At 40.7% G+C, this 57,671-nt stretch carries 50 protein-coding genes and 1 riboswitch (2 of these 51 cut by a window edge); of the genes, 30 read left to right on the forward strand and 20 right to left on the reverse strand.

What is annotated here, in order from left to right; all coding sequences use genetic code 11:
- Nucleotides 1–339 carry the 5' portion of a pantetheine-phosphate adenylyltransferase gene (gene coaD, locus CWC04_RS01050; RefSeq protein WP_054983183.1) on the reverse strand. It extends 153 nt beyond the left edge of the window, so 339 of the gene's 492 nt are visible here — the first part of the coding sequence; it begins with the start codon at nt 337–339; its stop codon lies beyond the left edge, outside the window.
- A gap of 327 nt (nt 340–666) precedes the next feature.
- Here coaD and CWC04_RS01055 point away from each other — a divergent pair, with 327 nt between their 5' ends.
- Entirely contained in the window at nt 667–1,320 is a 654-nt protein-coding gene (locus CWC04_RS01055) for a TetR/AcrR family transcriptional regulator (RefSeq protein WP_004588522.1), read from the forward strand.
- A 97-nt stretch (nt 1,321–1,417) separates the two neighbouring features.
- A complete protein-coding gene (gene thiI, locus CWC04_RS01060; RefSeq protein WP_004588521.1) occupies nt 1,418–2,875 on the forward strand; it encodes a tRNA uracil 4-sulfurtransferase ThiI in 1,458 nt (485 codons plus the stop codon).
- Between the two features lie 26 nt (nt 2,876–2,901).
- Here the strand turns inward: thiI and CWC04_RS01065 are convergent, their stop codons facing one another.
- Both CWC04_RS01065 and CWC04_RS01070 read right to left on the reverse strand, forming a co-directional pair.
- The gene (locus tag CWC04_RS01065) at nt 2,902–3,804 is read right to left on the reverse strand and encodes a ketopantoate reductase family protein (protein ID WP_138684402.1); all 903 of its coding nucleotides are present in this window, start codon (nt 3,802–3,804) and stop codon (nt 2,902–2,904) included.
- Nucleotides 3,797–4,150 (reverse strand): VanZ family protein, encoded by a 354-nt coding sequence (locus CWC04_RS01070; protein ID WP_064386896.1) that lies wholly within the window; start codon nt 4,148–4,150, stop codon nt 3,797–3,799. The genes CWC04_RS01065 and CWC04_RS01070 overlap by 8 nt, the downstream gene beginning before the upstream one ends.
- Nucleotides 4,151–4,300: 150 nt before the next feature.
- On the opposite strand from CWC04_RS01070, the gene CWC04_RS01075 reads away from it, so the two are divergent.
- The 3 genes from CWC04_RS01075 to CWC04_RS01090 all read left to right on the forward strand — a co-directional run bounded on the left by CWC04_RS01075 (nt 4,301) and on the right by CWC04_RS01090 (nt 7,960).
- Complete coding sequence (locus CWC04_RS01075; protein ID WP_004588518.1) at nt 4,301–4,783, forward strand: YajQ family cyclic di-GMP-binding protein; 483 nt, start codon at nt 4,301–4,303, stop codon at nt 4,781–4,783.
- Between the two features lie 278 nt (nt 4,784–5,061).
- Complete coding sequence (locus CWC04_RS01080; RefSeq protein ID WP_138684403.1) at nt 5,062–5,844, forward strand: transporter substrate-binding domain-containing protein; 783 nt, start codon at nt 5,062–5,064, stop codon at nt 5,842–5,844.
- Nucleotides 5,845–5,911: 67 nt separating this feature from the next.
- Nucleotides 5,912–6,081, forward strand: a riboswitch (cobalamin riboswitch).
- Between the two features lie 49 nt (nt 6,082–6,130).
- On the forward strand, nt 6,131–7,960 hold the full coding sequence (locus CWC04_RS01090) for a TonB-dependent receptor domain-containing protein (RefSeq protein ID WP_138684404.1): 1,830 nt from the start codon (nt 6,131–6,133) through the stop codon (nt 7,958–7,960).
- 245 nt (nt 7,961–8,205) lie between these two features.
- Here CWC04_RS01090 and msrA read toward each other — a convergent pair whose 3' ends face one another.
- From msrA to CWC04_RS01110, 3 genes are all read right to left on the reverse strand, one after another.
- A complete protein-coding gene (gene msrA, locus CWC04_RS01100) occupies nt 8,206–8,742 on the reverse strand; it encodes a peptide-methionine (S)-S-oxide reductase MsrA (RefSeq protein ID WP_064386893.1) in 537 nt (178 codons plus the stop codon).
- An 89-nt stretch (nt 8,743–8,831) separates the two neighbouring features.
- Nucleotides 8,832–11,939 (reverse strand): efflux RND transporter permease subunit, encoded by a 3,108-nt coding sequence (locus CWC04_RS01105; RefSeq protein WP_004587179.1) that lies wholly within the window; start codon nt 11,937–11,939, stop codon nt 8,832–8,834.
- A 3-nt stretch (nt 11,940–11,942) separates the two neighbouring features.
- Nucleotides 11,943–12,995, reverse strand: a complete 1,053-nt coding sequence (locus CWC04_RS01110; RefSeq protein ID WP_054983189.1) for an efflux RND transporter periplasmic adaptor subunit — start codon at nt 12,993–12,995, stop codon at nt 11,943–11,945.
- A gap of 246 nt (nt 12,996–13,241) precedes the next feature.
- Here CWC04_RS01110 and CWC04_RS01115 point away from each other — a divergent pair, with 246 nt between their 5' ends.
- From CWC04_RS01115 to CWC04_RS01140, 6 genes are all read left to right on the forward strand, one after another.
- Nucleotides 13,242–13,946 (forward strand): DUF2982 domain-containing protein, encoded by a 705-nt coding sequence (locus tag CWC04_RS01115; RefSeq protein ID WP_138684405.1) that lies wholly within the window; start codon nt 13,242–13,244, stop codon nt 13,944–13,946.
- Between the two features lie 20 nt (nt 13,947–13,966).
- Nucleotides 13,967–14,299 carry a hypothetical protein gene (locus CWC04_RS01120; RefSeq protein ID WP_024034321.1) on the forward strand — a complete coding sequence of 111 codons (333 nt, stop codon included), beginning with the start codon at nt 13,967–13,969 and terminating at the stop codon, nt 14,297–14,299.
- Between the two features lie 151 nt (nt 14,300–14,450).
- On the forward strand, nt 14,451–16,106 hold the full coding sequence (locus tag CWC04_RS01125) for an Lcl C-terminal domain-containing protein (protein ID WP_126006203.1): 1,656 nt from the start codon (nt 14,451–14,453) through the stop codon (nt 16,104–16,106).
- Nucleotides 16,107–16,115: 9 nt separating this feature from the next.
- Nucleotides 16,116–16,634, forward strand: a complete 519-nt coding sequence (locus CWC04_RS01130) for an Lcl C-terminal domain-containing protein (protein WP_054983192.1) — start codon at nt 16,116–16,118, stop codon at nt 16,632–16,634.
- 175 nt (nt 16,635–16,809) lie between these two features.
- Nucleotides 16,810–17,727: an ExeA family protein gene (locus CWC04_RS01135; protein ID WP_138684406.1), complete on the forward strand. Its 918-nt coding sequence runs from the start codon at nt 16,810–16,812 to the stop codon at nt 17,725–17,727.
- 11 nt (nt 17,728–17,738) lie between these two features.
- Entirely contained in the window at nt 17,739–18,827 is a 1,089-nt protein-coding gene (locus tag CWC04_RS01140) for a general secretion pathway protein GspB (RefSeq protein ID WP_138684407.1), read from the forward strand.
- A 49-nt stretch (nt 18,828–18,876) separates the two neighbouring features.
- On the opposite strand, the gene CWC04_RS01145 is transcribed toward CWC04_RS01140, so the two are convergent.
- Both CWC04_RS01145 and putA read right to left on the reverse strand, forming a co-directional pair.
- Nucleotides 18,877–20,070 carry a cyclic di-GMP phosphodiesterase gene (locus tag CWC04_RS01145; RefSeq protein WP_138684408.1) on the reverse strand — a complete coding sequence of 398 codons (1,194 nt, stop codon included), beginning with the start codon at nt 20,068–20,070 and terminating at the stop codon, nt 18,877–18,879.
- A gap of 121 nt (nt 20,071–20,191) precedes the next feature.
- The gene (gene putA, locus CWC04_RS01150) at nt 20,192–23,995 is read right to left on the reverse strand and encodes a bifunctional proline dehydrogenase/L-glutamate gamma-semialdehyde dehydrogenase PutA (protein WP_138684409.1); all 3,804 of its coding nucleotides are present in this window, start codon (nt 23,993–23,995) and stop codon (nt 20,192–20,194) included.
- A gap of 207 nt (nt 23,996–24,202) precedes the next feature.
- Between putA and CWC04_RS01155 the strand changes: the two genes are divergently transcribed.
- On the forward strand, nt 24,203–24,685 hold the full coding sequence (locus CWC04_RS01155; protein WP_055252943.1) for a winged helix-turn-helix transcriptional regulator: 483 nt from the start codon (nt 24,203–24,205) through the stop codon (nt 24,683–24,685).
- Nucleotides 24,686–24,797: 112 nt separating this feature from the next.
- Here CWC04_RS01155 and CWC04_RS01160 read toward each other — a convergent pair whose 3' ends face one another.
- Nucleotides 24,798–25,403 carry a TIGR04211 family SH3 domain-containing protein gene (locus CWC04_RS01160; protein ID WP_054983196.1) on the reverse strand — a complete coding sequence of 202 codons (606 nt, stop codon included), beginning with the start codon at nt 25,401–25,403 and terminating at the stop codon, nt 24,798–24,800.
- Nucleotides 25,404–25,618: 215 nt separating this feature from the next.
- On the opposite strand from CWC04_RS01160, the gene CWC04_RS01165 reads away from it, so the two are divergent.
- The 3 genes from CWC04_RS01165 (at nt 25,619) to CWC04_RS01175 (ending at nt 30,345) form a co-directional block, all read left to right on the forward strand.
- The gene (locus CWC04_RS01165; RefSeq protein WP_138684410.1) at nt 25,619–27,139 is read left to right on the forward strand and encodes a CYTH and CHAD domain-containing protein; all 1,521 of its coding nucleotides are present in this window, start codon (nt 25,619–25,621) and stop codon (nt 27,137–27,139) included.
- 202 nt (nt 27,140–27,341) lie between these two features.
- Nucleotides 27,342–28,112, forward strand: a complete 771-nt coding sequence (locus CWC04_RS01170) for a phosphate/phosphite/phosphonate ABC transporter substrate-binding protein (protein WP_249326011.1) — start codon at nt 27,342–27,344, stop codon at nt 28,110–28,112.
- Nucleotides 28,099–30,345: an ATP-binding protein gene (locus CWC04_RS01175; protein WP_138684412.1), complete on the forward strand. Its 2,247-nt coding sequence runs from the start codon at nt 28,099–28,101 to the stop codon at nt 30,343–30,345. The genes CWC04_RS01170 and CWC04_RS01175 overlap by 14 nt, the downstream gene beginning before the upstream one ends.
- A 24-nt stretch (nt 30,346–30,369) precedes the next feature.
- On the opposite strand, the gene CWC04_RS01180 is transcribed toward CWC04_RS01175, so the two are convergent.
- A complete protein-coding gene (locus CWC04_RS01180; RefSeq protein ID WP_138684413.1) occupies nt 30,370–31,887 on the reverse strand; it encodes a S10 family peptidase in 1,518 nt (505 codons plus the stop codon).
- A gap of 337 nt (nt 31,888–32,224) precedes the next feature.
- Between CWC04_RS01180 and CWC04_RS01185 the strand changes: the two genes are divergently transcribed.
- From CWC04_RS01185 to mrcB, 4 genes are all read left to right on the forward strand, one after another.
- The gene (locus CWC04_RS01185; protein ID WP_138684414.1) at nt 32,225–33,445 is read left to right on the forward strand and encodes a GGDEF domain-containing response regulator; all 1,221 of its coding nucleotides are present in this window, start codon (nt 32,225–32,227) and stop codon (nt 33,443–33,445) included.
- A 221-nt stretch (nt 33,446–33,666) separates the two neighbouring features.
- Complete coding sequence (locus CWC04_RS01190; RefSeq protein WP_004587162.1) at nt 33,667–34,005, forward strand: P-II family nitrogen regulator; 339 nt, start codon at nt 33,667–33,669, stop codon at nt 34,003–34,005.
- Between the two features lie 12 nt (nt 34,006–34,017).
- Entirely contained in the window at nt 34,018–35,247 is a 1,230-nt protein-coding gene (locus CWC04_RS01195) for an ammonium transporter AmtB (protein ID WP_004587161.1), read from the forward strand.
- A gap of 148 nt (nt 35,248–35,395) precedes the next feature.
- Nucleotides 35,396–37,738: a penicillin-binding protein 1B gene (gene mrcB / locus CWC04_RS01200; protein WP_004587160.1), complete on the forward strand. Its 2,343-nt coding sequence runs from the start codon at nt 35,396–35,398 to the stop codon at nt 37,736–37,738.
- A 62-nt stretch (nt 37,739–37,800) separates the two neighbouring features.
- Here the strand turns inward: mrcB and CWC04_RS01205 are convergent, their stop codons facing one another.
- From CWC04_RS01205 to CWC04_RS01225, 5 genes are all read right to left on the reverse strand, one after another.
- On the reverse strand, nt 37,801–39,642 hold the full coding sequence (locus tag CWC04_RS01205) for a methyl-accepting chemotaxis protein (RefSeq protein ID WP_138684415.1): 1,842 nt from the start codon (nt 39,640–39,642) through the stop codon (nt 37,801–37,803).
- Nucleotides 39,643–39,799: 157 nt separating this feature from the next.
- A complete protein-coding gene (gene hemL, locus CWC04_RS01210; RefSeq protein ID WP_138684416.1) occupies nt 39,800–41,080 on the reverse strand; it encodes a glutamate-1-semialdehyde 2,1-aminomutase in 1,281 nt (426 codons plus the stop codon).
- A gap of 35 nt (nt 41,081–41,115) precedes the next feature.
- Entirely contained in the window at nt 41,116–42,132 is a 1,017-nt protein-coding gene (locus CWC04_RS01215; RefSeq protein WP_138684417.1) for an aspartate carbamoyltransferase, read from the reverse strand.
- Nucleotides 42,133–42,248: 116 nt separating this feature from the next.
- A complete protein-coding gene (locus CWC04_RS01220; protein ID WP_024034304.1) occupies nt 42,249–42,683 on the reverse strand; it encodes a CopD family protein in 435 nt (144 codons plus the stop codon).
- A gap of 7 nt (nt 42,684–42,690) precedes the next feature.
- Nucleotides 42,691–44,373 carry a chloride channel protein gene (locus CWC04_RS01225; RefSeq protein ID WP_055252948.1) on the reverse strand — a complete coding sequence of 561 codons (1,683 nt, stop codon included), beginning with the start codon at nt 44,371–44,373 and terminating at the stop codon, nt 42,691–42,693.
- Nucleotides 44,374–44,621: 248 nt separating this feature from the next.
- Between CWC04_RS01225 and erpA the strand changes: the two genes are divergently transcribed.
- Nucleotides 44,622–44,960 (forward strand): iron-sulfur cluster insertion protein ErpA, encoded by a 339-nt coding sequence (gene erpA, locus CWC04_RS01230; protein ID WP_002958911.1) that lies wholly within the window; start codon nt 44,622–44,624, stop codon nt 44,958–44,960.
- A gap of 48 nt (nt 44,961–45,008) precedes the next feature.
- Here erpA and CWC04_RS01235 read toward each other — a convergent pair whose 3' ends face one another.
- Complete coding sequence (locus tag CWC04_RS01235) at nt 45,009–45,197, reverse strand: hypothetical protein (RefSeq protein ID WP_004587152.1); 189 nt, start codon at nt 45,195–45,197, stop codon at nt 45,009–45,011.
- 499 nt (nt 45,198–45,696) lie between these two features.
- On the opposite strand from CWC04_RS01235, the gene CWC04_RS01240 reads away from it, so the two are divergent.
- A complete protein-coding gene (locus CWC04_RS01240; RefSeq protein WP_004587151.1) occupies nt 45,697–45,936 on the forward strand; it encodes a helix-turn-helix domain-containing protein in 240 nt (79 codons plus the stop codon).
- 71 nt (nt 45,937–46,007) lie between these two features.
- On the opposite strand, the gene CWC04_RS01245 is transcribed toward CWC04_RS01240, so the two are convergent.
- From CWC04_RS01245 to CWC04_RS01260, 4 genes are read right to left on the reverse strand one after another with little or no spacing between them, the layout of a single operon-like run.
- On the reverse strand, nt 46,008–47,387 hold the full coding sequence (locus CWC04_RS01245) for an AmpG family muropeptide MFS transporter (protein ID WP_138684418.1): 1,380 nt from the start codon (nt 47,385–47,387) through the stop codon (nt 46,008–46,010).
- Nucleotides 47,388–47,433: 46 nt separating this feature from the next.
- A complete protein-coding gene (locus CWC04_RS01250) occupies nt 47,434–48,051 on the reverse strand; it encodes a peptidylprolyl isomerase (RefSeq protein ID WP_138684419.1) in 618 nt (205 codons plus the stop codon).
- Between the two features lie 2 nt (nt 48,052–48,053).
- Nucleotides 48,054–48,614, reverse strand: coding sequence for a YajG family lipoprotein (locus CWC04_RS01255; RefSeq protein ID WP_004587148.1), 561 nt, complete (start codon nt 48,612–48,614; stop codon nt 48,054–48,056).
- Nucleotide 48,615: 1 nt separating this feature from the next.
- Nucleotides 48,616–49,758: a methyltransferase gene (locus CWC04_RS01260; protein WP_024034301.1), complete on the reverse strand. Its 1,143-nt coding sequence runs from the start codon at nt 49,756–49,758 to the stop codon at nt 48,616–48,618.
- Between the two features lie 42 nt (nt 49,759–49,800).
- Between CWC04_RS01260 and CWC04_RS01265 the strand changes: the two genes are divergently transcribed.
- From CWC04_RS01265 to nqrF, 9 genes are all read left to right on the forward strand, one after another.
- On the forward strand, nt 49,801–50,412 hold the full coding sequence (locus tag CWC04_RS01265; RefSeq protein WP_004587146.1) for an alpha-ketoglutarate-dependent dioxygenase AlkB family protein: 612 nt from the start codon (nt 49,801–49,803) through the stop codon (nt 50,410–50,412).
- A 55-nt stretch (nt 50,413–50,467) separates the two neighbouring features.
- A complete protein-coding gene (locus CWC04_RS01270; protein WP_004587145.1) occupies nt 50,468–50,779 on the forward strand; it encodes a BolA family protein in 312 nt (103 codons plus the stop codon).
- Nucleotides 50,780–50,903: 124 nt separating this feature from the next.
- Nucleotides 50,904–52,097, forward strand: coding sequence for an enoyl-ACP reductase FabV (fabV, locus tag CWC04_RS01275; protein WP_024034299.1), 1,194 nt, complete (start codon nt 50,904–50,906; stop codon nt 52,095–52,097).
- A 354-nt stretch (nt 52,098–52,451) separates the two neighbouring features.
- Nucleotides 52,452–53,795 (forward strand): Na(+)-translocating NADH-quinone reductase subunit A, encoded by a 1,344-nt coding sequence (locus CWC04_RS01280; protein ID WP_004587143.1) that lies wholly within the window; start codon nt 52,452–52,454, stop codon nt 53,793–53,795.
- Nucleotides 53,796–53,798: 3 nt separating this feature from the next.
- The gene (locus CWC04_RS01285) at nt 53,799–55,001 is read left to right on the forward strand and encodes an NADH:ubiquinone reductase (Na(+)-transporting) subunit B (protein WP_004587142.1); all 1,203 of its coding nucleotides are present in this window, start codon (nt 53,799–53,801) and stop codon (nt 54,999–55,001) included.
- The gene (locus tag CWC04_RS01290) at nt 54,994–55,746 is read left to right on the forward strand and encodes a Na(+)-translocating NADH-quinone reductase subunit C (RefSeq protein WP_004587141.1); all 753 of its coding nucleotides are present in this window, start codon (nt 54,994–54,996) and stop codon (nt 55,744–55,746) included. The genes CWC04_RS01285 and CWC04_RS01290 overlap by 8 nt, the downstream gene beginning before the upstream one ends.
- Nucleotides 55,746–56,378 carry an NADH:ubiquinone reductase (Na(+)-transporting) subunit D gene (locus CWC04_RS01295; RefSeq protein ID WP_004587140.1) on the forward strand — a complete coding sequence of 211 codons (633 nt, stop codon included), beginning with the start codon at nt 55,746–55,748 and terminating at the stop codon, nt 56,376–56,378. The genes CWC04_RS01290 and CWC04_RS01295 overlap by 1 nt, the downstream gene beginning before the upstream one ends.
- 10 nt (nt 56,379–56,388) lie before the next feature.
- Nucleotides 56,389–56,997: an NADH:ubiquinone reductase (Na(+)-transporting) subunit E gene (gene nqrE / locus CWC04_RS01300; RefSeq protein WP_004587139.1), complete on the forward strand. Its 609-nt coding sequence runs from the start codon at nt 56,389–56,391 to the stop codon at nt 56,995–56,997.
- Nucleotides 56,998–57,015: 18 nt separating this feature from the next.
- Nucleotides 57,016–57,671: the 5' portion of an NADH:ubiquinone reductase (Na(+)-transporting) subunit F gene (gene nqrF / locus CWC04_RS01305; RefSeq protein WP_004587138.1), read on the forward strand. The gene runs 574 nt beyond the window's last position; the window shows 656 of its 1,230 coding nt (coding positions 1–656); its start codon is at nt 57,016–57,018; the stop codon falls past the right edge of the window.

The raw sequence follows: 57,671 nt of genomic DNA on the forward strand, positions 1-57,671 counted from the left end.
TAAATCTGGATTTAGGCGGCGGTTCATATTTGCGAGCTGAAATTCGTAATCAAAATCAGATACCGCTCTAATACCGCGAATAAGCACATCAGCTTTATGATCAAAAGCTAAATCGGCTAGTAAGCCTGAAAAGCCAATCACTTTTACATTACTTAAATGCCCTAAAATAGTGTTGGCTAAATCAACTCGCTCATCAAGACTAAAGCACGGCTTTTTAGAAGGGTTATGAGCAATAGCAACAATAACCGTGCTAAACATTTTAGCTGCGCGCTGAATTAGGTCGGTGTGGCCGTTGGTTAACGGGTCGAATGTACCAGGATAGATTGCCGTAACGTTCATAGATTTCACTAACTATTATTTTTTAAGTAGTCTATCAGTGTTTGTTCTACAAATCAGCCTAGGAGATCAGGTTGAGCTTTTATGTTTGATATTTAATCAGTAAAAGTGCTTTAAATGCGTTACCATTTTTTTAGAGTGTAATTACGCTGCTTAGACTTTACTTTAGTTAACAGCACCGCATTTATGCAAATGCCCGTGTGCAGTATAATCTGACCCTCGTTTTTAAAATAGTAAATTATGATGGTATTTAAACCAGCCTGATTTGTTTATACTGCAAGGCTGATATTTAGTGTAATGTAGTTTATAAGTTAATTTGAGTCGTCGCATATGAATACTAAGGATAAAATAATACACACCAGTATTTCGTTATTTAATGAACATGGTGAGCGTGCAATATCAACCAATCATATTGCATCACATTTAGGGATGAGCCCGGGTAATCTTTACTATCATTTTAAAAATAAAGAAGACATTATCCGACATATTTTTGCGCTTTACAGCGAGCATTTACATACTCATTTTAAACCTATTGAAGCAAACGATGATGCGTTTGATCATTTAACTGCTTATTTAGATTCATTATTTGAGCTAATGTGGCGCTATCATTTTTTTTACGACAACTTAGGCGACATCCTCTCCAGAGATGAAAGCTTAAAACAAGCCTACATTGGTTTTCAGTCAACTTTATTAGAGCAGGTTCGCCAAGTTATTTTAGGCCTTCGCGATAACGAAATGATTGCCATAGAAGAGCAAGATGCGCTTGAACTTGCCCATACTCTTAAGCTAACCGTTAGCTTTTGGACTCCGTATATTAAAGCGCGTAGGCTCAGTGGTAATTTAGCTGAGCAAGATATTTATCATGGCATTTTAAAAGTATTAGCATTATTTAGGGCTTACAGCACCGAAAAAAGCATACTTAAAATGAATCAGTTACGTGAAAAATACACCCAACTTGCAGAGCAAGCGCCAGCGCTTGCCTAACTGCTGTTAGTTGGTTAGTTCCTAGACGCAAAAATTTTTGCTATAATCGCGCGCCCAATGCCTGGGAGCGCGAATTCCCGCAGTCTAAGAGTGAACTATGCTTAAATTTATCGTCAAACTACATCCTGAAATTGCCATTAAAAGCCGTTCGGTACGTAAACGCTTTACTAAAGTGTTAGAAAATAACATTAAAATTGTATTGCGCCGTGTTGACGAAAAAGTACAAGTAAGAAACAACTGGGATAATATTTCTGTTGTAACTAAGCTTGATGATGCACAAACACGCCTAGACTTTATCGATAGCTTGCAGCGCATTCCTGGTATTGTGCAATTTATTGAAGTGACCGAAACTGACTTCACAACGCTTGACGATATCTATAAAAAAACCATAGACCTAGTAGGGCATACCATCGTTGGTAAAACGTTTTGTGTACGCGCAAAGCGTATTGGTCAACACGACTTTACTTCTACGGATTTAGAGCGTTACGTGGGTGGTGGTTTAAACCAGCACGTTGAAGGCGCTCGCGTTAAGTTAAGCCGCCCAGAAGTAACTATTCGCTTAGAAGTAAAAGACGATAAAGCCTACATAGTTACGCAAACTCACCTAGGTATGGCAGGCTTTCCACTGCCAACACAAGAAGACGTGCTTTCATTAATGTCAGGCGGCTTTGACTCTGGTGTAGCAAGTTATCAGATGATCCGTAAGGGCGCTCGCACGCACTTTTTATTCTTTAATTTAGGTGGCGCAGCACACGAAATTGGTGTTAAACAAGCCAGCTACTACTTATGGAAAAAATTTAGCTCTACTCATAAAGTTAAATTTATCACTGTTGATTTTGAACCGGTTGTTGCCGAAATTTTAGAGAACGTTGAAAACAGCCAAATGGGTGTTGTGCTAAAACGCATGATGATGCGTGCTGGCAGCCAAGTAGCCGAAAAATTAAATATTCAAGCCTTGGTAACTGGTGAGAGTATAGGTCAGGTTTCTAGCCAAACCTTAGCTAATTTAAGTGTGATTGACCGCGTAACAGAAACCCTGATTTTGCGCCCACTTATTCAGCACGACAAACAAGAAATTATTAATATTGCACGTAAAATTGGCACCGCAGAAATGGCCGAAACCATGCCTGAGTATTGCGGCGTAATATCTAAAAAGCCAACAGTTAAAGCTAAACTTGACGTTATTAAAGCCGAAGAAGAAAAGTTCGACTTTGATGTGCTTAATACAGTTGTTGAAAACGCTCGCATTATGGATGTGCGTGATATAGACGTAGAAGCTAAGCAAGAACTTAAAGAAGCTGAGTCGGTAGTTGATTTACCAGCGGGTGCAGTGGTTGTTGATATTCGCTCACCAGAGGAAGAGGATGCAGCGCCGCTTGAGATTGACGGTATAGATGTAGTGCATTTACCGTTTTTCCGCTTAGCGACTAAATTTGGTGATCTGCCAAAAGATAAGGATTACTACCTGTATTGTGAAAGAGGGGTTATGAGCCAGTTACAGGCACTTATTCTTCATGAAGCAGGCTTTACGGGTGTAAAAGTTTACCGCCCGTAAAGGCTAACCGTAATTTAGAGCGTGGTTTATACCACGCTTTTTTTTGCCTTAATTTTAGCAAGTAGAGCATCGTTTAGCGGGGTGCTGATATTTAATCGCTTACCTTGTTGGCTAATATAGCCACAAATGGCGTCTATCTCGGTTTGTCGGTTATGCGCTACGTCTTGATGCATTGAAGAGTAGTTTTCAGCGGTTAGCATCATAACGTTGTAAGCGTTGTTAAGTGCATCAGCAAGTTTAATGTCAAGCTTTAAAGCCTGGGCTATTTGGCATGCCTCAGTTAATAAATTAAAGATAATGCTATTAAAATAAGGGGCACGTAACTGACCATTTTTAATATCATACAATGCGCTTAATGGGTTAATGGCAATATTTACTAATAGCTTTTCAAAACGTAGCTGCTCAATATTAGTACAGTAGCTGAGCTGCGGCACGTTTTGTAATTGCTCGCACATTGCTTGGCGATAACTGTGCGCGCAAGGGTTACAGGCACCTAATATGCTTTTACCTTCACCGGTGTGCTGTACTATAAAGTCGTTTGTTTTAAAGCCAGCCATGCTGGTGGTTAAAAAGTACAACGCTTGTTGCTTATCGAGTTGCTCATTGAGTGTTTCAACATTACCCATACCGTTGTGCGATACAATTAGTACACTACTTGGCGATAAAAAGGGTTTAATTTGCGTAAAGGCCGATTGCACCTGAAAAGCCTTTACAGCAAAAATAACAATATCAAACGCGGGCTGTTCATTAATTTGCTTAAGCGTAATAAACCGCGCATTAATTTTTTGCGAAGGCTGTTTTGCTTTGCAATAAAAGCGTGTATTTGCAGTGGCTTTGCGTGTTAACACATGCACAGTGTGAGCTTTAGATAAAAAATGGCTTAGCAATAAACCAATAGCGCCGTCGCCAATAATAAGAATATTAGCCATAAGGGTTCTTTTTTCGAGGAGTAAAAATGGTTCTTAGTAAAAAGTACGTGGCCGCACCGGCAAAATCAGCAATAAAATCACCTAACGAGGCCTGCCTGTAGGGAAGCGCATCTTGCATTATTTCTATTGCTGCACCGTAGCCCGCAAGCAAAAGTACTTGCGTGTACAGCGGTAACTTAAAGGCTTTATCCATAATGATGGCGAGTATAAAAAATATCCCAAAGTGGGCAACTTTATCAACATGTGGAAATAAGTTCGTAACGCCGCCTTTTATTTCTTTGGCAAATAAGAGGGTAAACACCACAATACTAATCAAAAAAACTGCTTGGTAAACACGCCTTGTCACGATAAATCCTAAAACCGCTTAAAAAAGAGGCTGCAGTATATCAAACTAAATTAGTATCGCACCTGAACAACTGGCAGAAAAATGTAAAGATTTATAATTTTAGCGTTATAATCGGCGCATAAATTTAGATTTAATAGTTAGGAGAACCCAATGCCTTCATTTGATATCGTATCAGAAGTAGAAATGAACGAAGCTAAAAATGCAGTAGATAACGCCAACCGTGAGCTAGAAACGCGCTTTGACTTTAGAGGTGTTGACGCATCAATTGAGCTAAACGACAAAACAATTAAACTAAAAGCAGAAGCTGATTCACAAGTTATGCAGTTGTTTGATATTTTAGCAGGTAAAATTTCTAAGCGTGGTATGGACGTAGCAAGCTTGGAGCTGCAAGACATCACTCGTGCTGGTAAAAATGTGTTTCGTAATGTTGCACTTAAGCAAGGCATTGAGAAAGACATGGCTAAAAAAGTAGTTAAAGCCATTAAAGACTCAAAAGTAAAAGTACAAGCTGCTATTCAAGGTGAAGAAGTACGTGTAACGGGTAAAAAGCGTGACGATTTACAAGCCGCTATGCAAGTCGTTCGCACTGCAGATTTAGGTCAGCCTTTCCAGTTTAAAAACTTTCGCGATTAATTAGCTAAGTGCCTTTAGTATTTTAAAGTGAAAATTTAAATGTGTGGTTAATAAATATATTAGCCACACATTTTACCCCGCCCTAATTATAGCCTTTACTTACTCGCAAGCCTAAACCCCTTTTACCTGCGTAAAATTACTCTACTGTTATTCCATATTCTTTTAACGTTCTTTTAACGTTATTTAAATGCATTATTAAATCTGCTTATCACGCAGTTGCGTATATTAGGCTATTCTTAATATCAATATTACTTAATAGCGACTGTTAAAGGTTTTGAATGCTTAAGTTTTTTGTTTTTATAATTATTATTGCGTGCAGTAAGTTTAGTTTTGCCAAGCCAATAAATGTAGATGTGTTGGTAGAGGACGGTTACTTTCCAATTATTATTAATGCCGAAAAAGAGCAAGGGTTAGCGCCTGAGTTTGTAAAAATACTCAATGACTCTCAAAGCGAATATAAATTTACTCTTAACTCTTTGCCTGTAAAAAGGCTCAAAAAGTGGGTCGAATGGGGAGAATTCGACATGTTGTTTTTAATGGCTATGCAATGGGTGCCTGAGGTAGCAAGAAGTGCCTTACAGGAAACGAGCTTTTATGTTATTGCTAAAAATGAGTTGTATACGCTGGCACAAAACGCCCAAAAGCAAAGCTATTTCGATGACTTACATGCTTTAACAAAAGCGGGGGTATTGGGGTATTCCTATCGTTTTGCTGATTTTAAAACCGATGCACAATATTTAAGTGATGAACACCAAGTTAGTTTAACAATCGATGAGTTTAACGTTGTTAAAATGCTGCTATTAAAGCGTGCCGATGTAGGGGTGTTAAATAACATAGCTTATCAATACTTTAAAAAGAACAACATTTTTAATATGAACCTGCTTTATAAGAGTAATACCCCAGATGCTATATACGATACTCATTTTTTAGTTAATCCTGTGCGCAGTAAAATTACGGTAAAACAAATGGATAAGCTTTTAAATTCGCCTGAAATAAAACCTAAAATCACAGCGCTTTTAAGTTCATACGGCGTAACATCCAGCTTTACTGAAAATAAATAATTTAACCTTTAGCTATATAGACGTCCGTTGACATTTGTAAACAAACTGCTCACAATAACCGCCTATTTTCAAGGTGCTTGCTGGTTGCTAAATACAGGGTTTAAAGTATTAAAACTAACAGCGAGATAATCGGGAAGTTGGTGCGCCTTTATGATAAAAGCAATCCCAACACTGCCCCCGCAACGGTAAAGTATTAACGCATCTATGTGTTTACTGAGTCCGGAGACCGGCCTTGAAGTAATCTTACTTACTTAAATCTTTGCGGTGGGCAAAGATAGGGAACATCATGCTAAATAAAACAACTCTTGGCGTTGCTATCTCGGCTGCGCTGTCTTTTTCTGTATCTGCTGCACAAAGCCCAATTGAAAAAATCACTGTTACCGCTAATAAATTTGAACAATCAATAAGTAATGTTTTAGCGAGCGTTAATGTAATTGATCGCGCCGAAATAGATGCAAGCAATGTACGCGATTTACCAACCTTACTAAGCACACAAGTGGGTTTTCAAATTAACCCTAATGGTGGCTTTGGCCAAACGTCGGGCGTATCTTTACGTGGTACAGGTTCTGGCGATACGCTAATTTTAATTGATGGTGTACGCACGGGCTCAGCCACGCTAGGGCAAAAAGCATTAAGTAACGTGCCGCTAAATAGTATTGAGCGAATCGAGATCATAAAAGGCTCGCGTGCAGCTGTGTATGGCTCAGATGCATTAGCTGGGGTTATTAATATAATAACGCGTGAAGCGAGCAATGTATCTCTTGATGCCACATTTGGCTCTAACGCTTATCAAAACTATCAGCTTGCAGGTTCAGTAAAAACAGATGAAGTGGTTAGCGCATTTAATGCAGGCTTTGAAAAAACCGATGGTTTTGATGCGCTGCAAGGTATAGCGCCCGATGACGACAGCTATGAAAATAAAAACGTAGGCTTTAAAGTAAACTATGCAGATGCACATTACGGTAACTTTAAGCTACTAGGCCAGTACAGCGAAGGTTACGCGGATTACGATAGCAGCTTTAGCCCGGCAACGAGCACAGTTGAAAGAGGGGATTTTAAAAACTATCAACTGTCGGCGAAGTGGAGCAAAAACTCCACTAACCAATCTCATGCTATAGATGTTGCTTTTGCAACCGATGATTCTGACAGCACATATGTGGACTTTTATACCGGCGGGCCAATAACCAATACATTTATTACTAAACGCTCGCAAGTAGATTACAGCGGCCAATACCGCTTAACAAATGCGCTTAATATTAGCGGCGGCGTTAATTGGTATAACGATGATGTATCGCACAGCTCGCAAGCATTTGATGAGGATAGCCGCGATGTATTGGCAGTGTTTGTTGGGGCTTATTACGACACCGACACTGTGCTTGCCAATTTAACTCTTCGTCAAGACGACGATGAACAGTTTGGTGATGAAACAACCTATACTGCGGCGGCTGGTTATCATTTATCTGAAAATTCAACATTTAGAATTAGTCAAAGCACAGGTTTTAAAGCGCCAACATTTAACGATTTATACTACCCAAATTTTGGTAATCCAGATCTCCAACCTGAAAAATCAATAAACCGCGAGCTTGGTGTAAATGTTAATTTTGACAGTGCACAAGTCGATTTTGCAATTTTTAGAAACGACATCGAAGATAAAATTGATTACGATGAAAACTTTGCGTTAGCTAATATAAACGAAGCTCGCTATGAAGGGGTTGAGTTTAGCCTTACACAACAAATTTTAGGGTTTGATAGCCACTTTAATTTTGCATACTTAAGTGCCGAAAACAAAGAAACCGGCGATGAGCTACGCAATGTTGCCAAGCGCACTGTTAATTGGGAGCTCGCAAAGCAATTTGGTGATTTTGATGCTCGCATTGATATGCAATACCGCAGTGATCGCGAGGGAGCTGTAACGCGCCTAGGTTCGTATACACTTTGGAACCTAGCGGGTAACTATCGTGTAAACGATAATATTGAGCTGTCGCTGCGTGTAGAGAACCTATTTGACAGAGATTACAATGTGGTTGACTCAAGAGCTGACTTTACAAGCGGTGACGTATATTACTACAACACCCCAGAGCGCCGCTTTTTTGCAGGTGCAAGCTATCAGTTTTAATAGCGTTTTTTAATATACAAAAGCCCGATTTATATCGGGCTTTTTAATGTGTATTTATACCAATTCGCATTAATTCTTAATCATTTTCAGGGGCTAAATGTGTCGCTATCTGCGTTAAAAAATTCTCATTTAGAACAACTAAATAGCGAATTTTTTGCCTTGCTATCAACACGTTTATCCATCCTCAAAATAGATCACTTAATTATGCGGATTGGTATTAGAATTATTTTAACAACGCAAATTAGCTAGTCAGTTAAAAACTCTTTAAATACAGTTTCAAACTTGTGTAATTTAGGCGCAATTAAAATACTACAGTAACCCTGCTGTGGGTTTTCGTTGTAGTAATCTTGATGATAATGCTCCGCTGGGTAATATGTGGTAGCAGGGCTAACCTCTGTCACTATTGGCTCGCTAATATGGTTTTGTAGCTGGGCTATCATCTCATTGGTTTGATTTAATTGCGCATCGTTGTGGTAATAAACAACACTTCTATACTGTGTGCCAATATCGTTACCTTGGCGATTTAATTGCGTGGCATCGTGTAACGTAAAAAACATGCTAAGCAGTGTTTCAAAACTCACTACAGCGCTGTCAAATTCCAGTTGCACAACCTCAGCATGGCCTGTTGTACCAGAGCAGACTGATTTATACGTGGGGTTGTCGGTATTACCGCCGGTGTAACCTGAGCTTACGTTTAGTACACCTTTTACTCGTCTGAATGCAGCGTCTATACACCAAAAACAGCCTCCACCAAATGTTGCTAGTTGTGTTGATGTGCTCATAAGTTGTCCTAATTATGTATGTTACAGTATTAAGGCGAGCATAAATTGAATACGCCGTAACAGCAAGTTACGGCGCAGTGTAAGCTCAGTTAAATTTCTTCGCTGTCTTTTAGTGGGTGAGAGTCGGCTTGTTTATTTAATTTTTGCTGTAAAAACTCTGGCGACTGTGTGTTGCGGGCTAGGGCATAATACGCCGCAGGCACAACATAAAGTGTTAGCAATGTTGATACAATAACCCCTGTAAATACCACCACACCAATTACCATGCGGCTCTCTGCGCCTGGGCCTGATGCCAATACTAAAGGCACTGCGCTCATTACCGTAGTCAGAGAAGTCATTATTATTGGGCGCAGGCGCTGAGTGGCCGCTTGCAAAATAGCCTCGCTAAATTCTACGCCTTTATCACGCAGTTGGTTGGTAAATTCGACTATTAGAATACCATTTTTAGCGCTTAAACCTATCAGCATTACAATACCAATTTGGCTATAAATATTAAGCGTTAAGCCGGTTGCCCATAGGCCAAACATGGCGCCCATTAGGCCAAGTGGTACTGTTAGCATAATGACAAACGGGTGCATAAAGCTTTCAAATTGTGCAGCTAAAACTAAAAAGGTCACAGTAAGGGCAAGCACAAATACATAGGTCATGGCCGATGCGCCTTCGTAATATAATTGTGATTCACCTTTATAATCTACAGCGCCGTCAATGTCGTTTTCCTCAGCGGCTACTTTGTTTAAAAAGTTAAGTGCTTGTTCAAGTGTATAACCATCCGCTAGATTAGCGCTTAGTGTGATGGCGCGCATTCGGTTATAACGGTTTAAGCGCGATGCTGTGGCCTCTTCTTTTAAGCTTATAAGGCTATCTAGCGGGACCAGCTCACCACTGCGTGATTTAAGGTAAATATTTGAAATGTCAGTAGGGTTTGTAAAGTCTTGTTTAGTGCCTTTTAAAATTACATCGTATTCTTCACCACGGTCAATAAAGGTGGTAACACGGCGCTGTCCTAGCATGGTTTCAAGCGTGGTGCCTACATCTGATACCGACACACCTAAATCAGCGGCTTTGTTTTTATCTATGCTGACTAAAAATTGTGGAAAGGTTTCTTTATAGTCGTGATCGATTCTTACCAAGCCTGGATTTTTTTCTGCGCGCTCTATAATGCGGTCGCGCCAATCAGCAAGTTGCTCGTAATCGTTACCTTGTAGTACAAACTCAATCGGGCGAGAAGAGCCACCACCGCCAATACCACGGCGCATAATAGCAAAGGCACGTACATCTGTTACTTCGGTCATTTTTGCGCTTATTTCGTCCATGACTTCCCAGGTAGAGCGCTTGCGCTTATCCCAATCGGCCATACCAACGATAGCAACACCGCCACTGCCGCCCCAGCCCGGTACGCGCACTAAAACACGGCTTAATTCGCCAGCTTCTGAGTAAGGAAGCAGGCGCTCTTCTATTTTGGCCATGTTGGCAGCGTTATTTTCATAACTTGCGCCTTCAGGGCCGCTCATCATAATAAAAAAGGTACCGCGGTCTTCTTTTGGCGTAAGCTCAGAGGGCACTTGTAAAAACAACGAGTAGCTAACAAAACCAGCAAGTACTAGGCTTATCATTAAGCCCCATTTTTTGGTCATATTTGAGGTAAGCGATTGGCGGTAACTGTTTTCAACTTTGCTAAAAACACGGTCCATCCATTGGCTAAATTTACTTTCTTTTTCTGACGCTTTTAAAACTTTAGAGCACAGCGCAGGCGATAGGGTAAGGGCAGTAATACTAGAGAAAAACACCGCGGCACTTACAGCCATTGCAAACTCTGTAAACAAGGCGCCAATTCGCCCATCCATAAATACTAAAGGTACAAACACCGAAATAAGCACAAGCGTTGTCGCAATAATTGCAAAGCCTACTTCGCGGGCACCTCTAAAAGCCGCTAATAAAGGTGGTTCGCCAAGCTCAATACGACGGTGAATATTTTCAAGCATTACAATGGCGTCATCTACGACCAGGCCAATTGCTAATACCAGCGCAAGTAAGGTTAATAAGTTGATTGAATAACCCATGGCAAGTAAAAACATAAAGCTGCCAACAAGTGCTACAGGCACAGTAACAGCAGGGATAAGCGTAGCGCGAATATTACCTAAAAAGATAAATATTATTAACACTACTAATCCCATAGAAATGGCAAGGGTGCTATATACTTCGTTGATTGACTCTTTAATAAAAATAGACGAATCGTAGCTGTCTTGAATAGTGGTGCCCTCTGGCAAATTACGTTTTATTTTTTCAAGTTCACTGCGGGCGTTGTCTACTACTGTTAAGGTGTTTGCTTTTGCTTGCTTTACTATGCCAAGGCCAATCATGTTACGGCCGTTACCACGGAACAGGCTTTCATCGTCGGCGGCTTCTAAATGTACATCGGCAACTTCACCTAAACGTACAAGGTAGCCGTCTTCACCGCGTTTAATAACTAAGTTTTGAAAATCACGTTGGTCTTTATAGCTACGCGCTGTTCGTACGGTAAAGTCGCGGTCGATAGATTCAATTTCACCTGCTGGTAGCTCTACGTTTTCGCTGCGTAGAGTGTTTTCGATATCACTTGAAGTGATCCCACGAGCAGCCATGGCTTGGCGGTTTAGCCAAATTTTCATGGCGTATTGACGCTCACCACCAATACGTACATTTGAAACGCCATCTACAACGGCTAATCGGTCGACAATAAAGCGCTGTGCATAATCGCTCAATTGCAGCGAGTTCATGGTTTCACTGTTAAGTACAAACCAAGCAATAGGGCTCTCGTCGCTGTTTGACTTAGACACCTCTGGTGGGCGCACTTGCTCTGGTAGGTTGTCTAGTGCGCGAGCAACTCGCTCTCGTACATCGTTTGAGGCTGCGTCAATATCACGGCTTATATCAAACTCAATAACGATATTAGAGCGCCCATTTCTGCTTGAAGAATTAATACTTTTAATGCCTTCAATACCCGATATCCGGTTTTCTAATATTTGCGTTATTTTTGTCTCGACTATTTCTGCCGAAGCACCAGTGTAGTCAGTACTAATACTGACAATAGGGGTTTCAATATCAGGATATTCTCTAAGTGGTAGCATCGAAAAAGCCACCAAGCCAAATGTTAGCAGTAGTAAGTTAATTACTATGGCAAAAACAGGGCGTTTAACACTCGTATCTGTAATTTTCACCGATTAACCCTCAACACTTACTTTGCTACCAGGGCGAATTTTAATAATGCCTTCGGTAATCACTTGCTCGCCATCGCTAAGGCCTTCATCAATCGCTACCCAGCCGTTATTTCTGCCAGCAACATGTACTTCTACCTTATTGGCAATACCCTCTTTTACTTGGTATACAAAATGTTTATCTTGCAGTGGGATCACGGCTTTTTCTGGCACCATAAGCGCCTGATTACTACTAAGCTCCAGAGCGGTGTTTAAAAGCATACCAGGGCGTAATAACCCGGATTTATTAGCAAAGCTTGCGGTTACTTCTACACTGCGAGTAATCGAGTCGATACGAGAACTAATATGGGTCACTTTGCCGGTAAAAGTGCGCCCTGGGTAGGCATCGTTTTGAGTATGTACTTTCATGCCAAGGTTAAGTTGAGATAAATATTTTTCAGGGACTTTAAAGTCAACTTTTATAATACTAATATCATCAAGCGTTGTAATAATTGTATCACTACTTACATAAGCACCAACCGACACTTCTCGTTTGCCTAATAAGCCAGAAAACGGCGCGGTAATTAGCATTTCATCAAGTTTGGTTTTAGCGCTTTCTAGTTGGGCTTGCGTGGCATCTACGCGAGAAAGCTGCTCTTCTAATAATGATTTAGCGGTAGATTGCGTACGAGAAAGCTCAGTAAGGCGGCTTAACTGACGTTTTTCTTCTTTTAAATTAATGCCTAGCTCTTTTACAGCGTATTGTTCTTGCTGATTTTGCAGCTGCACAAGGCGTTGGCCTTTACTTACTAAGTCGCCATCTTCAAAATATATGTGTGTAACATAATCGCTTTGTGCGCTTTTTATATAAATTGCTTGGTTTGCGCGTGCACTGCCTATGGCTTCAATCATAACGGTGTTTTCTTGAGACGATACCGTATGGGCCATTACCTGTGTGGGTGTATCACTTGAATTAGATTGTTCACCATGGCTAGATGGCAAATATAAGTACACACTTAAAATAACAAGAAGCGTAATTAAAAATGGAAAAAGAGCTTTACCTGACTGTTTTGAATACATCGTTTTCATACCTGAAAATAAATTGTAAGTATTGTACGAAATAAGACCGTGAAAAGGCGGTTATGTGTCTCATAAATTTGTGCGTTAGGCGTAAAAATTTATGAGACTAATTACTTGTTCCCATTTAACACTAAAATTATGATAAAACGATGAAGCAACCACCGCAGTGTAAAACCTGTTTAACAATGAGAAAAATAATACTTTGGGGTATTGTTATGTTTTTATTTTATATGGCTTTTTACCAATATGGGTAAGCCAAGTTCAATAATAAAATACAGGGCGCAAGGGGCGCGCAATGGCATTGAAGTACTTACTGTAGGCAGCGTAGGTTTGGTATTTATTATGCTGTTTAATTTACTGCGCCCGGGTGAAATTAGCTTAATAGAAATTTTTTTAGTAAGCATGTGCATAGCTGCTATTTTTATTGGTTTTTTAAAAACACAGGAACCTTATTACAGTTTAGTGCTTAGTGATTCCTTACTTGTGTATCAGCATAAGTATGGCCAGTGGCAGTTACATGTTAGTAACTTACACCACAGCGGTATTCCGAAGGTGGCTGACGGCCTTGAACACCTTGAATTAAACGCAGTAGGTTTAAAACTCAATGATATGGACGAATTTTTAAGCGCTATACACCCACGCATTGCCGGAAAACTACTGATAGAGCAGCGTAATTTATTTATGCAAGCTGTTCAAAAACATTGCAAAAATGGCAATTGCCCATCAGAATGGTTAATAGAAGAGACACAATACACCTCACCTAAAGGATTTAGCTATACTGGACTTATAGCTATGTTTGCTAACAGAGCCAAGCACCTTGAGTTGTTAACGGGATATAATTTACTGTTACCCGCAAGTGTATTAGAGACAGACATTTGGTCGTTCAGTGCCGATTTAAATAAATGGAAACGCGCACCTGAACGGTTTATAGCATCGCAAGTTGGACACTAAATGCGATAGTAGGAAAAATAATGAGCCAAGAAAGATCTTTTATAAAGAGTGGTCGCAATACCATCATCCATAAAGATAAAAAGCTTGATCTAGTCATTGTAAATGCAGAGCAGCACCCACGTATAAAGGTAACTCAAAATGGTTTGGAGCCATTTAAAGAGGACCTACCTAAAAACCGGCGTGATGCCAAAGAGCGTTACCTTGAAATTGTTAATGTAAGTAGCGCTGATATTTTTGGCGAAGAAAAACAGCTGTTGTTTATTCAGGCGCTTGATGGGCGTGAATACAAAGTAGATTACTCAAAAATAGGCACTAAGCTGTTTGTGCGTATTCATCAAGATACGTACATGTAATACCAATCCACAATAATGCTTAATCATTTTGCGACACGTTTTCCAGCCTCAAAATGGTTCACTTAATTAAGCGAATTGGTATAACTCTAAATGGCACCTTTATTGCTAGTGATTACACTATAGTAATTATTTGACATTATAGGTGCGTTTTATGAAAGCGTTTGCTTTTACTCCCCTTATATCTTGTTTTTTATTGGCTGCCTGTGGCGGTGGAGGCAGCGGTAGTGATGACTCTGCTGTTGAAACCTCGGTTAATGCCGGAACCGATCTTCAGGTTGTAGAAAAAACAGAGTTTACAATCACCGCACAAGGCTCACCAGCCGACGGTACCTTTACTTGGCAGCGCGTTAGCGGGCCATCTGTGGACGGCTTCCCGCTTGAAGGTGCAGAGCAAACAATTACTGCGCCCGATGTTAAAGCCGATAGTGAACTTGTACTATCTGTAAGCTATCAAACAGATAATGGCAGCTTAGTTAGTGACAACGTGAGCATATTTATTACCTCAAGTAATCAATTACCGCTTGCTGTTGTTAGTCAAACAGCCCCAGAAACACTACCTTCAACCTATAACGACACCGTAACGTTAAGTGCTGAAGAGTCGAGCGACCCTGATGAAAATGGCCAAATTAATAGCTATCAGTGGCAATTAATTTCAGGCCCTGATTTAGATGTAACCGACTTTGACAACTCTACGGTAAGTTTTAGCCACCCGCTGCTTGAATCAAATACTAATTTAATATGGCAATTAAGCGTTACCGACGACGAGGGCGGCGAGGCAAGTACTGAATACAGTATGACATTAAATAAAACAGACGAGCTGGTTGTGGCCAATGCCGGAGATGACCAAAACGTTGAAGAATTTGAGGAAGTGACCTTAGATGCAAGTGAAAGTGACACCCTAACAGATACGTTTTCATGTAGCTGGCAACAATTAACGGGCAATGCCGAAACGCTGGCAAATACTAGCCAATGTACCACGACATTTTTTGCCTCCGACGTTGATTTAGATACCACATTGAGCTTTGAAGTCACTGTTACTGATTCTAAAGGGCGCACTGACACCGATACCGTATTTATTGACGTATCACCAAAAGCATTAGGGTTAATTAACGACAGTGGCCTAGGCGAGTGTTATAACAATACGCAGCGTATCAATTGCCAAAGTAGTGACTTTCCGGGTCAAGATGCAGAGCTTGGTCGAGACAGCTTTGCCAACCAACTCGATAAAGCAGGCCAAGGTAACCTTGCGTTTGACTACACTAAGCTAAATCAGTTTGCTGATGAAGTAGCTGATGATAGTGACGACTTTACTTGTATACGCGACAACGTAACGGGGCTTGTATGGGAAGTGAAAAGTGTAGAATCAGGTACATTACCTAATACCACCTTACGCGATGGCCAAAATCATTACTTTTGGGATTTAGGCACGACAACCTTTACCGATACCAGTACCGCTAATACCACCTGCCCAGATGATACAAGCTGTGGTGTGCAAACCTATATAAATGAAGTGAACGACTTAGATTTTTGCGGCGGTACCAATTGGCGCTTACCAACTTACACTGAGCTGTTGAGCTTAATAGATTATGGCAAGCAGGGCGAAAACGTATTAATTGATGAAGCGTTTTTTCCAAATATGCCAGAAGCAGGCGCTATAGATGATGTGAATTTACCGTACTGGACATCGCAAACTGCAGCCGATGGTACCAGCTTATCGCAAGCGTACATTATTGATATGAGCAACGGGAATGACTTAGCCTACCCGAAAGAAAAGTACGCGTATGTACGTTTAGTCAGAAGCCGATAGGAGAAAATCATGAAAACATGCTTACTATTTTCAATGGCTGTATTTAGCGCAAGCTTTCAACTAGCCGCAGCGCAAACGTGTTACGACGGGGCGGATACAACAACACCAACCACACGCTTCACCCTTAATGACGATGGCACAGTGTTAGATACAGAGACAGGCCTAATGTGGCAACGTTGTAGCTACGGACAAGTTTACGATAGCGACACTGAAACATGTACAGGCTCTTCTCCGTCACTTAATTGGCAAGAAGCACTTAGAGGCGCAGAAAACGACACCACTGCCGATTACGACGATTGGCAGGTGCCTAATATTAAAGAGCTTGCCAGTATTTTAGAGCACAGCTGCACCGAGCCAAGTATTAACGAAGAGGTGTTTTTAGGCACTAAATTGCAAAACTACTGGAGTAATACCTCAGGGGTAAGCACGATGAGCTCAGCATGGGTTTACCAGTTTGATAGCGGGCTTAATAGCTTACATGCTAAAACCAGTGACGTGTATTTACGTTTAGTGCGTTACGAAAACTAAGTAAAATAAAATAGCCAAGCACTTAGCTTTAATACAAAAGCGCCGCTAAATTTAGCGGCGCTTTTTTGTTTTACATAAATTTACGTTATTTCAATAATAAAGCGCATACAACGTTGTTACTTTGTCGTTTTTTTTGCCATTATAGGCCGAGTTTTAATGACGAAGGAACATTGCGGTGTATTTAAGCTACTTTGGCTTGAGCGAAAAGCCATTTTCGATCTCGCCCAACCCCCATTATTTATTTTTAAGCGAACGCCACAAAGAGGCACTTGCCCACTTAACCTATGGATTAGGCGAAGATGGCGGGTTTGTATTGCTAACCGGCGAAGTGGGAACAGGCAAAACCACCATTACCCGCAGTATGTTAGAGCAACTGCCAGAGAACACTCAAGTTGCAATGATCCATAATCCGGCGCTGTCGGAGCTTGAGCTTTTGGCCAGTATTTGTGATGAGCTAAACATTACTTACGATGCCCAAAATGCCACCCTTAAAAGTTTAACCGACTTTATTAAGCAGCACTTAGAGGCTAATAACAAAGCGGGCGGGCACACAATTTTAATTATTGATGAAGCGCAGCTCCTTGCCCCCGATGTGCTTGAGCAATTACGACTATTAACTAACATAGAAACTGATCATAAAAAACTGTTACAAATAGTCTTAGTGGGCCAACCAGAGCTTCAGGCATTATTAAAACGTACTGAGCTTAGGCAGTTAGCTCAGCGAATTACAGCACGGTATCATTTATTACCGCTCACCCAAGGGCAAACAGTTGCGTATATAAAGCATCGTTTACATATTGCCGGGTGTGATAAAGGCGTGTTTTCGCTCGATGCGATGCAAGCTGTACATCAGTTAACTGGCGGCATTCCACGCTTAATGAATTTAGTCTGTGAGCGCGCGTTAGTCGGGGCTTTTTCTAAGCAGCAGCTTATTGTTGATAGTGATATTATAAAACAATCAGCCCAAGAATCACTGCCTATGGACTTTGTGGCTGCGCAGAATAATGCACCTAAATCCACTGGCCGTGTTTATTATTACTTAGCATTTGCTGCTTTGTTTGCAGTAGGTGTTGGCATGTCGTTTATTATATAGTTAGGTAATTTATGTCTTATTTATTAGATGCATTAAAGCAATCTCAACAAGCAGATATGAGCGCCGAGCAATATGATTTGCAGTCAGCGCAGTTAAAACAGCAGCAAGCACTTACGCGCTATAAAAAAATGGTGTGGCTACTTGGCGGCGCAATTGCAGCATTTATTGCTATAGCGGGTGGCTTTACAGCAGGTAAGTGGTTTCAAAGCAGCGCACTATTAAACGCAACCCAGACGGTTGATGTTGTTAGCACTGATAGCAAAAAACAAAAACAAGCTGTAACAGATGAGCCAACAACAGCGCAAAATAAAGCCGCAAAGCCTGTAACATCACCGTCTTCAGAGGCTGAAAAAAATAGTAATAAAGCAACGATTGAAGGGCAGTTGGTGTATGTACAAACACCTACTGGGGTACAAAAAATGTTGCTTACCCCACAAGGGCAGTATATCCCTATTAATGATAATCTGGCGCAGCAGCAACCAGGTTACAATGTGCAACCCCCTATAAATGCTAACGGGTATAATCAAAATGCGTTTAATCAGGCGACTTACAATGCACAGCTACCTAATACGCAAAGCTATAATCCACTTGCTTATAATGCACACGGCCAAAACACGCAATTTATGCAGCCACAAACACAAACACAAAATACAAGCTCAGCAGGTTTAGATATGAGCAAGTATAAAGTGCTTGGAAAACCACTGAATGGTGAAAATACCCCAAGCACGCAAGCGCCGCAAAGTAGTCCGGAGCTTGATGCTGTACCGAGTAAATTAAAAGATGCCTTTGCGCAAGCGATAAAAGACTCGGAGCAAGAACAAGATTACGAAGTAACCCAGGCCTCACGCAGTTCATCTCGAGTTAAACCGGTTGAGCTATTACCAGATGGCTTACAAGCCATGCTGCCAAGCATTAAATACCAAGCACATATATACTCTTCAAGTGCAGATAAACGCTGGATAAAGCTTAATGGGAGAGAGCTACACGAAGGGGAGAGCATAGGGGCACTAACAGTGCGCGAAATTACCCCAGAGCAAAGTGTACTTGATTTTGATGGTTATGAATTCAGTATTAAAGCTTTGCAGGATTGGCCGCAATAAAGCGCAGCTAATAAAGTAAAGCCGCAAAACTGCGGCTTTACTTTTTAACTCAAGGTAAAATAGCGTTTTTGTAAAAGCGCTCTAAGTCAATGTTGTAGTCGGTCGGCTTAACGGTTGATTCGAGCTTGTCAGCTGTTTTTTTATTTGCCAAGTTTATATCTTGCATTTCCGTGTAGCGACCGTGTTTAGCACTATAAAATGTTTTAACCACCGGCTTTAAAGGCGTTTCAGGGTTACTCTGTGTAACTAAGCCTACTTTTTGGCTAGATAAGCGCACTAAGGTGCCTACTGGGTGAATGCCAATACATTGGATAAACTTAGTAAGTAGCTCACCATCAAAGCTATCAGGGCAACCATCTTTTAAAATTTTAAACGCTTTTATAGGCTCCATACCGGCTTTATATACCCGCTCTGCCGTAAGTGCATCATATACATCTACAATTGACGCCATACGTACGTATTGGCTTATCTCATCACCTTTTTTGGCAAACGGGTAGCCTTTTCCGTCTAAGCGCTCATGGTGTAGGCCGGCAATATCTACAGCAATTCCCGTTAACCCTGCTTCTTCCAAAATTTGCTTAGAATACAGAGCATGGTTTTGCATAATTTTAAATTCGTCATCACTAAAGCGGCCCGGTTTATTGAGCACTTCGTCAGGAATTTTAATTTTTCCTATGTCATGTAACAAAGCACCTGTAGTGAGCTCTACAATAATGTCGCGCTCTATGCCTAAGTGCTTTGCAAAAATACCCATTAAAATAGAAACGTTGATAGAGTGCTCTAATAAGTAAGCATCTTTTTGGCGCATTTGCGTTAAGCAGGCTAGGGCATCTTGGTTTCTAAAAATAGAGTCCATAAAGCCACTGGCAAGCTCTTTAAAAGGCGCTATGTCTATATCTCTACCCGCTTTAATATCGCCAAAGGCCTTTTGTTGAAGTGTTTTAGCTTCGTCGTAGAGCTTTTTAGCTTTGCCCATTTCTTGTTCGCTACTGTGAACTTTAAGCCAAGGGTCGCGTTTTTTAATCTCTGCCTTAGGCACTGGGGCTTGGGTGTCGGGCTCGGGTGTAGTTAATGTTTTATCTGGATCTATCTCTATTTCTAAAATGCCCGCTTTTTTGAGCTTATCGATACTCGCCTGAGTCTTAACCCAGCCTTGGTTTTTAATTTTAATGCGCCCAGTTTGTTTTGTAACACTTTGAACAAACATGCCAGGCTGTAATTGCGAAATAGAGATAACTTTCAATTTTTTTTACTTCTGTAATGGGTCTTTGTTTAAATTAGCATCATTATACGTTGCAGGGTAAAAAAAAAGGCACTTTTTAAGTGCCTTTTTTTACATTTTTAGTTAATTAGTATTGGATGGGCTATTCGTCATCTTCTACTAGGGTCATCAGTGAAGTATTACCACCAGATGCGGTAGTATCTATACTGATCGTTTTTTCAGTAATTAAGCGCTTAATTAACGTATCGTAATACTCTGAAGTAATTACTGGCAAAATAGCGCCTTTACGCTGTGCAAGTTGTTGGCTGAAGTAACCTAAACGAGATGAACGTGCAGCAACCACCGCACCCGCCAAGTGAGGGTGAGCCAAAATAGCTTGTAGTTGATTAGGTTTTGCAACCTGGAACACGCCCTCAGCAACGCCTGTGGCAATAAACTTATCTTTAAAGGCTACCGCTTCATCGTAAAATAGCTCTGATGCTACGGTAATTACTGTATTACCTGCAGCAAGTGCTGTGATGATTGAAAGCGCCCAAAAGTTAAATGACGTGCTTTTATCTGCATAACATACTACACAACCACGTGCTTCAAGGTGCAAGGTGTTTGATTCACCAGTAGGCCCAGGCAAAGTAGTAAACTTACGCATGTGTTTTTCTAAACGGTTAAGTTGTGCACGCGCTTCTGAAAGCGTTAATGCCAAATCATCCGCTAGGTCATCAATAATTTCGACCGTTGCTACTTTAGCAAGCAGCTGACGAACAGCCGATACACGGTCATTTAGCGGTGTTGCACGCCAAATTTTCTCATCGCGCATTGAGTTAGCCATTAACTTTTCAACTTGCTCGTTTGCACCGCTGTAATGGTGTAAATCAAGCTCATCTGGCGTTAGGTTAGTCATTTGCACGTTATCAGGTGATGCTTTCTCTTTTACTAAACGCTGCAGGTAGTTAGGGCCACCGGCTTTAGGGCCTGTACCAGATAAACCACGGCCACCAAATGGTTGCACACCTACAATGGCACCAATCATGTTGCGGTTTACATATACGTTACCCGCACGCGACATTTTAGCTAGGTACTCACAACGCTCTTCAATACGTGAATGAACACCCATTGTTAAGCCGTAACCTGTGTTGTTAATTTGGTCAATCACGTTGTTGATATCATTCGCTTTAAAGCGAACAATGTGCACACATGGACCAAATACTTCACGTTTAAGTACTGATAAATCTTCGATTTCGTATAAACGAGGGGCAAAAAAGTAGGCGCCATTTTCGGTGTTATCAGGGATCTTACATTCGTAATGAAGTGTTGCATTACCTTTTAAGTATTCAACATGATCATTTAGCGTTTTAAGGGCTTTTTCATCAATTACTGGGCCTACATCGGTAGAAAGTAATGACGGGTCGCCAATATGCAGCTCGGCGAGTGCGCCTTTAAGCATTTCTATAATGCCATCGGCTACATCTTCTTGTATAAATAATACACGCAGTGCTGAACAACGCTGACCTGCACTTTGGAAACCTGAGCTTATTACATCATCAACAACTTGCTCTGGCAGCGCTGTTGAATCGACAATCATACAGTTTTGGCCACCGGTTTCTGCAATTAGCGGTACTTGAATATCGTTACGCGCAGCCAGTGTTTGTGAAATCAGTGTGCCTGTTTCTGTAGAACCGGTAAACATAACAGCCTGAATACGCTCATCAGGTACAATTGTTTTACCTACCTCAGAACCACGGGCAATCACCGGCTGTACTACATGCTCTGGTAAGCCAACCGAAAGCATTAACTCAATAGCGCGAAGTGCAATTAAGCTTGTTTGCTCTGCAGGTTTTGCAATAACAGTATTACCAGTCACAATGGCAGCGGCCACCTGACCTAAGAAAATAGCAAGCGGGAAGTTCCACGGGCTAATACATAAAATTACACCGCGTGCTTCAAAGCGCTCATCGCTTGCAAGTTCTTCTGCACGTGCCGCGTAGTAACGACAAAAATCAACGGCTTCACGTACTTCGTCAATACCATCTTGCGCAATTTTACCGGCTTCTTTAATACAAATAGCGACGAGCTCGTCGTGGTGACGCTCTAGAATATCTGCCACGCGGCGTAATAAATTAGCACGCTCTTTTACAGATGTTTGTGACCATGACTCAAACGCCGCTTCTGCATTGGCCAAAATGTCTTTCATCTCATCGCCAGATTGGAGTTTAACGTGGCCAATGATTTCGTTGTGATTAGCTGGGTTTTTAACCGCTAATGCGCCTTCAGGTACTTGGCTTTGATCAATTAAATGCTCGTTAAACCAGCTTTCAAGGTTTTCTTTGAATGGCGTAATTACATTAATATCGGTTAAGTCCATGCCTTTAGAGTTAGCACGTTCGTCGCCGTATAAGTCGATTGGCATTTTAATTTGCGTATTGTACTTATTACGTAAACCTTGCAGTGTTTCTACTGGATCAGGTAATAGCGACTCAACTGGTTTAGTGGTATCAACAATGGCGTTTACAAACGATGAGTTAGCGCCATTTTCTAGTAAACGACGTACTAAGTAGGCAAGTAGGTCTTCGTGCTGGCCAACGGGTGCATAAACACGGCATTGAATTTTTTCTTCATTTACGATTTGGTCAAATAAAGATTCGCCCATACCGTGTAAACGCTGGAATTCAAATCCGGTGTTATCGCCTTTAGCAACTTCTAAAATAGTGGCTGCAGTGTAAGCGTTGTGTGTTGCAAATTGCGGGTACAGTACATCGCGTGCTTCTAGCATTCTAATAGCACAAGCTTTGTAAGATACATCGGTAGTTGCTTTACGCGTAAATACTGGGTAGTGCTCTAAACCATCTTGTTGCGTGGTTTTAATTTCTGTATCCCAGTAGGCACCTTTTACAAGGCGAACCATCATTTTACGGCCTACACGAGTAGCAAGTTCAGTTACCCATTCAATAACAAAAATAGCGCGCTTTTGGTATGCTTGTACGGCTAAACCAAAACCTTGCCAGTTACCTAAATCTTCATCGCTAAATACCGCTTCTATAACATCTAGAGAAATATCTAAACGGTCAGCTTCTTCTGCATCAACTGTAAAGCCAATGTCGTATTTTTTAGCAGCAAGCGCGAGCTCTTTCAGTTTAGGTACAATTTCGGCCATTACGCGGTCTTTATGCGTGAATTCATAACGTGGATGAATAGCAGAAAGTTTAACTGAAATACCAGGGCTTTTAACTGGGCCACGGCCATTTGCCGCTTTACCAATTGCATGGATTGCGTTCATGTAGCTGTCGAAGTAACGCTTGGCATCTTTCATTGTGCGCGCGCCTTCGCCTAGCATGTCGTATGAGTAAACGTAGCCTTTTTGCTCTTTTTCAGCAGCGCGTTCAATGGCTTCGTCAATGGTGCGACCCATAACGAACTGCTTACCCATAATTTTCATGGCAAAGTTTACAGACTTGCGAATCACAGGCTCGCCTAAACGACCTATGGTCTTTTTAAGCATGCCAAATTGCTGTTCTTTGGTTTTATCTGTGTAGTTAACCATTTTACCGGTTACTAATAATCCCCACGAAGAAGCATTAACGAATAAAGAATCGCTGCTTCCTAAATGAGAACTCCAATCACCTTTAGCAAGCTTGTCACGAATTAACGTATCTTGCGTGGCTTTGTCTGGTACGCGAAGTAGGGCTTCGGCCAAACACATTAACACTACACCTTCCTCACTAGAGAGTGAGAATTCATTTAAAAGTGCGTCTACACCGCTTTGACCGTCTTGATCTTTTCGAATGTTTAAAACAATCTGGCGAGCTCTTTCCCATGCACGGCTTCGTGCTTTAACACCCACTTCTGCAAGTGGTAAAATATGATCAATAACAGCATTTTCATCAATGCGGTAAAAATCACGAATTTTCTGTCTTGTAGGACAGGTTGTTGTCAAATCGCCATTGAATAACATAAGCAACCCTTAGGAATGTTAATATGTAAATAGTAGAACAAAACTTATGTGCTTGGGCTGTTGAGCTAAAGCAACTTTGCTACCAATAAATTACCAGTGATGTAATGCGTGCATTCTAATTAAATTTCAGCAGAATATGCTGGTTAAATTTCACGATTTACGATAATTTACAGGGCATATTTTTAACTTATCCGTATAAAATTCTGTATGACAAGTCCAAATAGATTACGCCTGCTTGATCGTATCGATTTAGCAATATTAGACGTTCTTCAAAAGAACGGCAGAATTTCTAATGTTAACCTAGCAAAACAGGTTAATTTAAGTCCTAGTCCATGCCTTGACCGTGTAAAACGTTTAGAGCAAGAAGGCTATATAGAAGGGTACTTTGCAAAGCTTAGCGAACAAAAGCTGAATCAGAGCTTAGTAGCGCATGTGCAAGTATCGCTGGTGACATCTAACACGGCTGTTTTTAAAGTATTTAAAGAGCATATACTTAAAATTGAGCAAGTTGTAGAGTGCGATATGGTAGCGGGAGGGTACGACTACCTGCTAAAAATTAGGGTCTCGGATATGGATGAGTATCGACAGGTGCTAGGAGACTTAGTCGATATTCCGGGAGTAGGTACTCACCATACTTACATGGTAATAGAAAAAATTAAGCAGGATCCTGGTTTACGTTTGGATATTTAAAAACCAAATGCTTATTGCAATACATTACACACACATTAAAAAAGCACCTAAGGGTGCTTTTTTAATGATTAGCCAGCGGCTATTAAACTTAGTTAACCAAGGTTTAGGTTAATTAAGCCCACCCTTCGTAACGCTTACGGCGCGAAAGTACAACGGTAAGTATAATACCTAAAAACAAACCTATAAAAGCAATAGCGCCACCATAAGTAAGTAGTTGGCGTTTTTCTTTTGCAGTGGCTGCTTGTTTTTGAGCACGCTCTTGCTCAAGCGTTGTTTGCAGCTCAGTAATTTGTTGATTAAGCAGTTTGTTTTGATTAGTTAAGCTTTGATTATGTTCTTGTAACTGAGGTAGCTCAATTTGTGCTTGGCGTAGTTTGTTTTGCACTGTGCTCATTTCGCTACTGAGTGTTTGATACTGCTGATGAAGCCCTGGCGTTTGCGATATAAATTTAGACTCAACCCAACCTTCACGGTCTTTATCATCTTTTATTTTTATAAAGCCGTTTTCTTCTTTTGATAGCACGGTTAATTTAGTACCCGCATCTACAGAGCCAAGTAAGCGGTAGTTTTTACCTGCGCCAGAGCGCATAAAGGTATATAGATTATCGATTATATAAGCTGAATTTGCATCTGATGAATTGGCTGTTTGAGCTTCTTGTGCTTGGCTTATAAACGAGGTGGCTGTTAAAAGTAGCCCTAGTAAACAGTGTTTTAGCATTTATCTACCTTGTTAGTCTATCCGTGTCCGTTGTGGTTGTGATTGAGATTTTCACATAAGTAGTGAGATAGTATGGATTAAACGCGTTAATAGCAAGGTTGATATTGTAACCCAGTGCGGGCGTTGCTCAGCCAAAAAGGTTAAAAAATTTGCAAAATGAGGTGGCTTTGTTTATTTTGAGCACTTATTTATTTTAAAGGTAATCCTCAACCCTAATGGATACTGAGATAGAACTGAAGTTTTTGGTATCAGATGCCGTTGTTCCACTGATCCCCTCGCTAATCACACAATTTGCTAAAACGGTTATTAATAAACCTTCACGTAGTTTGCAAAATGCCTATTACGATACCCCAAGTAGAGAGCTAAGAGCCCTTGATATAGGTTTTAGAACCCGCTGTGCCGACAGTAAATGCGAACAAACAATAAAGCTTGCTGGCGAAGTTGTGGGTGGGCTACACCAACGTCCTGAATACAACTTACCCATTGAATCAAGCCGTCCTGATTTATTAGCATTTAATAATGCTATTTGGCCTCATGGTATGCAAGTAAATGCTATTAGCGATAATTTATATCCTATTTTTAGCACTAACTTTATTCGTCGTACTTGGTTAATAGAAACCCCAAATGGCGCAAAAATTGAAGTCGTGCTAGATAAAGGCGAAATAGCTGCATCAGGTAAGGTTGATATTATTAGCGAGCTAGAAATAGAGCTTGTTGAGGGCAACAGAGACGAGCTATTTGCTTTGGCAGATAAACTTGTTAGCCAAAACTGTATTCGTTTAGGGCTTTATTCAAAAGCAGCTAGAGGCTACCGACTAGCCGATGAAACACCGCTTAAACCAAGTAAGTCTATTGGGTTTGTAAAATTAAAAAAACAAGCAACTCAAGAGCAAGCACTAATAGAGGCCATGAACTTTGGTATTCGTTTTGTGCAAAAGCATGAGCAGTGTTACTTTGACAAACCAAGTTTAAAAACGCTCAAACGTGTGACTGATGGCATTAGCTTAATTAGGCATAATTTTTGGTTGTTTGACGATATTGTAAGTAAAGAGAGTACTGAGCAATTAAGAACAGAGTTAAAGTGGCTGTTAAGTGAATTAGCCTGGGTTGAAAATGCAATTCAGCTAAAAACTTATACATCTAAACGCCATGCATTTTATAAAAAAATAAATGCAGCGCCTGCATTAGCGCAAGTTATTAACGATTTAAAAGAGCTACAGCCAAGCATTGATGATATTAATGCTTTGTTTCAAAGCGCGCGATACAACCGTTTATTGCTGTCGTTAACTACCTGGTTGGTAGATAAACAATGGCGTAAGTTTTGGGGGCAAACTCAGCTACAAGCGGCAGAGCAGCCAGTAGCTAAAATTGCTAAACGTTTATTTAATAAAGATTGGCAAAATTTAGATAAGCTACTTCCTAAAGAGCAAACGCTTACAGCACAAGATTATTTAAGCTTACGCACCCAATTAGAAAACAGCTTATTAAGCGGTAATTGCTTAGGGTCATTGTTTGACAAAGAAGAGCGCTTAGAATTTAGACTGCCGTGGCTGGATATTTCTCATGGTATGTACGAGCTCAGCACGCTGGAATATTTAAAGCAGCTTTGTGGCGGGCAAGAAGACGAGCAGTTGGCTAAAATTCAACAGTGGCTAGATCAAAAGTCAGATTACTTAGTCAGTGCAATGGAGCAAAGCCGTTTAGCGTCTTTTGATATAGAGCCGTACTGGCAGTAATATATTTAAGCAGGTGTGTATGGGCACCTGCTTTAATCTTTTTGTTGAAACTTTCTTAAACCTCCTAAATTAAATAACCTCTTAATTTCTACGTAATAAAAATGGTGCGTTAGTCACTCGTTAACTATGCTTATAGTCATAAACCTGCAGCGGTAAGACTAATATGAAGTGTAGTGTTGTTTTGCTTTTTTTATTCAATAGTATGGGTGTCTATGCTCAAACCTTTACTTTTGGTGTAGTTCCGCAATATGAGCCTCAAAAACTCACTGCAATATGGCAGCCCTTTCTTAATAAAGTAACCGAAAAAACAGGCGTGCAACTAAAGCTTGTTACCGTGGAATCAATCCCAGTTTTTGAGCAAGGGTTTGCAGATGGCGATTACGATTTTGCTTATATGAACCCATGGCATAGTGTGATTGCTTACGATAAGCAAGGCTATTTACCGATAGTGAAAGATGCTGCGCGCCATTTGCAAGGCGTATTAGTGGTCAATAAAAACAGTAATATTGAATCCGTTAAGCAGCTTGAAGGCGCCGAAATTGCTTTTCCTGCGCCTAATGCATTAGGCGCTTCTTTATTAATGCGGGCGGAGCTTGCCCTATTGTATGGCTTAACAATAAAGCCTGTGTATGTACAAACGCACTCATCTGTTTATTTAAATGTGGCACTTAACGCAACGCCTGCCGGCGGCGGGGTAATGGGCACATTAAAGCAACAGCCTCAAAATTTGCAGCAAAAGCTAAAAGTTATTTACAAAACGCGGAAGGTTAGCCGCCACCCCATTGTGGTTCACCCTAGAGTAAATAATCAGGTACAAGCGCAAGTTCAACAAGCAATTATAGAAATAGGGAGCGACCCTAAACAAAAACATTTACTAGCGGGTATTCCTATAATTAACCCAAGTAAAGCAAGCATTGACGATTATAAACAATTAACGCAATGGGGTTTACGCTCGTTTTATGTTGAAAATTAACTGGTGGCGCAGCCTAAGGGTTCAAAGCTTTATTGCGGTAATGGCATTTGGCTTTTTATTAATATGCTTATTTATTTTTTACGCTTTGCCAGAGCAAGCTAGGTGGGTAAACGATGGCCTTTCTAGCGCAGCGCAGCGCTCTTTACAGCAACTATCCACATCAATAAAAACCCCTTTATTAACGCGTCAATACGCACAGCTGTATGAGCAAATAGACGCGCAACTTAATACAAACCCTAATTGGAAAGCAATTAGGGTAGTAGAGCCGACTACAGGTAATCAGTTATATCCATTAGATGAGTGGCAGCTGTTAGCGCAGCAGGGCAATGTTACGTTAAATGAACATATTACTTTTTTAGATAAACCTTTGGCTGAAATAACATTAGTCGTTAATTTTGTAGACGAAATAAACGAAGCGGCCAAGCTACATTACACGTTAATTTATATTCAGTTTTTTATACTTGTGGTGTTTTTTATTGGCTTAGCTTGGTTGGTCGATTATAGAATTACCAGCCCTTTACGGGCGCTCGAAGTCGCCTTTTCTAAACTGGCTAAAGGGAACTTTGATTGCCACGTTAGCGTTCAGCAAAAAAATGAGATTGGCAGCGTCATAAATGCATTTAATAAAATGGCCGGTGAGGTTGCTACTAATCATCAAAAAGTAAACGCGCTGAGAATTCAAGCCGAGTCGGCCAGTAAGGCTAAGTCTGACTTTATGGCGAGTATGAGCCATGAGCTTAGAACGCCGTTAAATGCTATTTTAGGGTTAGCTCAGCTTTATCAATATGACAGTAAAGCAACCGAGGTACACAAAGACAATGCGCAAAGTATTTACCAAGCTGGTGAGCATTTACTTTTACTAATAAACGACGTGCTAGATTTAACTTCTATTGAATCGGGGAATATGCAGTTTAATTTTGAATATGCCCCCGTGAAAGACATGCTACAGCATAGTATTGAAATGGTGAGCGAACTTGCCAGAGTTGAGCTTGTTACTATAAATACTCACAATATTGACTCCCTTGAAGGTATTTACTTATATGTAGATAAGCGCCGTTTTAAACAGGTACTGCTTAATTTACTTTCCAACGCAATAAAATATAACAAAGTGCGAGGTAAAATAGATATACGCTGCGAGATTGCTGATTCAAGCCGCTGTAATATTGATATTGAAGATACAGGGTGCGGTTTTTCAGAAGATGATATTTTAAGGCTTTTTAAACCCTTTGATAGACTAGGGGCAGAGACCAGTAAAACACATGGTACGGGCATAGGTTTAGTTATTACTAAAGAGCTTGTAGAGCGTATGCAAGGGCAGCTACAAGTAAATAGCCAAATAAATAAAGGCGCGTGCTTTACCATTAGCTTTAATAGTTTTAAAGAAAGCGCTTTAACCACTATACAAGCTGATGAACCGATAAATCACCCCAGCAGTGAGCCCGCAGACTCCGCCACAGGTAAACTCCCAGTATTAAATGTGCTGGTGGCAGAAGATCAACTGACTAATCAGCAGGTTTTAAAGCAGCAACTGACCATGCTTGGTGTTAATTCAACGTTTGCAAATAATGGTGAACAGGCCTGGCAAATGCTCCAAGATAAGTCCTTCGATATGCTACTTACCGATATTCAAATGCCGTTGCTAAATGGCCTTGAATTGGCTAAAAAAATCCGAAAAAATACACAATTCAATGAGCTCATAATTATTGCTGTTACGGCCAACATAATGGAAAAAAACATTCAAGATTGTTACAGCGCTGGGATGAACGGTTTTTTAACTAAACCGATAGAGCTTGAAAGCCTAAAAGCACTGTTGATGAAACACTCGCAAGGCATTGTTCCTTCGCATACACAGCCGCTGCAAATCACAGCGCAAGCAAGCTCTATGTACAGTCAATTAGATATGCCTTTATTGTTTTCGATGTTAGGAAAAGATACGCATGTACATTGTTTAGTCTTTCAGGCGTTTTTACAGACCGCTTATGAGCAAGTTAAATTAATTGAAGCATATACACATAGTTTAAATTATGCCGATTTATCTTTTCAGGCGCATGGTTTAAAGTCATCTGCTAAATCGGTTGCAGCGTTAAAGTTAAGTGATACCTGCCAGCAGATAGAAAGCTTAGCCGCGCAAAATAAGGTCGATGAAGCGTTATTATTTGCACTACAAACAGGATTTAATGAAGTGGTTACACAGTTAAAAGTGTACTGTAATAAACATGAGGCATCTTCTTAATGCCTCATGTAATGGCCCTTTTAATTAATATTTAGCGGCCTGCCCTTTAGCGGGTAGGGAGCTTAAAATGAAGTCGCGTAAGTCGTTATTAGAAAGCTTAAGATCTTCATGTCGTAGGTACATCATATGGCCGCTGCGGTACCCTTTAAAGCTTAACCTGTCTTTCATTTTTCCACTTGGGTCAAGCTGCCATAACGTGTATTTAGCATCAAAGTAATTTGTTGCGCCATCGTAGTAACCCGCTTGAATCATGACGTTTAAATACGGGTTTTGCGCCATCGCTAAACGTAAGTTTTCGCCGGTATTATTTTTACTGCGATCCCATGGGTGAACATTGCCAAATAAGTTGTATTTTACATCCGTTTTATAGTTGAGCTCTTCACGCAGGTAATAGTTAATTGCAGGCGTAAATGAGTGCAGCCAAGAGGTAAGCTCAGCCCAGTAATCAGGTGATTCGCCAGCATCGCGTTTATCAATACCTAAATAGCGCGAATCTAGACGTCCCACAGTTTGTCCGCGCTCACGTAAAAGTTCTTTCCAAAAAAATCGAGTGGGAATATCTAAGTTGTTTTGCGCTACAAACTGCTCTGAAAGGCCTGCATATTCGGCCATCTTCTTTATTATTTGGCGTTTTTTATCGGCATCGATAAAGCCACCTTTAGCGAGGGCAGGAATAAGCTCATTAATAGTGAACTGTTCTACTTCGGGTAAAAGTTCATTGAGATCTTTTTCTTGCAAGTTTTTATTCAGTGCTTTGTGATACCACGCAGTTGCAGCAAAATAAGGTAAGCGATTAGCCGCTTTTATAGGACCGTCGCGTTTTATACCAATATCGGTCGGCGATACTAATACCACCCCATTAATGTACATCCATTGACTGTTTTGTAGTTCATGGGCAAGGCCTGATACACGAGTAGTGCCGTAGCTTTCTCCAATTAAAAACTTAGGTGAGCGCCAGCGCTCGTTTCGGTTAACAAAGGTATTTAGCCATTCAGCTAAGTATTTTATGTCGGCATTCACACCAAAAAAGTGCTCTTTTTGTTGCTCTTTCGAAAGCATTTCACCTTTGGCGTTTTCTACTACGCGTGAATAACCTGTATTTACCGGATTTACATAAACAATATCTGCTACATCTAATACTGAGTAGGGGTTATCTTTTACGCCATAAGGCTGAATGGGGTAGCCTTCGTCATCAATTTTTAATACGCGTGGGCCAGTATAGGCTAAGTGCATCCATACAGATGCAGAGCCAGGCCCGCCATTAAACGATATCAGTAATGGGCGAGCTGCGGTGTTATCGACTTTATCTCGTGTGTAATAGGTATATTGTAATGTGGCAATGGTATCGCCATTATCATTCCACACCGGCTGAGTGCCTGTTTTAACTGTGTAGCTAAAGCGTTCACCATTAATTTTAGCTTTATGCTTAGTGACTACGTGGCTATCAATGTCTATTTTTCGTTGGTTTTCTGCTGTTGCAGTACTGCTAAGCAATACGATGGCAAGCGCTAAGGTGTAACGAGTTAATTTGACAAGCTTCATTGTCGTTCCTTATTTTTGTTTAGGTGCTATTTAAAATAAAAAACACACAAATAACAAAAGTATTGAGATTAATGGTCGATAATACTGGTTAAGCCTAAGCTTATACACGCCGACATTGTTTATTTAGGGATAATTTATCTTAGCGTGTTTAGCTTAGCCAAAAAATCAAGTATATTTGGTCGACTTTGTATTTAAATTAAATACACGCCTTGCGCTTAGATTAATGGACTTAGCCTACTTACTGGCTTCATAAACAGAACTTTATTGGATGTTTTTCATAACTTGTCGCTTTAGTGCAAGTTTAAGTACGTAAAATAACAAGATTAAAGAGAAGTTTATGCAAAGAGTATTAGTGGTTGAAGACAGTAAAGTAGTGCAGCAGGTGCTACGCCACTTATCGGCTCAATATTTAGATGTCGCTGTCGATTTTGCCTGGTCATTAAATGAATGCCAAGACTATATTGAGAAACATAAATACTCGCTGGCTTTAGTTGATTTAACTTTGCCCGATGCACCTAATGGCGAGGTCGCTAAATTCACACTTTCACACGCCATTCCTACTGTGGTACTTACCTCAAAAATTGATGAATATAAGCGCCAACAAATGCTAGAGCTTGGTGTTATTGATTACGTAATAAAAGACAATCGCGATTCATACCATTACGCTATCAAGTTAGTAGCTCAGCTTCTGAGAAATCAAGGCTGTAAGGCGTTGGTTGCTGATGATTCAATGCTAAGCCGCTCCTTAATGAAACAAATGTTAGAAAAGCAATTATTTGATGTAACCGATGCGCAAGATGGTCAGCAAGCACTCGAAATAATAAAAAGTAACCCTAATATAAAATTGCTCATGACCGATTATGCGATGCCATTAATGGATGGCTTTGAACTGGTTAAAGCGGTGCGTAATTTTAGAGGGCGCGATGATTTGGCCATTATCGGGCTTTCGGGGGCAGGTAAACATGGGTTATCGGCTCGGTTTATTAAATACGGTGCCAACGACTTTTTAACAAAGCCATTTATGAATGAAGAGTTTCACTGTCGTGTTATGCAAACAATGGAGCAGTTGTCACTGATTGCGGATATTAAAGAAAGTGCATACAGAGACTATTTAACGGGTATGTATAACCGCCGTTATTTTTACCAATATGCAGAGCAACTATTAAAAAAACAACAGCAAAACACGCTTGCATTACTCGATATAGATTTCTTTAAAAATATTAATGACACCTTAGGCCACGAAGCGGGCGATCAGGCACTAAAGCAGGTAGCCACGTTAATTAAAACTACGTTTTCTAAGTTTACCGTTGCGCGGGTGGGCGGCGAAGAGTTTGCCATTATATTAGATGATATAGATACGGCGCGTGGGCGAGAGTACTTAGAAGGCTTTAGAAAAAAACTCGCTAAACATGAATTTTTAATCGATGAAAAACCGTTTTCTATCACCATCAGTATTGGTGTTGCTGATTTTCAAAACACTGATTTAACTCAGGCCATGCGCATCGCTGATGCTGCCCTTTACGAAGCCAAAAACAATGGCCGAAACTGTGTTGTGTAAATATAAAAAATAACACTAATTACAAGCTAGTAGGGCATCACTTTTGATGATGCACCAATGTAGCTAAGTTGTTAAAAAAGCGCACCTTGATGGTGCGTTTTTTTTGTTTTAAATTTACTACTCATGCTTATCTTATTGATATTAAGTGTTTTTTAATAGTGGCACAAAGGTTGGATTATGTAAGCCAACAGGATAACAATAAAGCGTCCGAGGGGGCCACTATGAAAATGATTAGTGCAATCATAAAACCATTTAAATTAGATGATGTGCGTGAAGCGCTCGCTGATTTAGGTATTGAAGGGATGACCGTAGTTGATGTTAAAGGTTTTGGACGTCAACGAGGCCATACAGAGCTGTATCGTGGAGCAGAGTATCAGGTAGATTTTATTCCAAAGATCAAACTTGAAATTGCTACTCGTACTGAAAATTGCCAACGCGTAGTTGAAGCAATTACCAAAATTGCATCAACAGGCAAAATTGGTGACGGTAAAATTTTCGTGTACGACTTAGATCAAATTGTGCGTATTCGTACGGGCGAACTTGATGAAGAAGCAATTTAAGGGGGCTGATTAATGGAAAACACAATTGTAGAACTCAAATTTTCACTCGACACCTTTTATTTTCTGGTGTCGGGTATATTAGTAATGTGGATGGCAGCAGGTTTTGCCATGTTAGAAGCGGGTTTAGTTCGCTCTAAAAACACCACTGAAATTTTAACTAAAAACGTGGCGCTGTATTCTATCGCATGTACCATGTTTTTATTAGTTGGCTACAACATTATGTATGTAGACAACGCTGAAGGCGGTATTATCCCTTCAATTGGCGCATTAATTGGCACGCAAGCGGCCGATGCTGACCACTCTTTAGAATCTGACTTTTTCTTCCAAGTAGTATTTGTTGCAACGGCTATGTCGATTGTATCGGGTGCTGTGGCTGAACGTATGAAGTTATTTGCTTTCTTAGCATTCGCAGTTGTTTTAACTGGCTTTATTTATCCAATGGAAGGTTACTGGACATGGGGCGGCGGTTTCTTATCAGAAATGGGCTTTGTTGATTTTGCAGGCTCTGCCATTGTTCACGGTGCTGGTGCTGCAGCTGCTTTAGCAGGTGTTATTTTACTTGGCGCTCGTAAAGGTAAATACGGTAAAAACGGTGAAATTTACCCAATTCCAGGTTCTAACCTACCACTTGCTACATTAGGTACGTTTATTTTATGGATGGGTTGGTTTGGTTTTAACGGTGGTTCGCAATTACTTCTTTCAGATAAAGAAAATGCAACAGCTGTAGGTCAAATTTTACTTAACACCAATGCCGCAGCGGCAATGGGTGCAATTGCTGCACTGTTTGTATGTAAAGTGTTGTGGGGTAAAGCTGATTTAACTATGGTATTAAACGGCGCATTAGCAGGTTTAGTTGTTATTACAGCAGACCCACTTTCACCATCTCCATTAATGGCGTGTTTACTAGGTATTTTAGGTGGCTCACTGGTTGTATTTAGCATTGTAGCTCTAGATAAAGCGAAGATTGATGACCCAGTAGGTGCTATCTCTGTTCACGGTGTATGTGGCGCGTTAGGTATTATGTTAGTGCCTGTATCTAACGGCGATGCAAACTTTGTAACACAGCTTATTGGTTTAGTGACTATTTTAGCCTTTGTTTTTGTAGCTTCATTTATTGTGTGGGCTATTTTAAAGCAAACTATGGGTATTCGCGTAACCGAAGAAGAAGAGCTAAGCGGTATGGACCAACACGATTGCGGTGTTGATGCTTATCCTGAGTTTGTATCTGTTCGCAGTAACTAATATTAAATAGATTAATCATTGTGTTCACAAAGCCCTACCTTGGTAGGGCTTTTTTCGTTTCAGGGAAGGTTAACTTTTCAGGTGTTAGGCTATACCCAATATGCTAAGCTCACACTCGTGAATAAACCTTGGAATAAATTACACTTAAATGGCTGACAACAAAAAAACACCCAGTAGTAAAACCACTCCTAAGCGTGCACCTAAAGCAACCAGCTCGCCACGTAAAGCTAAATCAAAAACGACTAAAAAAACGTCAAACACTGTTGTTAAACGCACATTTATGCGAAAAACATGGTCTGTTTTTTGGAAATTGAGCTTAGCTGTTTTTATTGCTATGGCCATGTATCTTATTTATTTAGATTCAAAAACAACACGTATATTTGAAGGTAATAAATGGCAGTTACCTGCCCAAGTATACGCACGCTCAATGGAGTTTTACCCAGGGCAGTTTTTATCTAGTCAAGAGGTTGTGTGGGAGCTTGAGCGCCTAAATTATTCATCAGTTAATAGGCTAAGCCGCACGGGGCAGTTTGTAAAAACAGCCGATAGCATAAAAATTTACCGACGCGACTTTGAGTTTTATGATGGCCTTGAAGAATCGCACATTATTGAGCTGCGTTTTGCCGGGCAAAAGGTAGCAACCATTAAAGATAAATTTGGCAGGCGCCTAAACAGCGCTCGCCTAGAGCCTGTGCAAATAGCTCGAATTGGAAATGATTCAAAGCAAGATAGAGAGTTTGTACCGCTTGATAAGTTTCCGCCTATGTTGAAAGACACGTTATTAGTGGTAGAAGATCGGGATTTTTATCAGCACCATGGTGTGTCGGTATTTTCTATTTTGCGCGCGCTTTATTCAAACATTAAAGCAGGGCGTACCGTGCAAGGTGGCAGCACCTTAACGCAGCAGCTTGCAAAAAATATATACCTAACGCGTGAGCGTTCTTTAGTGCGTAAAATAAATGAGGCATTTATTGCGCTTATTCTAGATTACCGTTATTCAAAAGATCAGATTTTAGAAGCCTATTTGAATGAAGTTTACCTAGGTCAGTCTTACAACCAAGGCGTGCATGGCATGGGCTTGGCCTCTGAGTTTTATTTTTCAAAGCCTGTTGATGAGCTGGAATATGACCAAATAGCGCTGTTGGTGGCGATGGTCAAAGGGCCTTCGTATTACAATCCTCGACGCTATAAAGAGCGCACTATGGAGCGTCGCGACCTAGTACTGCGCTTAATGGTTGAAAACAAGCTACTAACTACAAAAGAATACCGTGCATCACTTAAACGCCCAATTGATATAGCGCCTATGAAAGCAAGTTTACAAAAGTCATACCCTGGCTTTTTAGAACTTGTAAACCGTGAGCTTAAGCAGTTATTACCTGATCAAAAAACACTAGATGCCGGCGTGCGTGTATTTACTTACTTTGATTTGCAAAAACAAACGGCGATGGAAGAGTCCATTCAAAAAAGTTTACCGTATTTAGAAAAACGCCCTAACACCGACAAACTCGAAGCAGCCATGATCTCAGTTAATGTAGAAAAAGGCGGTGTGTCGGCATTAGTGTCGGGGCGCGATGTTCGCTACTCAGGTTTCAACCGAGTGCTCGATACAAAACGAAATATTGGCTCTTTAGTTAAACCCGCGGTGTACTTAACAGCCCTGCAGTTACCACATTATAACTTAGCCACATTACTTGATGACTCCCCTGTGCAGGTAACAAATGAGCAAGGTAAAGTGTGGCAACCTGAGAACTTTGATCACCAATACCGAGGTGCATTACCACTTTATAAAGCCTTTAGTAACAGTATTAATATTCCTGCGGTAAATTTAGGCCTAGATGTAGGTGTTGATAAAGTAGCAAATACGCTCAAAGGATTAGGCGCAAAAGGTAATATAGATGAATACCCCTCGCTGTTACTTGGTGCTGTAGAAATGTCGAGCTTTGAGGTTGCCCAGCTTTATACCACTATCGCAGCAGATGGCGAGTATAGAGAGCTTACCTCTGTATCTGCGCTAACAGACTCGGTAGGTAACGTTTTGTATAAGCATAAAGTTAAGTCTGAGCCGCGCTTTGCAAAAGACGCTGTATATATGACTAAATATGCCATGAAGCGAGTAACAAAGGACGGCACCGCTAAGCGTCTAAACTTACACTTTCCATCAATTCAGCTTGCCGGGAAAACAGGCACTAGTAATGATTTACGTGATAGCTGGTTTGCAGGGTTTGATCAAAACACAGTGACCGTTGCATGGCTTGGTAGAGACGATAATAGAAGCACCGGTTTAACAGGGAGTGTGGGCGCCTTAGAAGCTTATATTCGTTACTTAAAACCGCTCAACCCTGAAGCAATAGCAGATACACGCCCGCCATCAATAAGATGGGCTTTCGTCAATGAAAGAACGGGTTTACAAGCACCGCCCGGATGTGGAAAAGTCATTCAGTTACCACTAAGAGCCAGTGAGTTTGAACCTAGACCGCAGTGTATACGCTAATAAAATAAAACCTTAATAATAAAACCGCTAACTCAGCGGTTTTATTATATTTAGCTTAGCTATTAAGATTTAAAAAACTGCATTGATTTAGTTAAGTCATCAGAGAGCTGACTAAGTTGCTGTGCGTCTTGCAGTGTAGATTGCGCAGAGAGAAGAGTTTGATTTGCTAAGTTACTTACTTCTTGCGAATCAGTTAATGCTTGAGTGGTTGCGTTAGATTGCTCTTTAACCCGCAGTGCTATCTCTTCGCCTTGGTGTTTTATATCGCCCATGCTTTGCTCTGCACTTTGTAAAATATCGTTTGTTTCGGTGGCGGCGTTTACCGATTGTTCCATCTTCTGGACACTTGAGCGCATTTTTTGTTGTGTATCGTCAGAAGCTTGCTGGAGTGAGCTAATAATTTGGTGAATTTCTTGGGTTTGAGTTTGTGTACGCTGTGCAAGGGTTCTTACTTCATCAGCTACCACGGCAAAACCACGGCCATGTTCACCGGCTCGTGCTGCCTCAATGGCGGCATTAAGTGCAAGTAAGTTAGTTTGATCGGCTATTTCGCTAATACCTTTACTTACTTTACTAATTTCTTGGCTATCTTGAGCTAGTCTATCTAAGGCTTGTTGGCTTTCGGTAAATTCAACTTGAAGGTCTTGCATGTATTTGGCTAGTTCCATGGTGTTGTTAGAGCCTTGCTTTACATGCTGCGCGGCATCTTGTGCTGTTAACATCGCTTGATTAGCAGACTCTTCTACACTCACTGCACTTTGCTCCATATTACTTAGTGCATCATGAATAGCGTTTACCCGTATTTGCTGTTTTTCAACATCAAGGCTTGTTTGGCTACTTGCTTGAAAGAGTGATTCCGTGGAGCTACTAAGTGCTGATGCACTTGCTTTTACGTCGTGTAATAAGTGAGAAATAGCCCTTAGTAATACATTATAGCGAGTTGCAATAATATCCATCTCGTCATTGGTACTAGAACTAATTGTTGCATTTAAATCGCCATTTGCTGCGCTTTGCGCAGCTTCGGCAAAGCGATTAATGGTATCAACTACCGCAAAATAAAAACCAACCATTAAGTAAAATGCAATCAATAAACTAATTAATGATGCAGCTAATACAGTGTTTCTTGTCAAGCGTTGCGTGTTCAGTTTTTCATTTATTAGCGATTCAAGGGTAGGGATGCTTTTATCAATTAGTTGGCTAATACGACTAAGCACTTGGCTAGTGAGCCCTGCAAATTCGTTTTGTGTAAGCTGTATATCATCTGGTTCAAGCAGCTTTTTATCAATGGCTGTTTTAAAAGCGGCTATGGCGTTATGTAAATTAGTGAGAGAGGGCGTCAGTGCTTTATTTACAGATGCATCGGCCGTGGTGGCAATTGTAAGTATTTTATCGAGTTGCTGCTGGTACAAAGGTAGCGACTTACTTAAGTTTGAAAGCGCAATAAAAGTCTCTGGTGTAAAACGCTGATTAGTAAGAACAGTATTAGCGCTTTGCGCTGTCGCATTTATCTGCATGATAAGCGCAGGTATAGGCGTAACTAATGCGCGATTAACATAAGCACTCGCAAGTTGGTTATCTAAGGCCAAATTAGACTGTATTGAAACCAGCTCAAGTACGTCATTCATTTGCTCATCTTTTACATTAAAACCACGTGCTTTAGCTACTTTTACATTTTTATAGGTTTCACCCTGCATTTGATTTGCAAGAATGTCTCTGTAGCTCAGTAAACCTTGTTTTTGCATTTGAGAGACGCTTATACTCTCGCTTAATAAAGAGACTAAAAAAAACAAACTAAGCGCAAGGGGTAATAATAAAATACCAAAAACTAAACCAATTTTAGTTTTATATTTTAAGTTGCCCATTAATGATATAGCAGGTGCTGCTAAGTGCCTTAAGCTCGTCATACGTTTCTCTTGTGGGGTAAAAGTGAGTCTAAAAAGTGAGACCGTATAAAGGCTAAAAACCATTCAATTATCAATACGCACAAATAAAAAAAGCCCGTAAGGGCTTTTTTTAACTACAGAGTTAATAACGCACATTATTAACACATGTATTGGATGCTTATAGCTTAGCGAAGGCGCGCTCAGCAGCTTCTATAGTCGCTTGTACTTCTTGCTCTGTGTGCGCAGCACACACAAAGCCTGCTTCAAATGCAGAAGGTGCTAGGTAAACGCCTTCTTCAAGCATTAGGTGAAAAAAGCGTTTAAAACGTTCTAAATCACATTCTGTAGCTTGTTTATAAGTGGTTACTTTTTCAGCTTTAGTGAAGAAAAAGCCATACATACCGCCAGCGTAGTTAGTGGTTAAAGGAATGCCTGCTTTTTTAGCGCCTGCTTCAAAGCCATCACAAATAGCTTTAGAAATAGCTTCTAACTTATCGTGCAAACCTGGCTCACTTAATAGCTCCAGCGATTTTAAACCCGCAGCCATTGCAATAGGGTTACCAGAAAGAGTACCGGCTTGGTAAACCGGACCTACTGGCGCAATGTAATCCATAATTTCGGTTTTTCCGCCAAAGGCACCAACAGGCATGCCGCCGCCAATGACTTTACCTAAACATGTTAAGTCAGGTTTTATGTTGTAATACGCCTGAGCGCCACCTAATGCAACACGAAATCCGGTCATTACTTCGTCAAAAATAAGCACCGATTTGTACTCATCACATACTGCACGCAAGCCTTCTAAAAAGCCTTCTACAGGAGGAATACAGTTCATGTTACCCGCTACTGGCTCAACGATGATACAGGCAATATCGTCTGCGTATTTTTCAAATACAGCTTTTACTTCATCAAGGTTATTAAACGATACAGTAAGCGTGTGTTTTGCAAAATCCTCAGGGATACCAGGTGAATTTGGCACACCCATGGTTAATGCGCCAGAGCCTGCTTTTACTAATAATGAGTCGGCATGGCCGTGGTAACAACCTTCAAACTTAAGGATTTTATCACGCCCTGTATAGCCACGTGCTAAGCGAATGGCGCTCATTGTGGCTTCGGTACCAGAGCTTACCATACGTACTTTTTCGATTGAGGGAACAAGCGCTTTTACTTTTTCGGCCATTAAAATTTCGGCTTCAGTGGGCGCCCCATAACTTAAACCGTTTTCTACCGCTTCGTGAACAGCTTGCTTTATAGCTGGGTGGTTATGGCCCATGATCATCGGACCCCACGAACCTACGTAATCAATATAACGGTTGCCATCGGCATCAAAGGTAAAGGCACCCTCGGCTTTGGTAATAAATAGTGGCGTGCCACCAACACCGTTAAATGCACGTACAGGTGAATTTACGCCACCAGGAATTGAAGTTTGTGCACGATTAAATAAATCTTGGCTAATTGTCATGAAAAATCCTATTAGTTGTCGCTTGGTAAAAGTGTTTAGCTGTCGCGTTTGCGGCTAAACCAAGGTACGTCTACTTCATGTTGCTCGACTTTGTTTTCTACGCCGAGGGTTAAAGCAAACAGTGCCATACGAATTAATACGCCATTTTGTACTTGGCGGAATATAGCTAAATTGTCGTTACTGTTTAAGTCGTTATCAAGCTCATTAGCTTCTAAACGGCTATCGCGTGGCAGCGGGTGCATAAGCACGGAGTTTGGCTTACAGTGCGCGTTATAAATTGATTGGCTAATTCTAAAGCCGCCACGGTATTTATTGGCTTCTTCTTGTGAAGGGAAGCGCTCTTCTTGAATACGTGTTTGGTACACAATATCGGCTGCTAAGTTCCCTTCCATTTTGTTTACTAATTGTATTTTATGGCCTGCATTTTCTACCGCATCTAAAATACTCGTTGGCATTTGCAGGCCATCGGGCGCCACCATCGAAAATTTTACGTTTTTGTAATGGCACAATAATTTAGATAATGAATGTACTGTGCGGCCATATTTTAAATCGCCAACTAAGGCGATATGCATGCCATCAATGTTTTGATCAAATCGGTTGAGTTCACGTTCAATAGTAAGCAAGTCAAGTAGAGCTTGAGTAGGGTGCTCGTTTGGGCCATCGCCACCGTTAATTACCGGTACGGTACAACCGTCTGCAAATTCGCTTACCGAGCCTGCATCAGGGTGGCGCATAGCGACAGCATCAGCGTAAGCCGAAATAACACGCGCAGTGTCGTAAAGCGATTCGCCTTTAGCAAGTGCTGAGCTTTGCATGCCGGTTGTTTCGCGCACGCCACCGCCTAGTAAATTAAAGGCAGTACCAAAGCTTACACGCGTACGCGTGCTTGGTTCAAAAAACAAATTAGCTAAAATAGCGCCTTCTAGCACTGTTGTTTGCTTTTGTTTTTTAGCATAAGGCTCCATTTTTTTCGCTACTGCAAAAATACGCTCAATGCAGTCTCTGTCGAGTTGATTTACCGACAGTATATGTTCACCTTGGAAACTTAACATGGGGTTATTCCTAATCAATCAAAGGGGCGCGATAATCCATAAAAATGGGGCACGCAATCGCGCGTGTTATAGCAAGTATTGTAAATTGCAGCGCAGTTTAACATGCGCTACACAGCTTATAAATTAGGTTTTATTACCGCAAGCGCAACAATAATTAGCAGTGCAATAACTGGGAGCTCATTAAAAATACGATAAAAACGGTCCGTTTTGGTATTTCTGTCGTGTTTAAAGTCGCTCAGTAATTTAAAGCAGTAGCCGTGGTATAGATATAAAATAATGACCAGAACCAGTTTGTAGTGCAGCCACATGCTGTATCTAAACCACTCACGGCCATACTCTACAATAGTCAATACACCAAAAACGGCCGTTAAAATAGCAAACGGGGTAACAAAAAAGAGTAGCCGACGCTCCATTACTTTAAGCATTGAGTTACAGGCTTTTTCTTCGCTCATTGCGTGGTATACAAATAACCGAGGTAAATAAAAAATACCGGCAAACCAAGCAATCATAAAAAAAATGTGCAGTGTTTTATAAATTAGTAAAGCGCTCATAAGAATCCTAAAGTAGGCTGTTACGAATAGTTAAAATATTATTTATTTGATCCCAGCGTAATAGCCCCATTATTTGCTGATCATCTAGCAAGTTGTATACATACAGGGCGCCGCTGCGTTTATCTTTTAAAATATCAAAGGCATCAGCTAAGGTCGACTGGCTGCTAATGCCTTGTAAACTAATGTAGTTTATATTTATGTTTTCGCCCGACATCAGGGTAAGGTCGTACTCTGCTAGGCGATAGCCGTTTTCTTCATCGTAAACTATTAAAGGGGTTTGGCTGTCCATGGCGTCTAAGGTGTTTTTAATTTGCTCTTTATCGTCTGAATAAAGCAGTTTAAAGTCCTCATCCATATCATCCATTATACCCACTTTTTGTAGCGCCTCCGTTGCGGGCGATACATGATAAGGTAGCCCCTGAAAATCAAGCTGTTGCAAAAATATAGACCGATTGCCAAATACTTGCAGCGCCGTTACATAGGCGGTCGTTATCACTAACATGGCCGGTACAATAATCTCTGGCGAGGACGTAAGCTCCATCACAGTTGTTAATGCTGCTAACGGCGCATGTAATGTAGCTGCGAGTAATCCTGCCATTCCTAATACGCCGTATGTGCCTGCAATGTCAGCACCTGGGCTTATAAATTGGGCAAAAAATGCCATTAAAGTACCTGTTAATACACCTAGCCCAATAACGGGGCCTATTAAGCCACCCGGTATTCCTAGGCCAATGGCAAACAAGGTCGCTAGCAGTTTAGCTATTAAAATAGTGGTAAGTAGCTGCGCGTTTTCAGGCGATTCAACCGCAATAGTAATCGCACTCATACCCGAACCCATCGCTTGGGGCACTGCATAGGCAATAATACTCGCAATACAACCTGCAATGAGTAAACGAGGAAACATGCTTAAAGGTTTAAATGTTTTTATGATCAGCATTAAATTTTGATTAAAGCTATAGGCAATTGCCCCTAAGGCCATGCCACATAAAATTAAATATGGGTAATGCCAACCACTCAATGGCGTAATGCTAATAAGTGCAAGCTCTGAGCCTTCACCAAACACAAATTGGGTTGCTAATGCACCAGTTAGTGCGGCAAGCATAATTGGCACAAAAATATGCACTTTGTACTCACGTAGCACCACTTCCATTACAAAAATAACCGCAGCCAGTGGGGTATTAAACGAGGCCGCAATACCAGCGGCGACGCCACAGCCACTTAATGTACGCATGGCGTTATGCGGTAAATGAAGTTTATCGGCTAATATACTTGCGCCAGTGGCGCCCATATGAACAGATGGCCCTTCGCGGCCCACCGAAAAACCACTAATAAGTGCCAGTGCACCACCAACAAATTGGTTTACGGTGTTGTAAAGCGGCATTTGCCCGTAGTGGCGTTTAATGCGATGAATAACAAAAGGAATGCCTAATCGGTAGTGCTTAAAGCCAGTAAATGCAGCAAATGTAGCAATCAGTAGCGCAGCAATTAACGGCATTAAAACCCGTTCAAGAGTGGGGATAGTCGTAAAATTATCGGGAGTGTCTAAAAATAAGCTTTGAAAAAACAGAATTGTTAAGCGAAATAAAATAATAAAAAATGCAGCAATTAAACCAGCACTTACGCCTAATAAGCATAATTGCACAGAGGTTTTTGGTTTTGCTAATCGACGCCTGAGTTGCTCAAGCCACATGCTGTATTCTCCGCCACATTTTTTCAGCGAGCAGTTTAACAAAAGTGTGCAGGTAAGTCCTTGTGATTTTGCAATTTTAAACACTTATATTAACAAATATTACAGCAATCACTGAAAACACATTTTGCTATCGTATCGGTTAAAGCAATAGTTAAAAGCCTAAGATAGCACAAGAGATGTTTGACTATACTTGATTAAAACACTCGGGTATTAGATAATCACGCCATTGCGATATTGAGGGTTTTAAAATGTCTGAAGAATTACCAATAAAGTTCAGCGATGCAGCTGCTGTTCGTGTTAAACAGTTAATCGACGAAGAAGAAAATCCAGATTTAAAACTGCGTGTTTACGTAACAGGTGGTGGTTGTTCTGGTTTTCAATATGGTTTTACTTTTGATGAAAAAGCAAATCCTGGCGATTTAGAAATAGTTAAAAATGGTGTAACCCTGGTTATTGACCCAATGAGTATTCAGTACTTAGTTGATGGCGAAGTGGATTACACCGAAGGGTTAGAAGGCGCACGCTTTTTTGTATCTAATCCTAATGCAACGACTACCTGTGGGTGTGGTGCAAGTTTTAGCGTTTAAGCAATTTACGCTTAGCTATTAAAGCCGCGTTAGCGGCTTTTTTAATGCCTAAAATTCAATTGGGCTGTAATGGGTAAACTGCATTATTAATACAAAAAAGCCTAATACAAAAGCAGAAAAGGCAAGTATGTATAAAAAGCCTTTTTTACCTTGTTTAATGGGTACTCCGTAGTGACGTAAAAACAAAAACCATAAAAAGCATAGTAAAATAGGCAACAAAAATAAGACTCTAAACATACTTCCTCTTTAGTCCCTCAGTTAGGGAAAAACGTTATTTATGGGAACTTTTTTACCCTTACTGTTGTTTAAACATCAATACAGCAAGGTTATTCGCACGTTAATTTGTAACAAAGTGCTTTTATCTTACAATTAATTTTTTAGGAAAAAACCTAATATTTTTGGTACGTTAACTTAAATATTCAGCATAAGTAAAGGTTAGTGGTTGGGTGAATTTATGCAAACTATGTAATTAATTATTTAACCGAACTGTTAATAGTATATAATGTATCCAAGAGTGAGACGGGCAAAATTTCACTCTTAATAAAAATAAACCTATATCCTATTTTTGCGGGTTAGCACTGAATAGATTGGTAGGTTGAATAAGTAGCAATACCTTTGCTTATTTAAGCAATAGCTTGCTATTGAATAATGTAGTGGGTATCTGCTTATATGCCTCCAATCATTGTGTGACTACTGCTTTGACGGGTATGTCATATCATCTAGTAGGAGATGTAAAATGATGGGCAAGACTGTTTCTTCTGAAGAAAACGAAAAGCTAACTAAATGGCTTAAAACAAAACGCCATGAAAAGGGTCATACAATGCGTAGCCTGGCACAAGTGCTAGGAACACCTCACTCATTTATCGGTAAGATTGAAAATCAAGAACGCCGCTTAGATGTTATTGAGTTTGTACGTTACTGTAATGCACTTGAAGTTGATCCGCATGAAGCGCTAGGCTTAATTAAAGCGGATTAATATTGTTTTGCTTAGGGTGTTATAAGGGGCACTTGAACGGCCTAAGCAAATCACGTTAATGCAGGGATGCATTACATATTTTTATGGTAATTTTGCTCTAACTGATAGAGTTTATGCCTAATCAAATATAAAAACACCAGCGAAGGTATTACCATTAATGCCGTTAACACAAAAAATAATGCCCAATTTCCCATTAGCCAATCATCAATAACCACACCACTGTAACTTGAAAGCAATGTACGCCCTAAATTCCCAAGCGAAGCCAGTAAAGCATAATGTGTTGCACTAAATGCCCGGTCACATAACATCGATATAAATGCCACCATAGCTACTAACGACCAAGCCTGAGTAAAGCCGTCAATTACAATAGCAAAAGCGTATAAGCCTAAATTAGGGCCAACCAGCGCAATAGCCGAAAATGCTAAATTAGACCCCGCCATAGCTACACCACTTATAAATAGCCCTTTTACAATGCCGTACTTTTGATTGAACAAGCTGCCCACAAAGGTAAAAGCAATGGTGAGTACTGCAGTACCTACTTTTGAAAAAGTAGCTATATCGCTGTTGCTAAAGCCTATTTCTTTATAAAAAACAATCGACATACGCCCTAAAAAAGCTTCGCCTATTTTAAATAAGAAAATAAATGCTAATAAGGCAAAGGCTGTTTTAACCCCATTTTTAGCAAAAAAGGTTTTAAAGGGATCAACCACTGTAACGCCAAGCCAAGCTATCACCTTAGTAAAGGGCGTTTGTTTAATGCTGGCTAGTTTTTCAAGGTATACGCGCTCGAGCTCTGCGTGAACAGCTTCTCGGTTTGATTTAGGCTCTTTGGCAAACAACACGCCGCTCATTAGTATCAACATAACAGCGGCTAAAAAGTAATACACTTGTGGCCAATCTAAAGAGGGGATATCGGCCATGTAAAAAGGAATAGCCCCCAGTAATGCGTAACCTGTCCACCAACCCGATGTGGCCATAGCAGCAGCTGCAGTGGCTTTATGAGATTCGTTTTCGCTTAACGTGTCTATTCTAAAAGCATCAATTGCTATGTCTTGTGTGGCAGAGGCGACTGCGATGAGTAAACACAAGCCGGCGGCAATCGCTAAGTTTGCTTTTAAATCAAGCCCCGCTAAAAGCAGGGTGCCAATAAACATAAAGCTTTGGCAAAATAAAATCCAGCTGCGACGTTGCCCAAACCACTTGTACAATAACGGCAGTTTGGTTCTATCAATAAGCGGCGACCACATAAAATTAATGCTGTATGCGCCAAATACAATACCAAATAAGCCAATCATACTGCGGCTTAGGCCTTCGTCTTTTAGCCAAGCCGACATCACAGATCCAATCAGTACCCATGGAAAACCACTGCTCATACCAAATATAAAAATATTGATTAAACGTTTATCTTTAAAATACGAGAAATATTCGCTTACTGAGAGGGTTTTGCTCATAGGGCCTTCATTGGCGTTGGGTGCAACTTAGTTGCACCTCAGTGATTTATAATGGGGTTTGCTCAAGTACTTTAATATTTAAAATAACAACGGGCGTTTTTGGTACAAAGTCGTAGCCAATTTTTTCATTAAAGCCGGTTTCTACAGCCATAATTTTATCTAGCGTGTCGTAACCATTCATTACATTGCCAAACACGGCAAAGCCCCAATCTCTACCTGGGTTTAAATGATCGTTATCATCCATATTAAAAAAGAACTGGCGAGTTCCCGAATGCGGTTCACGGTCTTGATACGCCATAGCGATGCTGTACATATCATTTTTTAAACCGTTGCCACTTTCGTTAAATATAGGGTCGTTTTCGTGTAAGCCATCAAGGTCTTTATCGTAGCCACCACCTTGTATTACAAAGTCACGGTCGTTTTCAACATCACGTTCTACACGGTGGAATATACTGCCTTGGTAACTTTTATCCATTACGTAGGTTAAAAAGTTATTTACCGTAATAGGGGCTTTTGAGCGATCTAGCTCAACCACAATGCTACCCAATGACGTGACTATTTCTACACGCGGGAAAATATTGTCTTTTTGAACAAAGCGGCCTTCTTGCGCGGCAAAGGTGCTTACACTAAATAGTAGGCTTAAGCAGATTAAAAATCGTTTCATTGTTAACCTTCTAAAAATTCAATTAATTCTGGGTCCGATACAATGCGGGTTATAATTTGTTCCGTCAACTTATTGAGTTGACCTTCAATTTTGGCGCGATCGTGGCTCAGCGGCCCTTCTAAATTAGCACTGCCACGATACACTTTACTAAAATTGCTGGTAGAGCGAATGACCCGTACGCCTAGCTCAATGTGCGCTTCGCTGGTATGGCTCATGAGCTTTTCAGTCACCTTTGCTTGTAAGGCATGAATGTCTAGTTCAAAGCGGGTTGTTGCTAGGTTTGAAATACTTGCCCCGTTACGATTTAGCGCGCTATCTAATACGCTTTTAACAGAGGTTACAATATCTTGGCTGGCAAAGGTTTTGGTTTTGTCCGACTCAACAAGCTTAAGGGTGGCGCTATCACCACGTAAATCAATAACGCTGGTACTTAAACTGGCTGAAATAACGCTAATTTGGCCACTTTTATAAACCGGGTTTAGTATCACTTGGTTTGGCTGGTTACTGCATGCGCTAAACACCAGCATGGAGCAACAGGCTAAAATAAATTTAGTTAATTTCATTTTATAGCATCCCACTATTTTTAGTTGCGCTGAGCACTACAAACTTTTTGTTTGAACCTAATAGCTTACAGTTACCAAACATACGATTTAATTTATCGTGATAATCTAAATGACGATTACCAATAATACGCAGCTCGCCACCTTCTTTTAATGTATCTTTTGCTTGTTTAAACATTTGCCACGCAATGTGGTCGGTAACGGCTTGGGCTTGGTGAAATGGAGGGTTACACAACACCATATCCACACTGTCTCTTGCAAAGCCGGTTAAGCAATCGTTTTCTATAAATTGGCAATCATCAAATTTATTTGCTTGGTTAAGTTCTACATTTAAACGTGCAGATTCGACCGCCATGTACGACTCATCAACAAAGGTTACCGACGCATTTGGACAGCGTGATAACGTCATTAAGCCCACTACGCCATTACCACAACCTAAGTCGATAATACTTTTTGCTTTTGAGGTTTGCGGCAAGTAATTAAAAAAGAACCGCGCACCTATATCTAACGAATCGCGCGAAAACACATTGGCATGGTTCGTTATATTAAAATCAGTGCCTTCAAGCTGCCAACTTACCGGGAAGTTAGCTTCTTTATAACCGCCTTTTGCTGTACTTAATATTAAACGCGACTTTTTAACAGCCAAACTTGTTTTGGTTTCGCCAATAAATTGCTCAAACGCTTTTATAGTTGAGTTATGAATTTCCTTTGTTTTACCCGCGGCAATAACCGGTGTGCCTGGGGCAAGTACTTCACTCAACTCGCTTAATTGAAACTGTAAAAACCCGACGTTACGCGGTATTTTTATAAGTACTAAATCAACCTCTTCAGGCAGCGCAGATAAGCTATCTAACTGTGTAAATTGGGCTGTTGATAGTTTATTTTCTTTTAAATTATAGGCTGCAGCTTGGTGGCTAATATAAGAATCGTTAACTGAACAAACCGTTAATTCACTAAAATAACAGGCCAGGGCACCAAACGCGTCGTTTAAAATTAGTAATGAGCGACAATCAGGGTGATGTTCGTTAACATAATTGATAAGGTACTCGTCGGCCGAATCCCACGCTTGTAAACTGCGGTTTTTTTGATCCAAAGGGAAACGTTCAAGAGTAAATGTTTTATCGCCTAGCTGGGCTTGCGTCGTCATAATGGTTTGTTGATCAGTAATCTAATGTAGGTAAATTCTAACATGCAACGGCAAAACGCCAACCCCCAACAGTTACCAAACGGCTTTTCTTATCAAAGTAAGGCGCTTAGTGCGCAAAAAAGCCTCGATTTATTTTATTATTTACAAAAAAATCTTAATTGGCAGCAGCCTAATGTCACTGTGTATGGCAGAACAGGGCCCATTCCACGTTTGCAATGTTTTATGAGCGACTTAAATATTGAATATGGCTACTCACACAGTAAACAAATAGTAGAGCCGTGGGATGAGGTGCTTTTAGCAATGCGAAAACGTTTAGAGCGACATTTAAATAAGCCGCTTAATTCGTTATTAGTCAATTATTACCGTGATGGTAACGACACCATGGGCTGGCACAGTGATGATGAAATAGAGCTAGGCCCTGAGCCTACCATTGTATGTATATCGCTTGGTGCTGAGCGCGTACTCAAATTAAAACAAAAAGCCACCAATAAAGTCACCGACTTAAAACTACAAAGCGGCAGTTGTTTAGTGATGAGTGGGCATAGTCAGCGCGACTACCAGCACGCAATCCCCAAGCAAACAACGCTTGCTCACCCACGGATCAGCTTAACGTACCGCTTTATTGAGCACATTAAACAAAAGCAATTTAGTTAGTTAAATTAACTTGTTATAGTAGCTGCACAATTCAGTGACTAAATATGGTGTTTTAATGTCAATGCAACAACAAATTCAAGACAAGCTTAGTAGCGCGATTGCCTGTAAGCATTTAAACGTAATTAACGAAAGCCATATGCACAGCGCCGGTACTGAGTCGCATTTTAAAGTAATTGTGGTAAGCGAAGAATTTGCGGGTAAACGATTACTACAGCGCCACCGCCAAATTAACGAAGTACTAAAAGATGAGCTAGCAAATCATATTCATGCCTTAGCAATTCATACGTACACGCCAGATGAATTTTCAGAGCAAGGTGGCGAAGCACCTGACTCTCCAAATTGTATGGGCGGCTCAAAGCTAAATTAACCACACTGTAGGTTAGCCAATATAAATAGGGGTATTTGATCAGGTTTAACTGATCAGATCAGTGTTTTTAGTATTAGCCTTTAAACTAGCGCTAATTTTTATTGTAAAAGATATAGGATGATCAATGGTCATTAAGCCTAAAATTCGTGGATTTATTTGTACTAACGCACACCCTGTAGGATGTGCAGAGCATGTTCAAGAGCAAATTAACTATGTAAAACAACAAGGCGAATTAAAAGATGCGCCTAAAAATGTACTCGTAATTGGTGCATCTACTGGCTACGGCTTAGCGTCTCGTATTACGGCGGCATTTGGCGGTGGGGCTAAAACACTGGGTATTTTCTTTGAAAAAGAAGGTACAGAGCGTAAAACAGGTTCTGCTGGTTGGTACAATACAGCAGCATTTCAAGACGCTGCAGATGAAGCCGGGCTTTGGTCAAAAAATATTAATGGCGATGCGTTTTCTAACGAAATTAAGCAAAAAGCAATCGAGACAATCAAAGCAGATTTAGGCAAAGTAGACTGTATTATTTACAGCTTAGCATCGCCTCGTCGTACCGATCCAAATACAGGTGAGGTGTATTCATCTACACTTAAACCTATTGGCAGTGCTGTAACCACAAAAAATTTAAATACGTCAAAGCGCGAAATTGACGAAGTAACAGTAGAAGCCGCAAGCCAAGATGACATCGACAACACCATTAAAGTGATGGGCGGTGAAGATTGGGAAATGTGGATTGATGCATTAAAAGAAGCAGATGTACTAGCCGATAACTTTAAAACCACGGCTTATACTTATATAGGTAAAGAGTTAACGTGGCCAATTTACGGGCACGCAACAATAGGTAAAGCAAAAGAAGATTTAGACCGTGCAACTGCCGCAATTAAAGAATCGACAAAAGATTTAAATGGTCAAGCCTATGTGTCGTCTTTAAATGCTGTTGTTACTCAGGCAAGCTCTGCTATTCCTATTATGCCGCTATATATCTCTGCTTTATTTAAAGTAATGAAAGCCGATGGCACTTATGAAGGCACCATTGAGCAAATTCATGCTTTATTTAGCGAAAACCTATACGGTGAAAACCCACGCTTTGACGAGGGCGGCCACTTATTCCAAAACTACAAAGAGCTAGAAGACGATGTACAAGCACGTGTGCAAGCTGTTTGGGATAAAGTAGATACGAGCTCAATTGATGAGCTAACCGATTATGTAGGCTACCATAACGAATTTTTACGTTTATTTGGTTTTGGCATTGACGCTGTTGACTATGAGCAAGATGTAGATGCAGTGAAGCCAATTGCAAACATGATTGACTAAATCATACTTTGTAATTATAAAAAGTCGCTTATTGCGGCTTTTTTGCTTTTAGTGTTTTAGATATTTTGTGGCAGTTGGGTGCTTAGGCTACCACTTTGGTCTACCTTGATTTTTATTTAAAACACTTAACAAAACTAAATAAGCGTTTCTGTCGTATAATTTTCATAAATACACTCGCATAGTCGTACATAATGATGTTAAAATCGAAGCAATATGTGAGGAGTTTTACTGCGTTGCTTGTTTGATATTCCTAGCAAGTTGTTCTTTTGTACCTTGATATATCTTGGATAACTCAAGTGGCGACGTGGTTGATACGATTTTTCAGTTTCTTTCCGTTAATTAATGCAAGTGCGTATGATCAACATAAAAAAAGGTCTGGATTTACCCATAGAGGGCGCGCCTCAGCAAGTTATTCATGATGGTTCTGCCATCAAACGTGTAGCTGTGCTAGGTGAAGAGTTTATCGGTATGCGTCCAACCATGCATGTTCGTGTGGATGACCAAGTCAAAAAAGGCCAGGTACTTTTTGAAGACAAAAAGAACCCAGGCGTCCTATTTACTGCACCAGCTTCTGGTACAGTAAAAGAAATTAATCGTGGTGCTAAACGTGTGCTGCAATCTGTTGTTATTGAAGTAAACGGCAGTGAGCAAATCACCTTTGACTCTTTCAATGCAGATGAGCTTGCAAGCTTATCGCGTGAAAAAGCCAAAGAAGTACTTGTTCAGTCAGGTCAATGGACAGCACTTCGTGCTCGCCCATTTAGCAAAATAGCTGCGTTGGATGCAAATCCTAGCTCTATATTTGTAACCGCTATCGACACAAACCCTCTTGCTGCAGATCCTGCTGTAATTATTGCCGAAAATGCAGCTGCATTTGAAGCGGGTCTTGCTGTTGTTTCGCGTTTGACCGATGGCAAAGTATTTGTATGTAAGCAAGCTGGCAGTCAAGTTCCTAGCTCGTCTATCGCTCAAGTAGAAGTACATGAGTTCGGTGGCGTGCATCCAGCAGGCTTAGTTGGTACTCATATTCATCACCTTGATGCAGTATCTGTTAATAAACAAGTTTGGCATATTGGTTACCAAGACGTTATCGCGTATGGTCACTTATTCCTTACTGGTGAAATCAACACAGACCGTGTTATTTCGCTTGCAGGTCCTCGCGTTAAAAACCCTCGTTTAGTGAAAACACAACTAGGTGCTTCATTAGATGATTTAGTGGCAGGCGAATTAGAAGACGGTGATAACCGTGTTATTTCTGGTTCTGTTTTATCTGGCGCTATTTCTTCAGGTCCTCATGCATTCTTAGGTCGATACCACGTTCAAGTATCTGTTTTACTTGAAGGTCGCGAAAAAGAGCTGTTTGGTTGGATTGCACCAGGTAGTGATAAATTCTCTGTAACGCGTACATTCCTTTCTCACCTTGCACCGAGTCGTTTATTTAAAATGACAACGTCTACAGGTGGTTCAAAACGTGCCATGGTACCAATTGGTAGCTACGAGCGCGTAATGCCGCTAGATATTTTGCCAACCCTATTATTACGTGACTTAATTTCACGTGACTTAGACAGTGCAATTTCATTAGGCGCGCTTGAACTTGATGAAGAAGATTTAGCGTTATGTACCTTCGTTTGTCCGGGCAAATACGAGTATGGTTCTATCCTACGCGATTGCTTAACAACGATCGAGAAGGAAGGCTAAGAGATGGGTTTAAAGAAATTTTTAGAAGACATTGAGCCGCATTTTGAACCAGGTGGTAAACACGAAAAATGGTACGCCCTGTATGAAGCAGCCGCGACTATTTTTTACACGCCAGGTTATGTAAATAAAGGCGCAACTCACGTTCGCGATAATATCGACCTAAAACGCATGATGATTTTAGTGTGGATGGCGACGTTCCCAGCTATGTTTTTTGGTATGTTCAACATCGGTCATCAGGCCGCAGGTGCTTTAGCACAAGGTTTTGAACTAGCAAACTCTTGGCAGGTTGGCTTGTTCCAGTTATTTGGTGGTGAATTAACCGCTGAGTCGGGCTGGGGCGCTAAAATGTTCTACGGGGCATGTTTCTTCTTACCAATATACGCCGTTACTTTTGCAGTAGGTGGTTTTTGGGAAGTACTATTTGCTTCTGTGCGTAAGCATGAAGTTAACGAAGGTTTCTTCGTAACCTCAGTATTATTTGCACTTATTTTGCCTGCGACTATTCCTTTATGGCAAGTGGCATTAGGTATTACGTTTGGTGTAGTTATTGCTAAAGAAATCTTTGGTGGTACAGGCCGTAACTTCTTAAACCCTGCATTAGCGGGCCGTGCGTTCTTATTCTTCGCATACCCTGCACAAATTTCAGGTGACACAGTATGGACTGCAGTAGACTCGTTCTCTGGTGCAACTATGCTAGGTCAAGCGTTTGTTGGCACTCTTGATTACAGCAACATGGAGCTATGGTGGAATGCGTTTTACGGTTTCATTCAAGGTTCTGTAGGTGAGACATCTACGCTTGCTGTGCTTATTGGTGGCTTATTCTTAATTTACGTTCGCATCGCTTCTTGGCGCATTGTACTAGGTGTATTCCTAGGTATGGTGGCAACTGCATTCTTATTAAATGCGGTTGGCTCTGAGAGCAATCCTGTATTTGCAATGCCTTGGCATTGGCATTTAGTACTCGGTGGTTTTGCGTTTGGTATGTTCTTTATGGCTACTGACCCTGTATCAGCTGCATTTACCGATAAAGGTAAGTTCGCATACGGCGCGCTTATTGGCTTTATGGTAGTTATGATCCGTGTAGTAAACCCTGCTTTCCCAGAAGGCATGATGCTAGCAATCTTATTTGCTAACTTATTTGCTCCACTGTTCGATCACTTTGTAGTGCAAGCTAATATCAAGCGGAGGTTGGCACGTAATGTCTAGTAATAACGAATCAATCGGCAAAACGTTAACGGTTGTTGTGGCACTATGTTTAGTGTGTGCAATTATTGTATCGTTTGCTTCTGTACAGCTTCGTCCTTTACAGCAAGCTAATAAAACTCAAGATATTCAACGTAATATCTTAGCAGCAGCTGATATTGAAATCGCAAACTCTGTATCTGACACATTCGATGGCAAAATCGAAGCACGTGTTGTTGATATGGACACTGGCGAATTTGTTGAAGATGCTGATCCAAACTCATTTGATTTCGAAAAATCAAAATTCGACCAACAAAGAAGTTTTGCACTTAAAGCAGAAGGGATTAAGGACATCGCTGGTATTCAGCGTATGACTAAAAACTCGCCTGTTTACATCTCTAAAAAAGAAGATGGCTCTACAGATGCAATCATTTTACCTATCCAAGGTTACGGCCTTTGGGGTGTAATGTATGGTTTCTTAGCGCTTGAAAGCGATGGCGAAACAGTTAAAAACATCAACTTTTACAAGCATAGCGAAACACCAGGCCTGGGTGGCGAAATTCAAAACCCACAATGGACAGCTAAATGGCAAGGTAAAGAGTTACCTATTAACATTATGAAAAGCGGTGCTAGCAACGAACATCAAATTGATGGTTTATCAGGTGCTACACTAACTTCTAATGGTGTTGATCACACAGTTGACTTTTGGACTGGTGAAAACGGCTTTGGTCCTTTCCTTGCGAAGGTACGTGAAGGAGCGTTGAAATAATGGCTGATACTAAAGAAATGAAGTCGGTCCTATTTGGTCCGGTTTTAGCTAACAACCCAATCGCATTACAAGTACTTGGTATTTGTTCTGCTCTGGCGGTAACGTCTAGCTTAAAAAATGCCTTAATCATGTCAATTGCTTTGACATTAGTAACGGCGTTTTCTAGCTTGTTCATTTCAAGCATTCGTAACCACATACCTTCATCAGTACGTATTATCGTACAGATGACGATCATTGCTTCACTAGTAATTGTTGTAGACCAAGTGTTACAAGCATTCTCTTACGCTACGGCGAAAGAGCTTTCTGTATTCGTTGGCCTAATCATTACTAACTGTATTGTAATGGGTCGTGCTGAAGCGTACGCAATGAAGTCGCCACCACTTATGTCATTTTTAGATGGTATCGGTAATGGCTTAGGCTACTCAGTGGTATTACTTACTGTTGGTTTCATTCGTGAGCTATTTGGTAAGGGAACACTATTCGGTGTTGATATTATCCCATTAGTACAAGATGGTGGTTGGTATCAACCTATGGGTCTATTGATTTTACCACCGAGTGCATTCTTCATCATTGGTTTATTCATATGGGTACTTCGTACTTATAAGAAAGACCAAGTAGAAGCTAAAGCGTAAGGGGCAAGCAGTGGAACATTATATTAGTTTATTTGTAAAAGCGGTTTTTATTGAAAACTTAGCTTTAGCTTTCTTCCTAGGTATGTGTACTTTCTTAGCAGTATCTAAAAAAGTAACTACATCAATTGGCCTAGGTGTAGCCGTTATTGTGGTACTGGGTATTTCTGTACCAGTAAATAACTTGGTTTACCATGCCGTACTTGCACCGGGTGCATTAGAGTGGCTTGGTTACCCTGAAGCAGACCTTAGCTTTTTACGTTTCTTAACGTTCATTGGTGTTATTGCAGCACTCGTGCAAATTTTGGAAATGGCATTAGATAAGTTTTTCCCTGCACTTTACAACGCATTAGGTATCTTCTTACCACTAATCACTGTTAACTGTGCGATTTTTGGTGCGGTATCATTCATGGTTGAGCGTAACTATAACTTCGGCGAGTCTGTTGTTTATGGTGTTGGCGCTGGTGTTGGTTGGGCGCTTGCAATTACATTACTTGCAGGTATCCGTGAGAAAATGAAATATTCAGACGTGCCAGATGGCCTACGTGGTTTAGGTATTACCTTCATCACTGTTGGTTTAATGGGTCTTGGCTTTATGTCATTCTCTGGTATTTCACTGTAAAGGTAGCGAGGATAAATCATGAGTTATGAGATTTTCTTAGGCGTTGGTGTTTTCATCGCTATCGTTGTACTACTAGTTTTAGTTATCATTGGTGCTAAATCTAAGTTAGTTGCAAGCGGTGACATCATCATCGGTATTAATGGCGATCCAGACAAAGCCATTAAAACATCAGCAGGTAGCAAGCTTTTAGGCGCGCTATCTGAATCAGGTATTTTCGTATCATCTGCATGTGGTGGCGGTGGCTCTTGTGGTCAGTGTCGTGTACACATTAAAGAAGGTGGTGGCGATATCTTACCAACAGAACTTGATCACATTTCTAAAGGTGAAGCCCGTGAAGGCTGTCGTTTAGCGTGTCAGGTAAATGTTAAAAACGACATGGAAATTGAACTTGAAGAGTCAATTTTCGGTGTTAAAAAATGGGATTGTGAAGTTATCTCTAACGATAACAAAGCAACGTTCATTAAAGAGCTTAAGTTACAAATTCCAGATGGCGAATCAGTGCCTTTCCGTGCGGGTGGTTACATCCAAATCGAAGCGCCTGCTCACCATGTTAAATACGCAGATTTCGATATTCCTGAAGAGTATCGTGGCGACTGGAATCACTTTGGTTTCTTCGACCTGGAGTCAAAAGTAGACGACGAAACAATTCGTGCATACTCAATGGCTAACTACCC

Source organism: Pseudoalteromonas sp. S2893 (assembly GCF_005887105.1).
In the GTDB taxonomy this organism is placed as follows: domain Bacteria; phylum Pseudomonadota; class Gammaproteobacteria; order Enterobacterales; family Alteromonadaceae; genus Pseudoalteromonas; species Pseudoalteromonas atlantica.

Coding starts and splice junctions, on each gene's coding strand:
- CWC04_RS01055 (WP_004588522.1), top strand. CDS start 667: ATGAATACTAAGGATAAAATAATACACACCAGTATTTCGTTATTTAAT.
- thiI (WP_004588521.1), top strand. CDS start 1,418: ATGCTTAAATTTATCGTCAAACTACATCCTGAAATTGCCATTAAAAGC.
- CWC04_RS01065 (WP_138684402.1), bottom strand. CDS start 3,804: ATGGCTAATATTCTTATTATTGGCGACGGCGCTATTGGTTTATTGCTA.
- CWC04_RS01075 (WP_004588518.1), top strand. CDS start 4,301: ATGCCTTCATTTGATATCGTATCAGAAGTAGAAATGAACGAAGCTAAA.
- CWC04_RS01080 (WP_138684403.1), top strand. CDS start 5,062: ATGCTTAAGTTTTTTGTTTTTATAATTATTATTGCGTGCAGTAAGTTT.
- CWC04_RS01090 (WP_138684404.1), top strand. CDS start 6,131: ATGCTAAATAAAACAACTCTTGGCGTTGCTATCTCGGCTGCGCTGTCT.
- msrA (WP_064386893.1), bottom strand. CDS start 8,742: ATGAGCACATCAACACAACTAGCAACATTTGGTGGAGGCTGTTTTTGG.
- CWC04_RS01110 (WP_054983189.1), bottom strand. CDS start 12,995: ATGTATTCAAAACAGTCAGGTAAAGCTCTTTTTCCATTTTTAATTACG.
- CWC04_RS01115 (WP_138684405.1), top strand. CDS start 13,242: ATGGGTAAGCCAAGTTCAATAATAAAATACAGGGCGCAAGGGGCGCGC.
- CWC04_RS01120 (WP_024034321.1), top strand. CDS start 13,967: ATGAGCCAAGAAAGATCTTTTATAAAGAGTGGTCGCAATACCATCATC.
- CWC04_RS01125 (WP_126006203.1), top strand. CDS start 14,451: ATGAAAGCGTTTGCTTTTACTCCCCTTATATCTTGTTTTTTATTGGCT.
- CWC04_RS01130 (WP_054983192.1), top strand. CDS start 16,116: ATGAAAACATGCTTACTATTTTCAATGGCTGTATTTAGCGCAAGCTTT.
- CWC04_RS01140 (WP_138684407.1), top strand. CDS start 17,739: ATGTCTTATTTATTAGATGCATTAAAGCAATCTCAACAAGCAGATATG.
- putA (WP_138684409.1), bottom strand. CDS start 23,995: ATGTTATTCAATGGCGATTTGACAACAACCTGTCCTACAAGACAGAAA.
- CWC04_RS01155 (WP_055252943.1), top strand. CDS start 24,203: ATGACAAGTCCAAATAGATTACGCCTGCTTGATCGTATCGATTTAGCA.
- CWC04_RS01160 (WP_054983196.1), bottom strand. CDS start 25,403: ATGCTAAAACACTGTTTACTAGGGCTACTTTTAACAGCCACCTCGTTT.
- CWC04_RS01165 (WP_138684410.1), top strand. CDS start 25,619: ATGGATACTGAGATAGAACTGAAGTTTTTGGTATCAGATGCCGTTGTT.
- CWC04_RS01170 (WP_249326011.1), top strand. CDS start 27,342: ATGGGTGTCTATGCTCAAACCTTTACTTTTGGTGTAGTTCCGCAATAT.
- CWC04_RS01175 (WP_138684412.1), top strand. CDS start 28,099: ATGTTGAAAATTAACTGGTGGCGCAGCCTAAGGGTTCAAAGCTTTATT.
- CWC04_RS01180 (WP_138684413.1), bottom strand. CDS start 31,887: ATGAAGCTTGTCAAATTAACTCGTTACACCTTAGCGCTTGCCATCGTA.
- CWC04_RS01185 (WP_138684414.1), top strand. CDS start 32,225: ATGCAAAGAGTATTAGTGGTTGAAGACAGTAAAGTAGTGCAGCAGGTG.
- CWC04_RS01190 (WP_004587162.1), top strand. CDS start 33,667: ATGAAAATGATTAGTGCAATCATAAAACCATTTAAATTAGATGATGTG.
- CWC04_RS01195 (WP_004587161.1), top strand. CDS start 34,018: ATGGAAAACACAATTGTAGAACTCAAATTTTCACTCGACACCTTTTAT.
- mrcB (WP_004587160.1), top strand. CDS start 35,396: ATGGCTGACAACAAAAAAACACCCAGTAGTAAAACCACTCCTAAGCGT.
- CWC04_RS01205 (WP_138684415.1), bottom strand. CDS start 39,642: ATGACGAGCTTAAGGCACTTAGCAGCACCTGCTATATCATTAATGGGC.
- hemL (WP_138684416.1), bottom strand. CDS start 41,080: ATGACAATTAGCCAAGATTTATTTAATCGTGCACAAACTTCAATTCCT.
- CWC04_RS01215 (WP_138684417.1), bottom strand. CDS start 42,132: ATGTTAAGTTTCCAAGGTGAACATATACTGTCGGTAAATCAACTCGAC.
- CWC04_RS01220 (WP_024034304.1), bottom strand. CDS start 42,683: ATGAGCGCTTTACTAATTTATAAAACACTGCACATTTTTTTTATGATT.
- CWC04_RS01225 (WP_055252948.1), bottom strand. CDS start 44,373: ATGTGGCTTGAGCAACTCAGGCGTCGATTAGCAAAACCAAAAACCTCT.
- erpA (WP_002958911.1), top strand. CDS start 44,622: ATGTCTGAAGAATTACCAATAAAGTTCAGCGATGCAGCTGCTGTTCGT.
- CWC04_RS01235 (WP_004587152.1), bottom strand. CDS start 45,197: ATGTTTAGAGTCTTATTTTTGTTGCCTATTTTACTATGCTTTTTATGG.
- CWC04_RS01240 (WP_004587151.1), top strand. CDS start 45,697: ATGATGGGCAAGACTGTTTCTTCTGAAGAAAACGAAAAGCTAACTAAA.
- CWC04_RS01245 (WP_138684418.1), bottom strand. CDS start 47,387: ATGAGCAAAACCCTCTCAGTAAGCGAATATTTCTCGTATTTTAAAGAT.
- CWC04_RS01250 (WP_138684419.1), bottom strand. CDS start 48,051: ATGAAACGATTTTTAATCTGCTTAAGCCTACTATTTAGTGTAAGCACC.
- CWC04_RS01255 (WP_004587148.1), bottom strand. CDS start 48,614: ATGAAATTAACTAAATTTATTTTAGCCTGTTGCTCCATGCTGGTGTTT.
- CWC04_RS01260 (WP_024034301.1), bottom strand. CDS start 49,758: ATGACGACGCAAGCCCAGCTAGGCGATAAAACATTTACTCTTGAACGT.
- CWC04_RS01265 (WP_004587146.1), top strand. CDS start 49,801: ATGCAACGGCAAAACGCCAACCCCCAACAGTTACCAAACGGCTTTTCT.
- CWC04_RS01270 (WP_004587145.1), top strand. CDS start 50,468: ATGTCAATGCAACAACAAATTCAAGACAAGCTTAGTAGCGCGATTGCC.
- fabV (WP_024034299.1), top strand. CDS start 50,904: ATGGTCATTAAGCCTAAAATTCGTGGATTTATTTGTACTAACGCACAC.
- CWC04_RS01280 (WP_004587143.1), top strand. CDS start 52,452: ATGATCAACATAAAAAAAGGTCTGGATTTACCCATAGAGGGCGCGCCT.
- CWC04_RS01285 (WP_004587142.1), top strand. CDS start 53,799: ATGGGTTTAAAGAAATTTTTAGAAGACATTGAGCCGCATTTTGAACCA.
- CWC04_RS01290 (WP_004587141.1), top strand. CDS start 54,994: ATGTCTAGTAATAACGAATCAATCGGCAAAACGTTAACGGTTGTTGTG.
- CWC04_RS01295 (WP_004587140.1), top strand. CDS start 55,746: ATGGCTGATACTAAAGAAATGAAGTCGGTCCTATTTGGTCCGGTTTTA.